The sequence below is a fragment of the Bacillus nitratireducens genome, from assembly GCF_001884135.1.
GTDB lineage: Bacteria > Bacillota > Bacilli > Bacillales > Bacillaceae_G > Bacillus_A > Bacillus_A nitratireducens.
In genome coordinates this window covers 1-48,279 of sequence record NZ_MAOC01000056.1, presented here as the reverse complement: position 1 = coordinate 48,279, position 48,279 = coordinate 1, and the positions used below count along the sequence as shown (strand labels likewise).

Here is a 48,279-nt window from a genome sequence, read left to right as displayed (position 1 = left end):
GTCTAGCATCTAAAAATAAAAATTGACGTTCACGTTGTTTGTTTCGTTCAGTTTTCAAAGAACTACTTCGTCGCCCAGAAGCGACTTTACTAATATAACATTTCGTTATATTTTCGTCAACAACTTTTTTCAATAAGTTGTTTTTCGTTTGTTTCTCTTGTTACCTTTCGTGGCAACGAATATAAATATACCAGTTTGATTATTAAAATGCAATAGTTTTTCTAATAAAATTTTCAACCTAGTAAAAAGGTATAAAAATAGCATGTTTCTTCTATATAAATATAATTTCCAAACGCATTGTCTACTCTATCAAGATCCACTCCTTTCATGTCACTCATAGTAAAATAAAAAAAGCTTTGGAGAAATCTCCAAAGCTTAGTCTTGTTTATGACGCATAGCAGGGAATAATAGTACATCGCGAATAGATGGTGCATTTGTTAATAACATAACTAAACGATCAATACCGATTCCTAATCCGCCTGTAGGAGGCATGCCGTACTCAAGAGCTTCGATATAATCATCATCCATCATGTGAGCTTCGTCATTACCTTGCTCGCGCTCTTTTAATTGAGCTTCAAAACGTTCTTTTTGATCGATTGGATCATTTAACTCAGTGAATGCATTTGCATGTTCACGTGCAACGATAAATAACTCGAAACGATCTGTGAATCTTGGATCTTGGTCATTCTTTTTCGCAAGTGGCGAAATTTCTACCGGATGACCGTAAATAAATGTTGGTTGGATTAATTTATCTTCTACTTTTTGTTCGAAGAACTCATTAATAATATGACCAACTTCCATTGTATCTTTAATTTCTACATTATGTTCTTTTGCAAGTTCACGCGCTTCTTCTACACTCATTGGATTCCAGAAATCTGCTCCAGAGTGTTGCTTAATTGCATCTACCATATGAAGACGTGTCCATTCTGGCTCTAGATTAATTTCATAATCACCATATTGGATTGTTGTTGTACCCAATACTTTTTTCGCGATATGAGCAACCATATTTTCTGTTAGTTTCATAATATCATTATAATCAGCGTACGCTTCATATAATTCAATCATCGTAAACTCAGGGTTGTGACGAGTTGATACACCCTCATTACGGAATACACGGCCGATCTCATAAACCTTTTCTAATCCGCCCACAATAAGACGTTTTAAATGAAGTTCAATTGCGATACGCATATATAATTCCATATCTAACGCATTATGGTGTGTAGTGAAAGGACGAGCAGACGCTCCACCTGCAATCGCGTGCATCATAGGCGTTTCTACTTCAAGATAACCGTTGTCATCTAAATATCTTCTCATTTCACGAATGATTTTACTACGGGTAACGAACGTTTCACGGCTTTCCATACTTGTAATTAAGTCCAAGTAACGTTGACGATAGCGTTGTTCAACATCTTTTAATCCATGATATTTATCCGGTAATGGACGAAGAGATTTCGTTAAAAGTGTAAATCCTGTTGCTTTTACTGAAAGTTCTCCAACGTTTGTTTTGAACACTTTACCTTCAATACCTACTAAGTCACCTAAATCTGCTGTCGTGAATAACTCGTACTCTTCATCTCCAACAGTATCTTTACGAACATAAATTTGAACTTGCCCCTGTAAATCTTGAATGTGCGCAAATCCCGCTTTTCCTTTACCGCGTTTTGTCATAATACGACCAGCGATGGAAACAGTGATTTCTTTCTCTTCTAATTCTTCTTTAGAGAATTCTCCATATAGACTTACTAAGTCAGTTGTTGAATTTGTGCGTTCAAATCGTTTACCGAACGGATCGATTCCTTGCTCACGTAAATTATGTAGCTTTTCACGACGAACAAGCAATTGGTCGTTTAATTCTTCGTGGTTCATGTTATCCATGATATTAATATCACTCCAGCTCTATTAATTTTTATAATATATACAGTATAGCATTTTCTACTCAACTAGAAAAACTGCCAGCAACTAACTGGCAGTTCTTCTTTCTTTCACGTAATTATAGGAAGTGTATAGAAGAATGTCAATCTTCTACATCCCCTTATTAACCAACGTAAATTGTTTGTTGTTTCGCTTCTACTTCTTCTACAAATGCACCTAATACATTCGCAAGGTCTTCACGTGTGTTGCAAGTATTGATACCATTACGTACACTCGCATTACCACGAACACCTTTTAAATACCAAGCTGCATGCTTTCTCATCTCTCTTACGGCGACATTTTCATTCTTTAAATCGATAAGACGATCTAGATGCAACATGCATACATCAATTTTCTCGCGCACTGTCGGTTCCGGCATTAACTCACCTGTCTCTAAATACTTTACCGTACGATAAATCATCCACGGATCTCCAAGAGCAGCGCGACCAATCATAACACCATCTACACCAATTTCATCAAGCATACGCTTTGCATCTTGTGGTGTTTCGACATCACCATTTCCGATAACCGGAATATTTACAGCCTGCTTTACTTGTTTAATAATATTCCAATCCGCTTTACCTTCATACATTTGCACTCGTGTACGCCCATGAACCGCTACCGCTTGTCCACCAGCACGCTCAACAGCTCTAGCATTTTCTATTGCGAAAATATGATCTTCATCCCAACCAATACGCATTTTAACCGTAACTGGCTTTTCAACAGCATCTACAACTGCCGCTACCATCTCATATATTTTATTTGGGTCTAAAAGCCACTTTGCTCCTGCATCACACTTAGTGATTTTCGGTACTGGGCACCCCATATTAATATCAATAATGTCTGCTGTCGTATATTTATCTACGTATTTCGCAGCATCCACAAGAGTCTCTTTCTCTCCACCAAAAATTTGTAAACTTAATGGCTTTTCTCTCTCATCGATATATAGCATATCTAATGTTCTTTTGTTATTAAGTAATATTGCCTTATCACTTACCATTTCGGCACAAACTAAACCTGCACCAAATTCTTTTACTGTCAAACGGAATGCAGAGTTACACACTCCCGCCATCGGTGCTAATACAACCGGATTTTTCATCTCAATATTTGCAATCTTTAACACTCGATTTACTCCTTCCTTCATAGTCACTTCGGCATTAGTTCATCTATCGAGACCTTTAATGCTTTAGCAACTTCTACTACAAAATCTTGGGAAGGCGATCGATTCCCTCTCTCAACTTCACCTAAAACAGATACAGATACTCCTAATTCTTTAGCAAAACCTTCTTGTGTATAGCCTTTTAGCTTTCGAAAAGCACGAATGCGTCTTCCCCATTTTTCTGCTTCCATACCGTTACTCCCTCTCGCCTTTTCATTTCTTCTACTTGTGAACGTGAAATGTCTTGTTTTATATCTTGATTGATTTCTAACAACGGAACGATAACAAAAGCTCTTTCGAACATCCGCGGATGCGGAACAATAAGATTCTCTGCTTCAATATTTTCTTGATTATATAGTAAAATGTCAAGGTCGATGGTCCTCGGACCCCATCTGATTTCCCTTTTTCTTCCTAAACCATTCTCTACCTTTTGCGTTACTTTCAATAATTCTTGCGGTGATAAATTGGTAGAAATTTTTATAACTAAATTTAAAAAGCAACTTTGGTCAGTATAGCCAACTGGTTCCGTTTCATATACAGACGAAACATCATCAACATGGATATAAGGGTTTTTATTTAAAAACTTAATCGCTTCAGTTAAATACGTATAACGCTCTCCAATATTTGAACCTAATGCAATGTACGCTATATTATTCATGGACGCTCTCTCGTAATTTCCACAGCTACAGCACGATAATGTCCTGGTATCGGCGGATCCGGTTTAATTACCTTAATTGTACACCGTGAAATACTCTCATATTGTTTCAATATATCTGTAGCGATATTTTCAGCGATACTCTCTACAAGCTTATACGTTCTATCTTCAACAACTTTTCTACATAGCTCAAAAAGTTCCCCGTAATTGACAGAATGCTCTAAGTCGTCACTTTCTCCTGCGCGTTTTAAATCCAACTCCACCGTTAAATCTACTTTAAATCTCTGACCTAATTTATTCTCTTCTGGGAATACACCATGATAACCGTAAAACTCCATATCATGGATATAAATTTTATCCAATTATTTTGCCCCCTTACCAATCATCGCATCCATCATCTTAGCCATACGCGCCATTTCTTTCACATCATGAACACGGATAAACTCACAGCCCTTTTCAATGCCAAGACAAACAGTAGCGCCCGTCCCTTCAAGACGTTCCTCCACTGGTAAATCTAATACATGGCCAATAAAGGACTTTCTTGAAGTACCTAATAGGACTGGATAACCCAGTACATTTAACTGTTCTAAATTACGCATCGCTTCTAAATTTTGTTCAGGCGTTTTCGCAAAACCGATACCTGGGTCTAAAATAATATTCTCATCTCGCACACCAGCATCTTTAGCAATTTTAATACTTTCATACAAATCGGCAATCATATCAGCCATTAAGTTGCGATAGTTCATATTATCTCGGTTATGCATTAAGATAATGGGTACATCATAATAGGCTGCAACTTCAGCAATCTTCGGTTCCGCCTTCGCTCCCCAAATATCATTAATAATATGGGCACCAGCTTCAATCGCTTGTTTTGCAACTTCAGCTTTATACGTATCAATAGAAATAGGTAATTTCACTTCTTTCGAAACCGCCTGAATCATCGGAACGACTCGCTTTATTTCTTCTTCTACCGAAACTTTAGCAAAACCCGGGCGGGTAGATTCACCACCAATATCAATAATATGAGCACCTTCATTTTTCATTTCTTTCGCGTGACGCACTGCAGCATCTACCTCGTTGTAACTCCCACCATCAGAAAACGAATCTGGTGTTACATTTAAAATCCCCATAATTAATGTCTTTTCATTTAAGTTCAATGTATATTCGCCGCAGCGTAAATCATAATCCCACTTCAAATTACACATCTCCTCTTCGCAATTCATTTCTGCTCCACAATTTCTCTCTCTGCACTTCATAAAGATCAATAAATCTTTTTGTAACTATTCCCACTTTGCCCGGGAAATCTTCCCCCTCTATACGATAAAGAGGAACAATTTCTTGAATAGAGTTCGTTACGAACACTTCATCCGCTGAAAGCAATTCATCTTTTGTAAAGAAACCTTCCTTTACTTCTATACCCAGCTCTTCAGCAACCTTTATAATAAATGCACGAGTGATACCGTTTAAAATCCCTGTTTCTAATGAAGGAGTATACAAATTACCTCCTTTAACAAAAAAGAGATTCGAAACAATCCCCTCTGCAACATAACCTGTTTCAGTAAGGAAAATCCCTTCCTTATTCACACCATTTCCAATTTCGCGTTTCCCTAAAATATTATTTAAATAATGATGGGACTTCAAGCGAAACGCACCCTCTGGTGTGTTTCGTACTTGTTTTAAAATAACCCCTTCTTTCTCCACTACATCTCCTGGAATTGCCAAAGGTTTTATAAAAACAATAACGGATGGTTCTTCATACACATTCGTTTGCAATCCTATTTCATCTATACCCGCCGATACATTAAAGCGCACATACGCATGCTTCAATCCATTCTTAACGAGTAAATTCTCCAAAATAAGTATTACGTCATCTTTCGTCATTGTCCATTTGATTTGCAATGTATCCAGCGCATCCATTAAACGTTCATAATGATCATCCAACAAGAAAGAATGACCATTATAAATACGAAACGTCTCAAAAACTCCAAGCCCATATAAATAACCATGATCATAAGGAGAAATTTTCGCTTCACTCGCTTCTACATACGCGCCATTTACGTAAATTAACATAACGTCACACTTGGACTATATTTACGAATAAAATTATGCAACAACTCTTTCCCATGAGAAGTCATAATAGATTCTGGATGGAATTGTACACCTTCAATCGGCAACGTTTTATGACGAAGCGCCATAATCTCTCCCTCTTCCGTCCAAGATGTGATCTCTAAACATTCTGGTAACGTCTCTTTCTTTACAATCAGTGAATGATAACGCGTTGCAGTAAACGGATTAGGAATATCCGAGAAAATTGTCTTTCCGTCATGATGCATAGGCGACGTTTTCCCATGCATTAATCGTTCTGCACGAACAACCTCTCCACCAAACACTTGCGCAATTGATTGATGCCCAAGACAAACTCCAAAAATCGGAATCTTTCCAGCGAAGTATTGAATAACCTCCATACTAATACCCGCCTCATTAGGACTACATGGACCTGGCGAAATCATCAAAAAGTCTGGCTTCATATTCTCAATATCCGAAATAGTCACCTCATCATTACGCTTAACAACAAGCTCTTGTCCAAGTTCTCCAAGAAACTGTACTAAATTAAATGTAAAAGAATCATAATTATCAATCATCAATATCATTTCTCTCACCTAACCGTTTCTTCGCTACTTTCTTTCGCACGCCATAAAGCGATTGCCTTTTTTAACGACTCTTTATATTCATTTTTTGGATTCGAATCAATTACAATTCCAGCTCCAGCTTGTACATGTGCTTGCCCATCTTTAGCAAGCAGCGTTCTAATTACAATATTCAATTCCGTATCTCCGGAATAACCAATCCAACCAATTGAACCTGTATAAATTCCTCGGCGAACAGGCTCTAATTCTTCAATAATCTCCATCGTACGTATTTTCGGGGCACCAGTAATTGTCCCGCCAGGAAATACGGCCTTTACTAAATCGAACGCATCCTTATCTTCTTCCACTTCACCGCGCACATTAGAAACAATATGCATAACGTGCGAGTACTTTTCAATTACCATAAATTCATCTACTTCAACCGTTCCATATTTACAAATCCGGCCTAAATCGTTTCGTTCTAAATCCACAAGCATTACGTGCTCTGCTCTTTCCTTTTCGTTCTCAATTAATTCTCTTGCTAATTCTTCATCCTCTTGTTCATTCGCACCGCGGGATCTTGTACCAGCAATTGGTCTTGTACTTACTTCTGGCCCTTGTTTTTTAATTAGCAATTCAGGCGAAGCACTAACAATTTGAAAATCCCCAAGCTCCAAGTAACCCATATATGGAGATGGATTAATTTCACGAAGACTTGTATAAACTTCTAGCGGATGTGTTTGTAAAGTTCTTTCTTGCCTTGTCGACAAGTTTACTTGAAACACATCACCCGCTCCAATATATTCTTGAATACGTTCAACGGCCTTTATAAAGCCCTCTTCCGTAAAAGCAACTGTTTCATTTTTCTTTTCAGGACATTCAAACGGCATAGTCAATTTAGGCGCTTCTTTCACCCAAAGATCCTTCCATGCATTTAATCGTTCTTCTGCCTTTTCATGTTCATCTACATAATGCGTAATAATCCATAATACTTGTTCTTTTTGATCGTATACAAACACGTCATCAAATAATAAAAAGAATATATCAGGTATATTCAGATCATCCTCTGCAAGAGAAGAAAGTTTTTCGATATAACGGATACAATCATAACTAAAGTAACCAATTGCACCACCTTGAAAAGGCGGGTACTCCGGATTATAGTCCGTTTTCCATTTCTCCATATATTCTTGCATTAAATCTAATGGATTCCCTCGCTTTATTGTTTCCTTACCACTTTCCCTTATATGTAACGTCTCATTCTTCCCTTGAATTACCGCTACTGGATCCAGCCCCACAATGTTATAACGACCACCACGTCCACTTTCTAACAAAATATGTTGTGGCTTATTTTTGGAAAGAAATTTATATTGCTTAAAGAAATCTAACTGATATGGAATAGAAAGCGCTAAAGATTTTCTTCGTTGCATATCAACACCCCGTCTTCTTTTATCCCACCCTCTAAGACTAACCAACTCCAACTACATAAGTTATGTATACAGAGAATGATTATACTCAAGGGCTAGTGAAAATAAATTAATTATACTACCTCTTATTTTACATGAAGTTTTCTAGTCATTCACTCTTTTCCTTTTTCCAATCCAAAAAGAAAAAGCATCCTCTTTCAAGGATGCTTTTTCAATCGCATTCAATTATGATTCAAATTGATAAAGTGGTGTACTTAAATAACGTTCACCGTTACTCGGAATAATAACAAGTACCTTTTTCCCTTTACCTAATTTCTTCGCAACTTCTTTCGCTGCATAGATGACCGCTCCTGAAGAGATACCTACTAAAATACCTTCTTCTCGAGCAACTCTTCTTGCATATTCGAATGCTTGCTCTGTTTTCACTTGGATAATTTCATCATATACCGCTACATCCAATGTCTCTGGAACAAATCCCGCTCCAATTCCTTGGATTTTATGCGGTCCTGGTTTCCCACCAGATAATACTGGCGAATCCGCAGGTTCTACCGCATAAATTTTAATATCTTTATACGCTTCCTTCAGCACTTCACCAGCACCTGTAATTGTTCCACCTGTACCAATACCCGCGATAAACGCATCTAATTGATCACCCATCTGTTCAACAATTTCTGGACCTGTTGTTAAACGGTGGATTTCTGGATTCGCTTGATTTTGGAACTGTTGTGGTATAAAGTACCCATGTTCTTTTGCTAATTCAGTTGCCTTACGAATTGCTCCACCCATTCCTTCAGGTCCTGGAGTCAATACTAATTCGGCACCGTAAGCGCGTAATAAATTACGACGCTCAATACTCATTGTTTCTGGCATTACTAAAATTGCCTTATATCCTTTAGCAGCCGCTACCATCGCTAAGCCAATACCTGTGTTACCACTTGTCGGCTCAATGATTGTATCGCCCTCTTTTAATAATCCTTTATTTTCAGCATCTTCAATCATAGCTAACGCGATACGATCTTTAACACTGCTCCCCGGATTCATAAATTCTAATTTTAAGTATACATCTGCGCTGTCTGATTCTACGATGCGGTTCAACTTAACGATCGGCGTTTTCCCGATTAATTCTGAAACTGATTGTGCCACTCGCATTCCTGTCACTCCTAACACCGAGTATTTTTATTGGTTTTATCTATATTTAGATTTTGTCAGAAAATTCCCTGTTTGTCAATCTATTTGGGCAGCTGATTCTCCACCTAAACTTCTCTATTACAGACTCTCAATCAGGCTTGTAATATCTTCTTTAGCGAATTTATATCGTTCATTACAGAAGTGACAGTGAACTTCCGTCTCTTCTTCTTCTTCACGAATTTGCTCTAATTCTGTTTTACCTAAACTAATTAACACACTCTCAATACGTTCGCGTGAGCACGTGCAATTAAATTGAACATCCATAGTTTCTAATACTTTTACTTTATCCTCTCCAAGGACTGCATATAGTAGCTCTTCTGGAGAAAGACCTTGTTCGATCAATGTTGATACAGGAGGGATTTTTTGTAAACGATCTTCAATGAATGAAATTGTTTCTTCCTGTGCGCCCGGCATAATTTGAAGGATAAATCCACCCGCGGCCAATACGCTGTCATCCCCATTTACAAGAACACCAACACCCACAGAAGAAGGCGTCTGCTCAGAAACTGCGAAATAATACGTGAAGTCTTCCCCTAGTTCTCCTGAAACGATAGGAGATTGACCGATAAACGGCTCACGCATACCGATATCTTTAATTACCGTTACAAATCCTTCTGTACCTACCGCTTGATATACACGTAATTTCCCTTGTTCTGTCCCTTCAAAATCAACATGTGGATTCGTTACATAACCACGTACATCTCCATTTGCATGAGCATCTACTAAGATAGGACCAATCGGACCGTTACCCTCTACTTTAATCGTTAGCTTCTGCTCGCCTTTTAGCATAGCACCCATCATTGTACCCGCAGTTAAAGAACGACCAAGTGCCGCTGAAGCTGTTCTCCATGTATCGTGACGTTTTTGTGCCTCACTTACTGTGTTTGTCGTACGTACACCATACGCACGCACTTCTCCATCAAACGCTAACGCTTTTACTAAATAATCTTTCATACTTATTTATTCACCTTTCTCATATTGTAAATTTGCATTACGTTCATATAACATATACAAACCTTTTAACGTTAAAAATGGATCTACAATATCAATTACATTTGATTCCTCTGAAATTAATTTTGCTAATCCACCCGTTGCAATAACTTTCGGTTCTTGTTTAGCTTCTTCTTTCATACGCTTAACAATACCTTCCACTTGTCCAACGTACCCATAAAGAATACCTGATTGCATCGCACTTACTGTATTCTTCCCGATAACACTACTCGGTTTTGTAATTTCAATACGAGGAAGCTTTGCTGCTCTACTATATAACGCCTCTGCCGAAATCATAATTCCCGGCGTAATAACGCCACCCATATAATGCTTCTCTTCGTTAATATAACAATATGTAGTAGCCGTACCAAAATCAACAATAATAAGTGGACTTCCATATAAGTGGATTCCTGCTACTGCATTTACAATTCGGTCCGCGCCTACTTCACGTGGATTTTCATATTTAATATTCAAGCCAGTTTTTATCCCAGGCCCTACTACAAGCGGTTTAATTTTAAAATACTTTTCACACATACGCTCTAAAGCGAACATAATTGGCGGTACGACTGAAGACACAATAATACCTTTCACATCTTCAAAAGAAAGACCCTCATGCTCAAGTAACTGCTTTACAAGCATCCCATACTCATCTTCTGTTTTATGACGATCTGTTTCCATGCGCCAATGCTGACGAAGTTTCCCCTCTTCAAACACACCTAGTACCGCATTTGTGTTCCCTACATCCAATACAAAAATCATATTCTCACCACTTATCTTATTTAATCTATATTTGTGCAGTATGTATAAAACTTATAAAAACATCATATCACACATACTTATGTAATCAGTTTTTCTATACTCATCATTGTACAAAAAGATTACTCTCTATTTCAATTTTTAATAATAGTTTTATTTAAATTCTTTTGCCACTTACATTCATTCCACAAATAAAAAAGGAGTGACTATTGTCACTCCTTTATCTCTTACTTATCTTCTACGTCTGCGTCTCCATCATCTTTCTTCATGTTGATGTTTACTTTCACATCATCTGAAGATGTTGGACGCTCTGGTAATCTGCCATAATCATATAAATGATTAATTTGCTCTGCATCTAACGTTTCTACTTCAAGTAACGTTTTCGCAATAATATCTAGCTTATCACGTTTTTCAGTAAGAATTTGTTTCGCACGAGCGTAACAGTCTTTCATAATAGTTTGCATTTCCACATCGATTTCATGTGCAATTGCATCACTGTAGTTTTGCTCTGAGTGGAAGTCTCTTCCTAAGAATACCTGACCACCTTGTGAGCTACCGAATTGCATCGGTCCAAGCTTATCACTCATACCGAATTCCGTAACCATGCGTCTTGCAATGCCAGTCGCACGTTGGAAGTCGTTGTGAGCACCTGTACTTACTTCACCAAATACAATCTCCTCAGCTACTCGACCACCAAGTAAACCAGTGATTTTATCAAGTAACTCTGGTTTTGTCATGAAGTAACGATCTTCTTTCGGAAGCATTACTGCATATCCACCAGCTTGACCACGAGGGACAATTGTTACTTTATGAACGATATCCGCTTCATCAAGGACAACACCAATTACAGTATGGCCAGCTTCATGGAATGCAACGATATTACGTTCTTTTTCAGAGATAACACGACTTTTCTTAGCAGGACCTGCAATAACACGATCCGTCGCTTCATCAATGTCACTCATATCAATTTTCTTCTTATCTTGACGCGCAGCTACTAGAGCAGCTTCGTTTAATAAGTTTTCAAGATCGGCACCAGAGAATCCTGGTGTACGAGTTGCAATTGCTCTTAAGTTGACATTCTCATCAAGCGGTTTATTACGAGCGTGTACTTTAAGTACAGCTTCACGACCATTTACATCTGGACGATCTACTGTAATTTGACGGTCAAAACGACCTGGACGTAATAACGCTGGATCAAGAATATCAGGACGGTTTGTCGCAGCGATGATAATAATACCTTCGTTTGCACCGAATCCATCCATTTCAACAAGCAATTGGTTCAACGTTTGTTCACGCTCATCATGACCACCGCCAAGACCTGCGCCACGTTGACGTCCTACTGCATCAATTTCATCAATGAAAATGATACAAGGAGCATTTTTCTTTGCATTTTCAAATAGATCACGTACACGGGATGCACCGACACCGACGAACATCTCTACGAAGTCAGAACCACTAATAGAGAAGAACGGAACGCCTGCTTCACCTGCAACAGCACGTGCTAGTAAAGTTTTACCTGTACCTGGAGGTCCCACTAATAGAACACCCTTCGGAATACGGGCACCAACTTCAGCGAACTTACGAGGGTCTTTCAAGAATTCAACTACCTCAACAAGTTCTTGTTTCTCTTCATCCGCTCCAGCAACATCTCTGAAACGAATTTTTTTCTTTTCATCATTGTATAGCTTCGCCTTACTTTTCCCGAAGTTCATAACACGGCTACCGCCGCCCTGAGCTTGATTTAATAAGAAGAAGAATAAAATGAAGATAATGACAAACGGAATGATAGAAGTAAAGAATGTTACCCAAGCACTTGTTTCTTCTGCTGGTTGATACTTAACCTCGGCCCCTTGCGCTTTATCATTAATTTTCTTTTGTAATTCCTCAGTATTTGGTGCATAAGTAACAAATTGTTCTCCTTGGTTAGAAGTATTGAATTGTCCTTTTACCTCAAATACACCATTTTTTGGTTGAAGCTGCACATTGCGCACTTCACCTTTTTCAAGTTTAGTAATGAATTTATCGTAGCTAACTGATGTCGTTTTTTGCGTCGAACCATTAAAATAGCTTACGATCCCAATTACTACTAAGAATATCAGTAAATAAAAGATGGTATTACGGAAGATACGATTCATTCCTAACCTCCTCTCACGGCATAAACACTATAGTAAATCGTAACATAGAAAAACTTTCCTATACAATTGTAACGCCTGTATTTAATTAATTTGAGTAAACACTTGGTTTTAATACTCCCACATACGGAAGATTACGGTATTGCTCTTTATAATCTAATCCATACCCTACAACGAATTCATGAGGGACAGTAAATCCAACATAATCCGCTTTCAGATCAACCTTACGACCTGTTGGTTTATCTAATAATGTAACAATTTTTACAGATTTCGCTTTACGATATTTAAACAGGTCTACTAAATAGCTTAGTGTAAGACCGCTATCAATAATATCTTCAACGATTAAAATATCGCGACCTTCTACAGAAGTATCAAGATCTTTTAAGATTTTCACTTCGCCTGTTGAAACAGTAGAGTGACCGTAGCTAGATACAGCCATAAAATCCATTTCAAGATATGTATCTGTTCTCTTTAATAAATCTGCCATAAATGGCATTGCACCCTTTAGTACACCAATTGCAAGCGGTACTGTATTTTTGTAATCCTCTGCAATAACTGCACCTAATTCGAGCACCTTTTCCTGTATTTGTTCCTCAGAAATTAATACTTTTTCGATATCTTGATTCATCATTTCATTATCCTCCCGGAAGACTCCTTGCTTTTGTAGTGAATAATAATATATTTATCCTTCTTTGCTACCTCTTTCGAAATAGCAAATGCAGATCGTTTCAACAAGGGTACCCAAATAATATTTTCACTTGCGTCACAAACGATCGGCCATTCTTCTCTTTTTTCTTTCGGTACTTTCGATTCGATAAAAATAGCTTTTATCTTTTTGGTACCATCCATACCTTGTATTGACATGCGATCTCCATTTTCCCTAGAACGAATACGAAGTGGATACGATATATCATTATACTTAGCAACAAACACTGTTTCATTCATGTTACTTGGTATATCCTCGCTCACCTCTGTTACAAATTTATCTCCGTTCGGTAATGTAATTGTCCCGGGTACTGATAAATCTTGCAAAAAAGGAGAAACAATTTCTTGTTTAAATCCAAAGCTACATTCTTCGTATGTACGAATAATTTTCAAGCCACCTGGAAAATCCAATGAACCTGAAGGTTGTATCCGCTTAAAAAATTCAATCACCTTGTCAATATGTATAGAAGAAAGCGAAGATGGAATCTTATATTCATAAAGATAGTTTAATATTAGTTGAATCCCTCTCCTTTGTAAAGGCATAGACATGGATTCAAAGGCAGGAATTGATAAGCTAATTTGTTTATCGCTTTTTTTTGTAATTACTTTATTCATTTTCTCAAAAGCTAATTCCTGCAAATAAGCCTCATCCTCTTGCATCTGCACGCTAAATTTTTGGAATTTCTCATGCATTTGTGGATTTTCCTCTTTCAAATAAGGAAGGACATATTTACGTAATCGATTCCTTGTATATACTTCCTTTTTATTACTCGGATCTATACGTGGAATAACTTTTAACTTATTACAGTAATCAACAATCTCTTCCTTAGTTACTCCAAGTAACGGCCTAATTAAATATCCATTATGAAAAGGACGCTTCACTGCAATTCCTGCGTATCCTTTCGGAGTACTCCCTCGTACAAGGCGCATTAAAATTGTCTCTACTTGATCATCTCCATGGTGACCAAGAGCTACATATCTCGCATCATATTTCTTCATTATTGTTTCCAAAAATGCATATCTGCATTCTCTAGCAGCAACTTGTGCATTCATTCCATATTGCTGTTGATATTGCGACACATTAATCCTTATCGTCTCACAAATAACTCCCAGCTCTTTGCAAAGACCCTGTACAAACTGTAGGTCCTCATGAGATTCATTACCTCTAAACATATGATCCACATGTGCTACTACAATTTCGAGTTGCTTTTCTGCCCTTTTTTCTAACAAATAATATAGAAGAGCTAAAGAGTCAGGACCGCCAGAAACCCCTACAACAATTGTTGAATGTTTCTTTAATACATCATGCCGCTTTACAAAGTCATCTACTTTTCCAACAAATGCATCTTTCAACTTCGCAATCACCTTTCATTAAACAAGAACAGCAACATTAGTTACCCTGTATATAATGGTACAACTTTTACAAACATTGTGCAAAAAAAAGATGTACAAAACTCACATTTTTATCTTACATTCCTCCTGTAGATTCAACAAAGTAATTACATTACCTTTTTAATCAAAAAAACCTAGGTAAATACCTAGGTTTTTTTGATTATTTTATTGCGCCTGCATTCCCACTATCGGAATCGTAGCCCACTTCGGCATATTTTTCTTTACTTTCGCCACAACAATAGTCATATCATCATTTATATAACCATCACCAGACCTAATTACTTCTTCCATAATAATATCAGCTATTTCTTGTGGATCCTCTGTTTGTAGTTCTTTAATTTTACGTTTTATCCATAACTCATGATTCTCCACATGTTGCGCTCCCTCAAAAATGCCATCACTCATCATAATAAGAATATCACCCGTTTTTAATTGCTCACCAACCACATCAACTTCAACATCTTCAATAATTCCTATCGGCAAATTACTTGCCTCAATTTTCAAAATATTATTGCCGCGTTTAACAAAACTCGGCGTCGATCCAACCTTTAAAAACTTCGCACTCGCATCCCGTAAATCTACCATAGCCAAGTCAAGCGTGGTATACATCTCCTCTGTCGTTCTTAAAGAAAGAATTGAATTGATGGACTTAATCGCTATTTCCTCATCAATACCTGATTGAAGTATCTTTTGTAATAATTTTACCGTTTCCCTACTCTCCATATGAGCCCTTTGCCCATTTCCCATACCATCACTAATCGCAAGTGCATATTTTCCAACACTTAAATCCATCATCGCGTAGGAATCGCCTGAAACAAATCCACCACCTTTTGCAGCCGTAGCCAATCCTGTATCAAGAGAATAGGTCTTCGCTGAGCCAAATGATATTAAACTGTGACCATTTGGATAAGAGGATTTCTCTTCATGCTTAACAACGATATTTTCTTTTAAAATATCCGAGAGCATCGGCGCAACCAATTTTTCACATTCTCCATGCTCATTAGATGCAACTGGAATCAACATTTCAATATCAATACTTCCTCTGTCTAAACAATAAATATCAACATGCTCCACTTCGACACCAAAATCACGAAATGCTTGTAAAATCTGCTCCTCCTGCGCTTGATGGTTCTCTCTTTCTCGTTGTATCTCCTTAGCAAAGTCTTCCATTACTTTTGATACACCTAGTAATTGCTCGGCTACAATTCTACGATTTTCCTTCATTTGTTTTCTTAATTTCTGTCCCTCATAGAAGTGATCTAATTCACCTGCTACTAAATCCATTACTTTCTTCCCTCTCACACAATGCTTGTCCCATTCACGAACTAATTTCCGATTATGCTGCAACGTTCCTTCTTCTGTCTCATTCATTATTTGTTTCATATAATCGTACGTTTTATCAAAATTAACTACCCAACATTGATCCTTCTTAAAGCACGTTTGACATGTTTTTGCAGTAATTGTACTTAAAAATAAATCCGCTTCTGTTTCTTTATCTTCCTCTTCCACGTACCCATATACAGAAAAACTATTAGACAAAGCAGCAAATACATTAGCAAATTGATTGATTTTGTTCGCTGTAACATCGCGCATTCTTCGTAAATATTGTTGTTGATCTTGTGAGTGTTCTTGTGTACCTGGCATAAATTTAGCAATACGATCCATAACAAGTTTCGGTGTTAATAAAAAGAAAACAATTGCCACACCAGATTCAATTAAGGTTGTTACAATACTTGTTTGCTTGTCTACATATAACGTAATTAAACTTGTACCAATTAATAACCCTAAACTAACTCCTATACGCTTCCCTTCTTTCAACAATCCCCCAAGCAATCCTGAAAAGGCAAGGAGGCTAAGTTGAGACAAACTAGACACATTCGCTAAACTTAATATCAATCCAGTGACGACTCCCACCGTGGACCCTGTAGCCGCGCCAGCAATAAATGCAAATACTAATACTAAGTATCTAGTGAAAATATGTTGAATAGAAACATCATAAACGAACCAATCTGTTGTACCCGTTAAAACAGATGCTAGTAATATAATTAAACAAACAATTTCTTCTGTTTCTAACGCTTGTTGTTTCCCTTTCCTTTCCACCAATAGTGGAACACTTTGCAGAAATATCATCGTTAATACGAAACTAAGTCCTGCTTCGATCGTACTAACGAGCAAGTCATACATGGTGACGGTCTGTTGTGCAAAATATACAACAACTAAATGTGCGGTTAATGCGGAGATAAATACTTGGAATGGTACAAGTCCAACAGTTTTACGTGTAAATCGACTAAAGAAGATATTATAAATGAAGAAAGTAAAAATAGATGCAAAAGTAAAAAATAAATTATCTATCGAAACTGAAAGTGCTCCTCCCATCAGAGCTAAAAATGCGAGCGGCATTTTATCTCGCTTCATAACATAAACAGCAGCAAAAAACGGCAATGCAAAAGGTAAGATGTTCGTTAATATATATGCTCGTCCCAAAAGAAAACCAATAACAACAATTATGAATCCCCATCTAAAGAAAACTTGTTCAAATTTCATTCGCAACTTACTTGTCCACTTCATTGTTCCAAGCTGACTTTCATTCATCGCCAATGCACTTGTATTCATAGTATTCCTTCCTGCTTTAGGCATATTTTTAACACCACCTGCATAGTTTAATTACTGTAATTATAAAAGATGATTATTGGGATTTTTGTCAAAACAACAGTTTTCACTTTTATAATCGTTCGACGTTTTATTCGAAATAAGTCTACATATATACACAGTATTTAATTTATCCATTTAAAGTCGATGGAATATTCAGAAAATATAGGGTGATTTTGTAGAAGTGTTGTATGTCTTAATTTACTTAACAAAAAAAGATCATGCAATTTGCATGATCTTTTTAGATGACCCGTACGGGATTCGAACCCGTGTTACCGCCGTGAAAGGGCGGTGTCTTAACCACTTGACCAACGGGCCGTTAAATTAAATATAGCGGCGGAGGGGATCGAACCCCCGACCTCACGGGTATGAACCGTACGCTCTAGCCAGCTGAGCTACACCGCCATGTCGTCGTATTTAACGGACAATTAGTATCTTACATCAGATATGTTTTAAAGTCAACACATCTCAAAAACTTTTTTAAAATATATTCTCTCACATAAAAAAGTACCCGAGTAATTACTCTGGGTACCTCTCTATATGCTAAGAATTAAACGGACTTATTATCCGCGACGTGCGCCACGGCCACCACGTTTAGATTCTGTGTTACGCTTTAAAGAAGTTAAACGATCTTCACTATCTTTTAAAAAGCGTGCCATCTTTTGCTCAAATGTTTCTTTTGGAGCTCGGTCGTTACCGCCACCGCGGTTATCTCTGTTGAAAGAACGATTATTACGTTGTGGACGTCCAGAACGTTGTTGATCACCACCGCGTTGTTGGTATTCACCACGTGGACGATCTCCTTCTGTTTTTTCGCGTTCTTTCGCTTTTTTAATAGATAGACCAATCTTTCCATCTTTTTCAACATTAATAACTTTTACTTCTACTTGGTCGCCCACTTTTAAGTGATCGTTAATATCTTTCACATAATTATCAGCAACTTCACTAATATGAACAAGACCCGTTAAGCCTTCTGGCAGCTCCACAAAAGCGCCAAAATTTGTAATACCTGTTACTTTACCCTGTAACTTGCTGCCTACCTCGATTGACATAAAAAAAATGCTCCTCCTTAGTGGTTAAAAAGTCAAATTTTACTTTATTATATATAATCCTAAAATATAGTGTCAATAAGACATACTCTACTTAGAAACAGGAAAAATTATCTCCCCTTTTCCGGAGAAGAAATAATCCCTTCTAGCAATCTTTAAAACGTACTCTTCATCATTTAACTTTTGAACTTCGTCTTTTAGACTTTTTTCCTTTTTCGTTAATGAATCCAGTTCTTTTTTCATGTCCTTAACTTTTGCCTCTTTTGCTTTAATGGAACTGTTTTGTTGATAAAACGTTACACTAATACTCGCAATAATTGTAAAAGCAAAGACAAGAAAAACCGCTAAACGGCGATAAAGTCGCTTCCTGTTCTCATCCGTTTGTATTATATGTTCTTTAACAGGATTTGGACTCTGTTTTTCGATTGTTCTTTGTCTCAGTTCCCTCATTTCCGAGGTCCCCCTAACTTCTTTTTTATACGCTCCCATAATTGGAAGGTATGTCCCTTCAACTTTGCTATATATTGCAGGAACCCTACATGCTTCGTTATAAAAAGTTTAACACGATTAGGGAGAAGTTTCCATATGAGTGAAGCAATAAATCGAACAGGCCAGAAAAAAACTTTCCACATGAAAAGTAATATCCAAATCGCCATTTTCCATAACACACGTCCAATTGAAAGCAGTACACGAAATAAGAATAATATAAATGCAATAAATAGCTGCGCTATAATAATAACAGGTTTTATCATGAGTAGCTGTATAATTCGAACAAAAAATTGTATTGTTTGCACAAAAATATGGATGAGAAAATTTAACATCTTCATGTATAATGCTTTCAATAAACTTTGATATGCCGCAAAACCGCATAATAATGCCAAAAATACATATATACGTAATTCAGCTTCATTCACGAGCAGTAATACATAAAAAACGAATAAGGCTTGGACAATCCAAAATAGTATATCATGTATAAATACAAGCCAACGTTTACGCTCTTGGCGTTTTAAGAATCGTTGATACGTATCTAAAGATGCACCAATCCAAGCACCCATTCCAATCATTGAAAGCATTGTATACAACTGAATTGTTAGGCTCATTTAAACAACTTACTAAAGAAACCTTTAGTTTTCTCCCCTTGGTTCTCATCAATATACAGCATCTCATGAATTTTCCCTTTAATCGATACAACACCCTTTTCTACATCTAAATTCTTCATCTGTAAATTTTGACCACGAATTGTTAAAAAACCCATTACAGTCTCCAGTAAAAACTCTTCGCTATCAAAACTCTCCACTTGCTTTACACCGGTAATATCGATTACACGCCTGCCACGCATGATAATATCATGCTCTACAGAAACATTTTGTTGATTAGAAGACATAGGTGAGTAACCATTATTCACGAAAATCCCCCCATAGCTTTATACTAGCTAATAGTAATGTATGAAGGGGTGGCCCATTTTAGAACAAGCCTTCTTCCGCTTTTACTTTTTCTTCGCGAACTATACTATACATGTTCGCTGCATCTTCTTTTTTAGTCGTTTCTTTCAATTCATTTACTTTCACAGTTACTATTTTTTGACCAAAACGAATTGTTAATTCATCATCTACCTTTACATCTGAACTCGCTTTTGCCACTTGACCATTAATGGATATTCTTCCTTGATCAGATACTTCTTTTGCTAATGTTCTTCTTTTAATTAAACGTGACACTTTCAAAAACTTATCTAAACGCATATCAAGTCCCCCTATTAACGCTCTGTTTGTTTGGCCTCTTCCCATAAAACATCTAACTGTTCTAATGATAAATCTTGCATTTCTTTATTCATTTCTGCTACTTTTGCTTCCATGTATAAAAAACGACCGGTAAATTTCTCATTAGTTGAATGCAACGCTTCTTCTGGATCTATTTTATAATGACGAGCTATATTAACAAATGCAAATAATAAATCACCAAATTCACCTAGCATCTTTTCCTCATCCATGTTTACAACTTCTTGCTGGAATTCTTGCCATTCTTCTAAGGCTTTCTCTATCATCGGCTGCACATCAACCCAATCAAATCCAACCTTTCCAGCTTTCTTCTGAATTTCATAAGCACGCATTAGCTGCGGTAAGCTTTTTGGAATACCCGTTAAAACAGATTCTTTCACGAATCCCTTTTCTTGTTTTTTAATCTCTTCCCAATTCGCAATTACTTCATCAGCATTATTTACATCCGTATTCCCAAACACATGTGGGTGACGACGAACCATTTTCTCAGATAAAGTTCGGATAATATCGTCTATAGAGAACCAACCTTCATCCTCTCCAATTTGGGCATGAAGCATAACTTGTAATAATATATCACCCAGTTCTTCTACTAAATGATCATCATCCTCTTCATCAATGGCTTCTAGCACCTCATATGCTTCTTCAATTAAGTATTTCTTTAAAGATTGATGAGTTTGCTTTTTATCCCACGGGCAACCATTCGGTCCACGAAGATCAGCAATAATTGCTCTAAGCACATCAAACTGCTGATACAAGGATGCACGTTCCTTAACTGGTGGTACATATACACTCGTTAAATTATTTAATTCTGTTTCATGATCTAACATGTATAATGGCACTTTTTTTACTTGCTCAAATGAAGTTCCTGCAGCTGTTACGATATACACTTCGTAATCATCTGGCAACATCTCCATTAACGGTAGTTTCACATCTGAAGCAACAAACGCATCATACACTTGGCAAAAGATTAAATGTTGACGTAACTCTAATTGCCCTCTTTCAAATGATGTAGCATCAATTAATTGAAATCCTTCAATCGGATCAATTTTTAGGCTCGCAAACATCGGATCAAGGAAACTTTGTCCACCTTCAAGTCGCACTTCAATATTTGCTACCTCTCCTTTTTCCAAAAGTAGCTGAACTGTTCTTTCTGCTACAAGCGGATGACCAGGAACCGCATAAATAATTTCTGTACCTTTAGCTTGTTCTAACAACGTATTCGCGATTGTTTCATATACGATTTCAAATGTATCATGCGCTTCGTATACATCGTCAAAAGCTGTATATTTTATGCCTTCTTTCTCCAATTCTTCTATAACTGGGTGTTCCTTCGTTCTAACAAACATATGGTCCGCTTCTTTTATCTTTCGATATACACCCATCGTTAACTGATCTAACTCACCAGCACCTAATCCTAAAATAGTAATAATTCCACTCACAACCAGTCACCTCTATCCACTCTTCTTCAATGAACCTTCTTTTTTCTCTTGTTTCATAACGGTTCCTAATTCTTCTTTTGTAAATACACGTAATTTTAAAATTAAAAACATATATGCTAATCCGCCGATAGCTACACCTAACAGCGCTTCAAGCGTCGCAATTCCTCTATGTCCTGTATCAATTACTAATCCAGACATTCGCAACACACGCATAAAGATTATTAATACAAACCCCATACCAATGCCACTAATAACTACACCTAACATATTCCGCTTATCAATAAGCGGATCTGATACAGCTCGCATAAGTAAAACACTATTTAGCAAGGCAATTACAATAAGCGCAACTAAAGTTGCAATTGCAGCTCCCTTTACACCAAAATACGGCATTAATATATAGTTTAAAGCTAGCTTCAAACAACCTCCAAATACAACGAATATTGCTGGTTTTAATGTTTGTCCCAACCCTTGCAAAATAGAAGCAGTTGTAATTGACAATGAACTAAATAAAATAGATAAAGATAAAATCGATAACACATCTGATCCATCACTATTTTCAAACAACATAATATTTGTAGGTTGAATAATACAAGTTAATCCAATAGCAGCTGCAAATCCAATAACGAATGTTATTTTCATTGCTAACTTTACCTTTTCTTGAATAAAGGAAAAATCTCCTCTTTCTTTCGCCGCTGTAATAATAGGTATAAGTGACAATGAGAAAGAAGTTGTCACAACAGTACCCAATTGCATAAGCGGGATACTTCTATCATAAACGCCTTTTAGTACCTTTGCATTTTCAACTTGCTCCCCCGCGCGAATAAGCAAGGTATAAAAGGAAATAGAATCCGCCATTTGTATAAAAATAAGGACTAAATTACTAACACAAATCGCCAATCCCTGCCAAAAAAGGATTCTAATAATCCTTTTTTTATCTCCAACTCTCTTCCAACTTTTAAAGAAAATAGACCGGAAATCATGACGCATATAAAGTAAAAGTACGATAATCCCAATAAGCCCACCTGCAATTGAACCTAACATAGCACCCGCACCAACTGTATATAAATCAAATCCATGAGCAATAAGGAATAGTGATAAAAACACAATAATAGAAACACGAATCGTTTGTTCAATTACTTGCGAAACAGCCGTCGGCATCATATTATTGAATCCTTGAAAATATCCTCTCGCTACAGATAAAAATGGCATTAGTAGGAATGAAAACGAAATAACACGTAATAATTTATCCAAATGTATATCGCCCATAGCCGATGCAATTGTTTCGGCACCGAAGAACAATGTGAAAAAACCCACAAATCCAATTCCTAATAAAAACCAAAAAGATACACAAATAATTTCTTCTGCTTCTTTTTGTTTTCCTTGTTCTAATCTTTCTGCGACCATTTTTGAAATAATAATGGGAAACCCATAAGTAGCTAAAATTAAACAAAATCCATAAAACGGATAAATTTGTTGGTAAATATAAAAACCAATATCACCCGCTATATTTTGATATGGAATACGGTAAAAAGCGCTTAATACTTTCGTAACAAAACTTGCGATTGTTAATATAATAGCCCCACGCCAAAAGGCTTGATACTTCTTCGCTTCCATACAAGAAAACTCCTTTTTCTATTCTCACCCCTCGTATTATATCATAAAGAAAAGAACAGGCTCCCTGCCTCCACGAGTAATAATACGTTCGTGCAACATTGAAAATGTTCAACGAAAAAAGGTAGCAAAGCGCTACCTTCGTTCAATATACTTATATCTCCAAATAGTTAATTTCTCAAATAGAAATATCATAATTAGGAAAGATTGCTACTTATAGAAATTACACTTCACTACTGCTCCATTTGTTTCGCTAAAAAGCTTGCAGCTGTATTTACTGACTTATGCTCTACTTCACTTATAATGGCCTCTTTAGAGAAGATAACAACAGCTCCAATTGGATCCCCATTCGCAACAATCGGGCCAATTGTATAGGAGCTCACTTTTTCTGTTACTCCATCAATAATTGAAATTTCGCTTTCATCTGTCATAATTACAGACTTACGCTCTTCCATTGTCTTCTCGATTAAATCGCCAACACTTTTATTTAAGTATTCTTTTTTAGATATGCCTGCTACTGCGATAATAGAATCACGATCACATACAAGCACATTATGTCCTAAGCTATCGTATAAAGCTTCCGTATATTCTTTTGCAAAATTACCCAGCTCACTAATTGGAGAATATTTTTTCAAAATCACTTCTCCATCGCGATCAACAAATATTTCTAGTGGGTCTCCTTCTCGAATACGTAAAGTTCTACGAATTTCCTTCGGGATTACTACCCTGCCTAAATCATCAATTCGACGTACGATTCCAGTTGCTTTCATTCTAATGCTGCCTCACTTTCTACTGATGATCAAAAGTGGTGAATTTACCTGTTCATGTAAAAATCACCAACTGTTAAACATAGTATTTTACACATTAGTTCTTCTATGCACGTCGAATTGTATTTTTTATCTTAAATTAGGCATTTATTACTTCTTTTTTTACATCTGGTAAGCCTTTTAATAAATTTTCAGCAATTGTTAACCATTTCGATGTCTCTAATCCATTCGTTTTCATAACAATTTTCAATTGTGACCCTTCCATACCAAGACCAATCATACGACCAAAACTATTCCCTAGCATAAATAATTTCCCACCATCGATATTTTGGCTTGCTTGTTCAGAAAACAGGAACGTTACTTCAAATTTATTTTGCTTAATTAACTCAATTTGTTCTTTCATTGCTAACACTTTAATATTTGCGATTTGTAATAAATAACCAACTTCTTGTGGATAATCACCAAATCTATCTATCATCTCTTCCTGCAGCTCTTCAATATCCTCAATTGCAGAAACACCTCTAAATTGTTTATACATCATAATTTTTTGTTTACTATCTGAAATATAAGCATCCGGTAAATATGCATCTACTTCTAAATCAATTTCAACATTAACTATATTTTCAACTCCGTCTGTTCCCCTGCGCTGTTCAATTGCATCTTTTAGCATTTGAGAATATAGATCAAATCCGACAGAATCAATAAATCCATGTTGTTCTGCTCCTAACAAGTTACCTGCACCACGAATTGATAAATCTCTCATCGCAATTTTGAAACCAGATCCAAGCTCTGTAAACTCTTTAATTGCCTGCAGACGCCTCTCTGCAACTTCCGATAACACTTTATCGCGTTTGTATGCAAAGTATGCATACGCGACGCGATTAGAACGTCCAACACGACCACGAAGCTGATACAACTGTGATAATCCCATACGATCTGCATCAAATACAATTAATGTATTTACATTCGGAATATCTACACCCGTCTCAATAATTGTTGTACTTACAAGAACATCATGCTGCCCCTCTAAAAACGATAGCATAACAGACTCTAATTCACCTTCATTCATTTTCCCGTGTGCGTATGTTACACGAGCGTCTGGAACTAACATCGAAATTTCATCTGCTTTTCTTTCAATATCCTCCACACGGTTATATAAGAAGTAAATTTGACCTCCTCTTGCAAGCTCTCGCTCTATCGCTTCTCGCATTAATGCTGGATTATACTCCACTACATATGTTTGTACTGGGAACCTATTCTCTGGCGGTGTCTCAATTACAGATAAATCACGCACACCAAGCATAGACATATGAAGTGTACGTGGAATCGGAGTTGCCGTTAACGTTAAAACGTCAACATTTGCTTTCAATTGTTTAATTTTTTCTTTATGCGTAACACCGAATCTTTGTTCCTCATCAATAATAAGAAGTCCTAAATCTTTATAAGTAACATCTTTGGATAAAATACGATGTGTTCCGATTACAATATCTACCGTTCCATCTTTTAAACCCTTAATCGTTTCATTTTGTTGTTTCCGCGTACGGAATCTACTTAGCAACCCTATATTAATCGGGTAATCTTGAAAACGCTCTCGAATTGTTTCATAGTGTTGTTGTGCAAGAATGGTTGTCGGTACTAAAATCGCAACTTGTTTTTCATCCATAATTGCTTTAAATGCCGCACGAATGGCTACTTCAGTCTTTCCATACCCTACGTCACCACAAAGAAGCCTATCCATCGGACGTCCACGTTCCATATCTTTCTTAATTTCGTCAATAGAACGTAATTGATCCTCTGTCTCTTGATATGGGAAAGAAGATTCAAATTCTTGTTGTTCTGCCGTATCTGGTGTATATGCATAACCTTTTGAAGCTTCGCGCTCGGCATACAATTTAATTAGGTCATCTGCAATGTCTTGTACAGATTTTTCAACTTTCGTTTTAACCTTCTTCCAATCATTACCGCCTAATTTATAAACTTTCGGATCCTTACCTTCAGATCCTACATATTTTTGCACTTGATCAATTTGTTCAATCGGAACATATAACTTATCATTACCTTGATATTTAATATTTAAATAATCTTTATGAACACCATTAATCTCTAATGTCTCAATACCTAAAAATTTACCTATACCATGATTTACATGAACTACATAGTCTCCAACTTTTAATTCCGAATAACTTTTAATACGTTCAGCGTTAGATAACTTTTGCTTACGTTGTGATTTTTTAACCTTCTTATGAAAAAGCTCCTTTTCAGTAATAACAACAAGCTTTTGCATCGGCATTTCAAACCCTGCATGTAAATCACCCACAGCAATTTGTAACCTTCCAGGCAATAAAATATCTGTCGCCTCTACAATGTCTGCCTCAATATCATAATCACTTAAAATATGTTGTAGTTTTTTTACACGTTCATCATCTGTTCCGAGCACAACGGTCGTAAAATGCCCTTCATTCCATCTATCAATTTCAGTTTTTAACAACTGCATCTGTCCGTGGAAATCTTGCATTGTTTTACATGTCACATTCACAATATTTTGTGGATGTGTATGTGCTATATGGCGCAAGAATAACGTTAAATATACAAAACTTCTTTTTTTATGATGAAGAAACTCCTCAAATGAGTGGGAGAAAGATAAGTCCTGAATAATTGTTCCTTCACCAAGAAGTGATATATACCATTCCGCTTCTTCTGTTTCGAGATGTGATGCCGTTTCTTGAATACGGGAAATTTCATCTAAAATCACAACACCATCTTCTGGTAAATAATCTATCAGACTAGCAGGTTCTTTATAGAAAATAGATAAATATTTAAACATTTGTTCTATACTTTGCCCGTTTTTCAACATCTCAATTTCATGACTTACCGTCTCAAGTACTGTAGTCTTTAATTTATCATCGGAAAGCTTTTGCATCGTCTTAGTCAAACCTTCTTCAAGATGCTTAATTCCCAATTTCAATTCTTCCTGTGAAAATAAAAACTCTGTTGCTGGACCGAACTTAACACTTTCCTTTTTATCTTGAGAGCGCTGTTCATCCACATCAAACAATCGAATAGAATCGACTTCTGTATCGAAGAATTCAATACGAAATGGTAATTCTTCCGTTAATGGGTAAATATCTAATATTCCCCCGCGTAAACTGAACTCTCCTGGAGCTTCTACCATTGACTTACGCTCGTAGCCAATATGATGTAAAGTATGCAAAAGTGCATCTAAATCAATCTCTTGCCCTAGATTGATTTCAATTTGCCTTTGCTTCCATAATTCTTTTATTGGTAAAAATCTACGTAGTCCTGCAACTGGCGCTACAATAATCCCATTCTCTCCCGCCGCCAAGCGATTTAACACTTCAATACGCTGCGCCTTCAATTCTGGACTTGCAACACCGATTTCCGATGCTATCAATTCATTTACGGGATATAACCACACATCTTTTTCACCAAGTAAAGCCACTAAATCTTCATGTACTTTTTGTGCTTGGTATAAATTATGCGTCACAATTAGTTGCGATTTTTTTGTTTTTTTATATAAAGCTGCCATTAATAATGAACGAGAAGATGTTGCCATACCCGATATAAGTTGCTCTTTCAACCCATCTTCTAGCCCATTAATAACCGATTGTATCTCTTCATTTTTATAAAACTGCTCTAATAAACCTATCATTATCAAAACTCCTCTCAACATAAAGAGCAAGTTACTATATTTTATGCAAATATTTTGGAAAAAGAAAACAGAAAAATGCTTTGGACATGCCAAAGCGACAACATTTTATTGCAGAAATTTTTCATATTCATAATACTCAGGATAAGATGCGAGCGTTTCTTGACACGATTCACAAATCGTTTTTATATATATATTTCCATTCTCATGAAAATGAATCATATCCACTACTTCTTGCTCTGTTAGTTGAAGCAAAACGTCGCTATATACTTTTTCTACGGTAACGGAGCCTACATTACTCTCGCAATGTCTGCAGTAATAATACCCTTCCATACTAGCCTCCTAAATATCCAGTTACTACTAGTATGGGTTAAAGCAAAATAAAATATTCCAGATTATACGCTTAACTATTAAAAGTATTCATGATTTGGAGAAATGGTTTATTTAACCACTCTTCACATGCATCTGCTGTCTTTTCAATGGATTGATTGACACCAGGAAGTTCTTCAGACGTAAAACGTCCTAATACATAATCCACTACTTTCATCCCATTTTTCGGGCGATCGATTCCCATGCGGATGCGTTGAAATTCTTGTGTTCCTAAATGTGAAATTGTTGATTTCACACCATTATGTCCACCTGCACTTCCTTTCATGCGAAGGCGTAATTTACCTACAGGAATATCTAAATCATCGTACATGACGATGAAGTCCTCGACATCAATTTTATAATAATCCATGAGTGGACGGATACTTTCCCCAGATAAATTCATATATGTAAGTGGCTTTAATAAGATTACCTTTTCCCCATTAACAAAGCCTGCACCAAATAGCCCTTTGAATTTTTGTTCATTCAAAGAAATATTCCAACGCTTGGCAAGTTCATCAATCGCCATAAACCCAATATTATGCCTTGTTAATTCATATTCTCTACCTGGGTTCCCAAGTCCTACTATTAATTTCATTCTTTGTACCACTACTTTCTTTTTTCGATACGAAAAGACGTAACCAATCTTGGTTACGTCTCATTCTATCCAATTAATTGAATAATACACTTACTGATTCTTCTTCGTATACACGAATGATTGCTTCTCCGATTAATGGAGCAACTGAAAGTTCATGTACTTTATCAATTTTCTTTTCTTCTGGTAATACGATAGAGTTCGTTACAACTAACTCTTTAATATTCGAATTTTGAATACGCTCAATTGCCGGGCCAGATAATACTGGGTGTGTACAGCAAGCATATACTTCAGAAGCACCGTTCTCAACAAGAGCGTTTGCCGCTAATGTAATTGTACCAGCTGTATCAATGATGTCATCAATTAAAATTGCTGTTTTGCCTTCGATGTTACCGATAATGTTCATTACTTCCGATACATTCGGACGAGGACGACGCTTATCAATAATAGCGATTGGCGCTTTTAGGCGATCTGCCATTTTTCTAGCACGAGTTACGCCACCGTGATCAGGAGATACGATTACGATATCTTTAAGACCTTTTGTTTCAAAGTAATCTGAAAGAATCGGTACACCCATTAAGTGGTCGATTGGGATATCAAAGAATCCTTGAATTTGTGGAGCATGTAAATCTAGAGTGATTACACGAGTTGCACCTGCTGTTTCAAGCAAGTTTGCTACAAGTTTCGATGTAATTGGTTCACGAGAACGCGCTTTACGGTCTTGACGCGCATAACCATAGTAAGGAATAACAATATTAATTGTTTTTGCAGATGCACGTTTTAATGCATCAATCATAATAAGTAATTCCATGATATGTTCGTTTACTGGGAAGCTTGTAGATTGAATAATGAATACATCGCAACCACGAATACTTTCTTCAATGTTAATTTGAACTTCTCCATCACTAAAACGATCAACAGAACATTTTCCTAGTCCTACTCCAATATGCTTTGCGATTTGCTCAGCAAGTTCCTTATTAGAGTTTAAAGAGAATACTTTCAAATTAGAATTTAGATATTGAGTCGACATCTAGATTAACCCTCCACATTATGATTTTTTCTTATTCAGCAATTGATCAACATAGTCTTCTTTGTTAACTTGACGTGCACGTGCTACCGATAATGCTTTTGATGGAACATTCTCTGTAATTGTAGAGCCTGCTGCCACATAAGCACCATCTTCAACTGTTACAGGAGCAACAAGATTTGAATTACATCCAATAAATACCCCGTTACCAATCACAGTTTTAAATTTATTCTTTCCGTCGTAGTTCACCGTAATTGAACCACAACCAAGATTCACGTCTTCTCCAATTTGTGCATCCCCGATATAACTTAAGTGTGAAGCTTTACTTCTATTACCAAAAACAGTTTTTTTGATTTCTACGAAGTTTCCAACGCGCACTTCATCTCCAATAACTGAATCTGGGCGAATATGTGCAAATGGGCCAACTGATACTTCTGTACCAAGTTTGCTGTCATGTACAGTAGATTGACGAATTACCGTACGCTCTCCAATTTCACTGTCGCGAATTACTGTATGTGGTCCAATTTCACAATCAGAACCAATTACAGTGTTACCCTCAATAATTGTTCCTGGGTGAAGAACTGTATCACTGCCAATAATCGCATCAGCAGAAATGTATGTGTTACTTGGATCAATAATTGTAACACCATTTACCATGTTCTTTCGGTTAATACGGTTTTTCATAATAATTTCCGCTTGCGATAGAGCGACTCTGTCGTTAACACCTAACGTTTCATCGAAGTGCTCTGTTTGATAAGCTGATACAATATGACCTTCATTTTTTAAAATTTCAATAACGTCCGGAAGGTAATATTCGCCCTGTACATTATCATTTGAAACTTTAGAAAGTGAAGCAAATAGAGCTTTATTATCAAAACAATACGTACCCGTATTGATTTCTTTAATAGCTAATTCTTTTTCATTTGCATCCTTATGCTCAACAATCTTTTCAACATGACCATTCTCATTACGAACGATACGGCCATATCCAGCAGGCTCTTCTATGTACGCTGTTAGTACCGTTGCCATTGCTCCCGCTTCCTCGTGTTGCTGAAGCAATGCTTCCATCGTTTCAGCAGTTATTAGAGGTGTATCACCACAAATAACTAAAGTTGTTCCTTCTTCATTTGCAAGTACATTTGCAGCTTGATCGACAGCATGTGCTGTACCAAGTTGTTCTGCTTGTAATGCAAACTCACTTACGTTTCCTAGCTGTTCTTGTACCATTTCAGCACCATGTCCAACGACTGTTACAAGTTTCTGCATCCCTAATTGGGATACTTGATCGACTACATGTTGTACCATTGGTTTTCCACATACAGGATGTAGCACTTTGTATAGCTTGGACTTCATACGTGTGCCTTTACCCGCAGCTAGAATCACTGCAAATCTGTTTGACATATAGACCCTCCATCGCAACCTATTTATCCATTAACGATATTATCCTAAATCATCATATATTTCAAGAAACACATTATAACTATTAAATTTTACCATAATTCTTATACGATGTTTTACTCTTTAGTATCTTTTTTAAGAAATAAGCTATACTATTTAAAATGATTTTGAAAAAATTAGAAGTTTTTCTCTTCATTTTAATAAATTTCGAATTTTCCAAACGGTAAATATATATAAACACAAAAAAACAAACTCCTGTAAATGCTTACAGGAGTTTGCTACAAAATTATAAGACTTTCTTTCAAAAGCCCTTTTCATTCGAATTTTACGAAGCGCCTGCTTCTTCAAACTCAACCTCTTCTAACTCGCCTAAACGATGATACTCTGTTAAAACCGCATCTTGAATTTTAGAGCGTGTACCAGAATTAATTGGATGTGCAATGTCACGGAATTCTCCATCTGGAGTACGTTTACTTGGCATTGCTACAAATAATCCATTATTACCATCAATTACACGAATATCATGAACAACAAATTCATGGTCTAGAGTAATAGAGGCAATTGCTCTCATGCGGCCTTCTGTGTTTACGCGGCGTAATCTTACGTCAGTCACTTCCATCTTGTGTTCACCACCCTTTTCTAAATAAGCGATATATTTGTATAAATTCCACAAAATTTCTATTTTCCCTTTAATTTTTTAAAAATTTTTAAGATAAAAATTTTTATTGTAGTTGAATATAGAGATTAGTAGAGGTTATCGCTTACAAAGTGTTACTTAACTAGGGCGATTACTTCGATTTCAACAGAAACATCTTTCGGTAATTTTGCTACCTGTACACAAGAACGCGCTGGTTTATGAGTAGAGAAATAAGAACCATATACTTCATTAACCGCATTAAAATCATCCATATCCTTTAAGAATACTGTTGTTTTTACCACTGTATCAAATGAAGCACCAGCTTCTGCTAATACTGCTTGTAAATTTTCAAATACTTGCTCTGTTTGTACTGTTACATCCCCCGTTACAAGTTCTCCACTTGCTGTTAACGGGATTTGTCCCGAACTATAGAACATATTATTTACAATAATCCCTTGTGAATATGGTCCGATTGCTTGTGGTGCTTTGCTTGTTTGAACAACTTTCATACTTTTCACCCTTTTATTATTTATTTTTACTCTTTAAAAATAGTGTACGAAAAGCAGTTTGTCCACCTATTTTATAATTTATAAATAGAATAAAAAAAGATAAAGCTATCTGCTTTACCCTTTTTACTCAGCCTCTACAATTCCTTCTTTAAATGGCGCAAGCGAATAATTCCCCTTCTCCACTTGAATCGCTTTTTCTTTCACATCAACTTCTGACAGACGAATTAATGATACAAAGTTATTAATAAGTCTTTCTTCGATATCCGTAGATTCTACTAATACACCAATTCCAACAACGTTAGCTTTAAACTCTTCTAGCATGCTCATCATACCTTGAATGGTTCCGCCAGCTTTCATGAAATCATCAATAATTAAAACATTAGATCCTTCTGGAAGGCTACGCTTTGCTAAAGTCATCGTTTGGATTCGCTTAGAGGAACCCGATACATAGTTAATACTAACAGTGGGTCCTTCTGTTACCTTATTATCTTTTCTCGCAATTACCACCGGTACATCTAAGTAATTCGCCACTGCATAAGCAAGTGGAATTCCTTTTGTCGCTACGGTCATAACCGCATCAATTGGTTGTCTAGCAAAAACGGAAGCAAATAAACGACCCGCACCATTAATCTGGCGAGGATTACTTAAAAGATCCGTCATATATAAGTAACCGCCAGGCAAAATACGATCTGGATTTTCAAATAAGCTACAAAGCTCATTAATAATCAGATTTGCCTCTTCTTCACTTATATAGGGAATATATTTCACTCCTCCTGCTGCTCCTGGTATCGTTTGCAATGTGCCGACCCCTTGTTGTTCAAACGTTTGCTTAATAATAACTAAATCTTCACTAATGGATGATTTAGCCGATTGATACCTTTCAGCAAAAAAAGTGAGAGAAACTAGCTGACGAGGATTTTGTAGCAAGTAATAAGTCATATCGACCAATCTTGTACTTCGTCTAATTTTCATACTCTCACCTCAAATCACGAATATTCTAAACAAATCATAACGTATTATACGTCTTTATTCAAGCGTTTCTCGCTCTCCTAATAAACGTACTGCATATACTTGTTCGCAAAATCCCTTTAATCCGTTATATATACGATGCATTCGCGAATCATGGTGTACAAGACCAAATACAGTTGGGCCACTTCCACTCATTAATACAGCATCCGCACCGAATCGTTTCATCTGTGCCTTAATACGCGCAACTTCAGGATGCATCGCAAATGTCACATCTTCTAAAACGTTACCAACAGTATCACAAATTCCTTTATAGTCCCCGCCATTAATGACTTCAACCATTTTATCTACATTTGGATGTGTAACACAATTCAATTTTAAATTTCCATATACGTCTGCAGTCGATACACCAATGTGAGGCTTTGCTAAAATAACCCAACAAGAAGGTGGAGTCTTTATGTGTTCAATTTTTTCTCCTCTTCCAGTGGCGATCGCAGTTCCGCCGTATACACAAAACGATACATCTGACCCAATTTCTGCGCCAAGCTCTGCTAACTCATCGATTGTAATTCCTAAATTCCATAACTTATTAAGGCCACGTAATGTCGCTGCTGCATCACTACTTCCACCTGCTAATCCAGCGGCTACTGGAATCGTTTTTTCAATAGTAATAGATACACCTTTTTTTACATTAAACTTCTCTTTTAATAATTTCGCTGCTTGATAAGCTAAGTTGCGTTGGTCGTCTGGGACATACCGATTATGGGACAAAATTTCAATACGGTCTTCTGCTAATTCCGTTAGCTCTAAACGATCTGCTAAATCAATTGTTGTCATAATCATTTTCACTTCATGATATCCGTCTTGTCTTTTTCCCAGTACATCTAACGACAGATTAATCTTTGCTGGCGCTTTCACTAGTAGCTTCAATCTATTCACCCACTCTATGTACTCAATCTTTTATCGTTTATTTTACCATAAATTTATAGTAAGACGATGACACTTCCCTAATTATAACGAAAAGCATTCAGAATGAAACTACTTATATCAAATGATGGCACCTTTTAGCGTGCAAAAAGCCGAGGAATCTCTCCTCGGCTACCGTAGCATAGAAAGTATCTTACAACTACTGGTTTCGTTTCATTAATTGCTGTTCCGCAATTTCTATAGCACGTTTCACCATATTACCAGCATCTTTCGCACGAATTCCGCCCCATCCTTCTTTCTGAACAACATCATAAAAGCCAAGCTCTTTTGCAAGCTCTTCTTTAAATTGATTTGACATGACTCCTCTTCGTCTACTCAATGCAGAGTCCCTCCTTATTTTGCTACGGTATAATTAGTATGCAAAATAATATAGATTTTCATTTGTGGGAATATATGTAACAACTAACATGTTAATTATAAAATGCTTCATTATGAGGTTCATCGTAAAATGTTAACTCTACTGTCTCTGTTAAAACATCTGCATAACTATAAGATACACGTTGCAATGCATCTTCTTGTTGGTCTAACTGTACAACAAACACAGAACGATATGTTTCTGCAAGCACACCCGATTGCTCTACAGTTTTTCTTCTTCCACTATTCGCCTTTAACATAAGTCGCTGTCCAAGATGGTGATCTAATTCGTTTTTAATATCATCTAAACGTTTTGACATATCCCTTGCTACACCTCGCTGTAATTTAGATTGAACACTTAAAACACGACATATCTATCCCAATTATTAACCGCAATTTACAGACAATATCATTATAAAAACATCATGCGTTTGAATAGATAGAAGAAATACTATATTGTACAAGTATCATTGTATAGTCTGCACGTTCTTGAAACTTTTTATCCAAACTCATTTACATCATTTCCACATAAAAAAGCAAGATACGTATGTACCTTGCTCATTCATCATAATGTTGAAAGGGTAATCCAGTTCGTAAAATCCCTCTCGTTTCAATTCCGCCTAGTCCTTTTTCACCAGTAATTGTATTACGCACAACATCCCATACATTGACTCTTTCCATAAATGAAGTGAAACTAACTTTGCCAACTACATATACAGGATCTAGAGCATGAATATTAATTCTAGATGGCGAACTAGCAAAATTAGCACCTGCTCGAATCAGCGCCTCAAAGTGTGATTGACAAGCTCCAGCAAAAATAACGAGTTGATCTAATGATGGATATTTTTTTCGCACTTCTCGAACAGCCTGTACAAAATGTCTAGAATGTCTATATGCTGCTAAATCTCCCATGACTCCTTTTGACTTTGTATATGCATCATGTCCTGTAATAACTAGAATATCTGGACGAAAATGATCGATTAAGTCTACTACCTTTTCATGCATCTCCGTTTCCTTACAATGAATGCCTTGTACAGGAACGCCTATTTTATTATATAAATCTAAACACTTGCGCAAATACAAAGGATCTCCATCTATATGCAATACACGCCCTGGCATTTGAAAATAATTCACTTCACTTGTATATCCACCTGTTGAAGTGTGTTCATGTCTTTGTTTCATTAATACATAATCTTGTTGAAATAAACGGTACGTACGCTCCATTGTTTCTTTTTCACGCTTCACTCTTTTTTTATGTTCTCGTTGATCTATACTAATTAAATCTGCAAGCGGCGCATCCGCCACAAGTCTAATTTCTTCCCCAAACAATATCGCGATCTCGCCTTTTATTTCTATAATACGAAAAAGAATATCCCTATTATGAGAATATCGTTCCACTAATTCTCCAACATGTAAAGCCATTCTCCTACCTCCAAACTCGTTAGGCCATCTTACCTGCTTTTAAAGTATGAATTTAGGAAAGGAAAGGTGACAAAAGGGACAGCTCAAGTTGAACTGTCCCTTTCATATTCTTATGATAATTTATGAAGAACTAATGCATTACTTAATGTTGCAAATTCTTCGATAGATAGCGTTTCGCCTCTTCGCTTCGGATCAATTCCTACTTCTGTTAAAATTCGGTCTAACAACTCTTTATCTTTCGGGAAGCCATTTAAATTATTTGATAAATTATTCATTAACGTTTTACGACGCTGTGCGAAACTCGCTCGTACTACTTCAAAGAAGAATGTTTCATCTTTCACTTCTACAACTGGTTTAGGACGCTTTAGAAGACGGATAATCGCAGAATCAACATTTGGTTGTGGTACAAACACTGTACGCGGTACAGTCATAACTGTTTCTACCTCTGTATAATACTGAATGGCAATTGATAAAGAACCATACTCTTTCGTTCCAGGTTTAGCAGCTAAACGATCTCCAACTTCTTTTTGCATCATAACAACAAACCCACGAACCGGTAATTTCTCTTCAAGCAATTTAAATAAAATTGGCGTTGTAATATAGTATGGTAAGTTAGCTACTACCATTACATCTTGTCCTTCTTCGAATTGCTCACTAAACACTTCATGTACATCTGCTTTTAGTACATCTTTATTTATAACTGTAACGTTGCTATATGGAGCTAACGTCTCATCTAAAATCGGTAATAATCTCTGATCAATTTCAAAAGCCACTACTTTTTTAGCACGCTTCGCTAATTGTTCTGTTAACGCACCGATACCTGGTCCAATTTCAATTGCACCACTTTCCGAACCAATTTCCGCGTGATCAACGATACGATTTAATACATTCGTATCAATTAAAAAATTTTGTCCTAAGCTTTTTTTGAATGAAAATCCATACTTTTCAACAATGTCTTTTGTACGATTTGGCGTTGCGATATCCTTCATTTTCTTTCCTCCTGTATGACTTGTTTATAAGCTTCTGCAAACGATTCTTTTGAAACTTGAAACATTTGTAAACGTTTATGTAACTGTTTTGCGTTTGTATAACCAATCTTTAATAGCTTACCCATTCTTTCTCTGCGACTCTTTGCCATTTCTCCGCCCACTAAGCCTGCATCGACTAGATCGCTCCAACTAATTTCACTTGTATAAGCTTCCATTTCTTCATGTATATTCTCTAAAGCACGGCGAATTGACTCATTAGAAGCATGCTCAATTCCGACACCTTTTTTCCTTTTAGCAAGTGCTTCTTCCTTCGGTAAAAAAGCATGTTTACATCCAGGAACCTTATCAGAAATAATTTTTCGAATACGCTCTCCAGGATAATCCGGATCTGTGAAAATAATAACGCCTCGTTTTTGCAGCGCTAATTTAACTTGCTCAATAACATGATCACCGATTGCTGAACCGTTCGTTTCGATTGTATCCGCATCAACAGCACGTTTAATCGCAACTGTATCATCTTTACCTTCTACAACGATAATCTCTTTAATTTTCATGCTTGCCTCCACACTCGTTTCGTCTCTACTTAGTAAAACAAAAAAATGACGACTTTTCCATTATTATTTTCCTAATCGTACATTTTAAAAAGTAGAAGAGAAAAATCTTTGTTCACTATTCTTATTGTAACACTTCTATCTCCATCCTAATTTATCCGCAATATTTCTACACTTATGTTATAAGTAAATAATGGACTCTTAGCATTTCTACTGTCTCTCTTCTAAAAAATAAAAAAAGAATGGGACTCCCCCACTCTTTTTATTCGACACCAAATAAAGCTTTTGCATTCTTTGTTGTTATTTGTGCTACCTCGTCATAAGAAATTCCTTTTAAATTCGCAATTTCTTCTGCTACTAGTTTTACATAACTAGGTTCATTTCGTTTCCCTCGAAATGGATGTGGTGTTAAATATGGACAATCTGTCTCTATCAATAATTTTTCTAATGGAATCTCCATAGCAACTTCTTTCGGTTTCTTCGCATTTTTAAATGTAACAGGCCCACCTAATGAAATTAAAAAGTTCATATCGACACATCGCTGTGCTACTTCTACACTACCGCTAAAACAATGCATAATGCCTCCCACTTCAGCTGCATTCTCTTCCTCCAGAATATCAACAATATCTTGCGTTGCATCGCGGTTATGTATAATAATCGGCAAATTCACCTTTTTGGCTAATGCAATTTGTTTACGGAATACTTCCTTCTGTATTTCTTTTGGAGACTTATCCCAGTGATAATCTAGGCCCATTTCTCCAAGTGCAACTACTTTAGGATGAGAAGCAAGTTCTTCTAACCAAGCTAAATGTTCTTCTGTCATGTCGATTGCATCAACGGGATGCCATCCAACCGCAGCGTAAATAAAATCATAGGCTTCAGCTAGTTCAATCGCTTTTTTTATTGTTACTTCATCGAATCCAACAACAACTGTATATGTAACTCCCGCTTCTTTCATCCTTGCAATAACTTCTTGTAAATCTTCTTCAAACTGCTCTGCATTTAAATGTGAATGTGTATCAAACAACATAATACATAACTCCTTTTATATTGAAATCAATTCTATCCTAGAAAAAAATTAAGCCTTTTCTAACTTAACGATAACAATACTACAATTTTAATGCAAAAAAAGGGAATTTAAAAAGAAAAAAGATGCTTCACACATGTTACACGTGAAACATCTCTTTTCTTGTCTCAATTACTTGATTTTTGTACCATTCGGTAAATTTTGGTCGATTGTTGCTAATGACAATACGCCATTTTCTTCACCTGCTAAAATCATACCTTGTGATAATTCACCACGTAATTTTACAGGTTTTAAGTTTGTTACACAAATTACCTTTTTGCCTTTTAGATCTTCTGGTGAGTAGAATTTTGCAATTCCCGAAACAACTTGACGCTTTTCTGTTCCTAAATCAAGCTGAATTTTTAACAACTTATCTGCCTTTTTCACAGGTTCAGCCGATATTACTTCAGCTACTCGTAATTCTACTTTAAAGAAATCATCAATTGTAATTTCTTCTGCCTTCGGTTCTTCTTCTTTTTTCTCTTCTACTTTAGGAGCAGAGGCTTGCATTTTTTCTTTAATATACTCTACTTCTACTTCCATTTCCAAACGAGGGAAAATTGGGTTTCCTTTTTCTACTTTTGTTCCAGCTGGAATACAACCAATTGTAGATAGGCTTTCCCAAGATTTATGTGCCTCTTCAGTAAGTCCAAGTTGAGCAAACATCTTACTTGGTGCTACTGTTAGGAATGGCATAAGCATAATACCTGTTTGACGAAGTATCTCTGCTAAGTGCGCCATTACAGACGCAAGTTTTTCACGATCATTCTCATCCTTCGCTAATACCCACGGCTGTGTTTCATCAATATATTTATTCGTACGGCTAACTAACTGCCAAATAGAACTTAGTGCTACAGAGAACTCCATATTCTCCATTGCCTCTTCTACTTTTTTCAATGTATCCTTCGCAAATGTAACTAGCGTTTCATCGAACTCAGTTACATTCGCTTTAAATGCAGGGATTTCCCCGTTAAAGTATTTATCAATCATAGCTACTGTACGATTTAATAAGTTTCCTAAGTCATTCGCTAAATCAAAGTTAATTCGTTCAACAAATCCCTCTGGTGTGAATACGCCATCGGATCCAAATGGAACTTCGCGAAGTAAGTAGTAACGTAATGCATCTAATCCGTAACGATCAATTAGTGTAACTGGATCTACTACGTTTCCTTTTGACTTACTCATTTTTCCATCCTTCATTAAAATCCAGCCATGAGCAAAGACTTTCTTCGGAAGTGGTAAATCTAACGCCATTAAAATAATTGGCCAATAAATTGTATGGAAACGAACGATTTCTTTTCCAACTAAATGAACATCTGCTGGCCAGAATTTTTTATATTTCTCTTCATTTTCTGTTCCATATCCTAATGCAGTAATGTAATTAGACAAAGCATCTACCCATACATAAATAACGTGTTTTGGGTTCCCTGGAACACGAACTCCCCAGTCAAATGAAGTACGAGAAACAGCTAAATCTTCTAATCCTGGCTTAATAAAATTATTAATCATTTCATTTTTACGAGACTCTGGTTGAATGAAATGAGGGTTCTCTTCATAGAACTTTAATAGTCGGTCTACATATTTACCCATTCTAAAGAAATAAGACTCTTCGCGAACAAGCTCTACATCATGGCCACTATCTGGGCTTTTTCCACCAACTACTTTGTCGCCTTCCATAATTGGATCTACTAATTGATGCGCTGTATAGAATGTTTCATCTTGTACAGAATACCAACCTTCATATTCATCAAGATAAATATCACCTTGATCTATTAGCTGCTTGAAGATTTTCTCAACGACATCTTTATGACGATCTTCAGTTGTACGAATAAAATCGTCATAAGAGATATCCATCTTCTCCCAAAGTTCTTTAATCCCTGATACAATGTTGTCCACATATGCTTGTGGTGTAACATTTAGTTCTTCTGCTTTCTTTTGGATCTTCTGTCCATGCTCGTCAGTTCCTGTTAAATAATGAACATTGTATCCTTGCATACGCTTATATCGTGCCATTGCATCTCCTGCTACTGTCGTATAAGCATGTCCAATGTGTAACTTTCCACTTGGATAATAAATTGGGGTAGTAATATAAAAGGACTTATTTTCCTCTGTCATTGTTTTGGACCTCCCGGATGACCTCATATGTATTTATAAACAGTATATCAAAAACTCACATATAAAAACGAGTTAATGCTCGATATCTTTATCATCTATTACTCATATTTTTAAAAATTATACAACCCTTCCCTTAAATATATATATTTTTCAGAAAATAAAATGAAATAATTATAGTAATTACCCACATTCTATTATATATAAGAAGTAAGAAATCTATAAATCTTTTTAAAAAATATAGAATTTAAGAATTGACGGAAATGTAAATGATTGGTATCATATGTCCATAGGGTATTTTGTCGAAAAATGACGAATCAAAAAATAGACTCGTAACTTATAAACTATTTATTTAGGAGGAAAAGAATTATGAAATCTACTGGTATCGTTCGTAAAGTTGATGAATTAGGTCGTGTGGTAATTCCAATCGAATTACGCCGTACTTTAGGTATTGCAGAAAAGGATGCTCTTGAAATCTACGTTGATGACGAGAAAATCATCTTAAAAAAATATAAACCAAACATGACTTGCCAAGTAACTGGCGAAGTATCTGATGGTAACCTATCTTTAGCTGAAGGTAAAATTATCTTAAGCAAAGAAGGCGCTGAGCAAGTTTTAAACGAACTTCAAGATTATATCGAAACAGCAAAATAAGCTTCTCAATTATGAGAAGCTTATTTTTTATCGACATGATAGATTTGATATACATCCCTTTTCGACAAATCTCGATCTTTAGCGACTGTTTTAATCGCTTCTTTTGAATTCATGCCTTTTTCATTTATATAATGTTCAATATGATCATATACTGAAACAGATTCCCACCATTGTTCTTCCGGAGCAGGTTCTTCCGTTGAACCAGCTACTAAAATACAAAACTCACCACGGACTTCATTTTGCTTCGTCCACTCAATCGCTTCCTCAATTGTTCCACGAATAAATTCTTCAAATTTTTTCGTTAGCTCGCGACATAATACGATTTCCCTATTCCCTAAAACTTCTTGCATTGAGATTAAAGTATCATCTAGACGATGAGGTGCTTCATAAAACATCATTGTAGTTTGTACGTAACGAATCTTCTCTAATTCCATTCTTCTTTCCTTTTTATTTCTTTGCAAAAATCCATAGAAATAAAACTGCTTTGTTTCAAGTCCTGATGCAATTAATGCTGTAAGAGCCGCATTTGCTCCAGGAAGCGGAATAACATGATATTGTTCCGCTACAGCTTCTACAACAATATCGTAACCAGGGTCAGAAATACACGGCATACCCGCATCGCTCACAATGGCTACAGTCTTACCATCTTCTAACTTACCCAAAATTTTTCGTCCACTTACTTCTTTGTTATGCTCGTGATAACTCATAACTGGTGTTTCAATTTCAAAATAATTACAAAGCTTCTTCGTTTGTCTTGTATCTTCAGCAGCAATAATATCTGCCTCTTTTAAAATTCGGATTGCACGAAATGTCATATCCTCTAAATTTCCGATTGGAGTTGGTACTAAATATAAAACTCCCTTTTCATTTTGCTGAAAGCTTTTTTGCTGCCACATAGCGTTCTCCTTTTTGCATGTATTCTTCTTTTTGTTTCCTCGTTAACTGCTTAAAATGATATTCAGCTTGCATAGCCGTTCGTTTATCCTCATGATCCTCTACATATTTTAAAACAACCGGAAGTCTAGCACGTGTATATCTAGCACCTTTTCCATTATTATGAGTCTGAATCCGCTTTTCTATATGATTTGTATATCCAGCATAATAACTTCCATCAGAACACTCCACCACATAAAAACAATGCTTATTCGTCTCCATATAAAATTGAACGAATCTCCTCTGTATATTCGTTATTCTCTTCATATACAAAAAGAGGTGGCAAAATTTTTAAATCTGCATTTCCATCCTTAATTCCTTCAATTAACAATGTATTCGCTTCTTTACCAGCCTTAGGATAAACAAATCGCACACGTTTCGGTTCAATTTTGTATTTACGCATCAATGTAACGATATCGAGAAAACGACCTGGACGATGTACAAATGCAACTTTCCCACCCTGTTTTACCAACTGGCTACTTGCATATACAACATCTTCTAATGTACACATAATTTCGTGACGAGCTATCGCTAAATGTTCATTCATGTTTTTCTCAGAAGTTTGCGGTGTTTGAAAATAAGGAGGATTACACGTTACAACATCATATTGATGGCGCCCAAGTTTCTCCGGCATATCTTTCAAATCTCCATGGATTAAATGAATTCTTTCTTCTAAATTATTGTATTGAACGCTTCTTATTCCCATATCATATAAGCGCTCTTGAATCTCTACACCTGTAATTGTCCCTTTTGTCCTTGTACTCAATAAAAGAGGTACAACCGCATTCCCCGTACACAAATCAAGTAAATTACCTTTTTGAATTGGTACCCAAGCAAAATCTGCAAGTAACACAGCATCTAAAGAGAAATTAAATACTGATGGGCTTTGTACAATCTTCATATCTTGTGCTAATAAGTAATCTAAACGCTCATCTTCATATAAATTCATATATTGCTCCCTTTCTTACACTTAACCTACCCTATTTCATCCTCTATTAATGTAAAAATAAATTTCATTCTACTCTCATGTATAAAAAATTACCTTTCCAATTATATTGGAAAGGTAATCTCACTTTTTATTTAAAAATGACAGACAGAATAAACAATCTCCCTCTTTACGTACACTTCCATAATGTAGATTGCAAATATGAAAACCTTCCTGATACAGTCTCGCTAAGTTATCGTAGCCCTCACCGATATCTGTTTTTGGCTTCATTTCTTTGCGTTTTTGAGTTTTTTGTTTTTCCTTATTCTGCACTTCTTCAAAACGATGTCGCAAATTTTCATTTTCCATTTTTATATGTTGGTTTTCTTCCAATAATTCTGCAAGATGTTGTTTTAATTCTCCCAACTGTTTGTATAAATATCCAATTTGCTCTTCCATACTAGAAACCGATGCAAAAATATCCTTTTTCTCCACAAGCACCCACCTCATTAATCTGTGGTTTGACTCGAAACGACCCCTTTATTAATTAATTCATCTAACGTATATTCTACTATCCGTTCCTTGTCTACTAGTTCCACTTGAATTAATCTTTCTAAAATATTTAATCCGATAACACGGCCAGTACCATGCGGGGTTTGTATACGTTGATCTAAATCAGGAAGTTGTTCCTTTGCTGCCTCATATTCATCATTCTCATATTTTAAGCAACACATTAAGCGACCACATAAACCAGAGATTTTTGCAGGATTTAATGATAAATTTTGATCCTTTGCCATTTTAATGGATACAGGTTCAAAATCTCCTAAAAAAGTAGAACAACAAAGCATACGACCACATGGACCAATACCACCAAGCATTTTTGCTTCGTCACGAACACCGATCTGTCTCAGCTCAATTCTTGTCCTAAAAATTGCCGCTAAGTCTTTCACTAGTTCCCGGAAATCAATCCGACCATCCGCAGTAAAGTAAAAAATAATCTTATTACGATCGAACGTATACTCTACATCTACAAGCTTCATATCAAGATTATGTTCTCCTACCTTTTGTTGACAAACTTGATATGCTTCTTTCGCAGCATGCCTATTCTCTTCAACAAGGGTACGATCATTTTCATTTGCAATACGAATAACCTTTTTAAGCGGTAATACAACGTCGTTTTCATCAACTTGCTTTTTGGTAATAACTACTTTTCCGTATTCAATACCTCTTACCGTTTCTACAATTACGAACTCATTTTCTGAGATATCGAACTGATTTGGATCAAAGTAATATACCTTCCCGGCCTTCTTAAAGCGAACACCTACTACATCATACAAAACGGTCATCCCTCCTGCAACCGCAACACTAACTGTTCGAACACAAGCTGCGCATTTACATTAGCGTTGATTCTATTTTTTGCCTCTAATATATGAAAGAGAGCTGATACAATGCGCTTCTGAGCATAAGAAAAGGATTCAAACATCTCTTTCTGCTCATGAAAAACAAGACGATCTTCTTCTCCAAGTTGAACATATAATAAATCCTTATAAATAAGGAGCAACATATCTAAGCCTTGCTGTAATTGTTCTTTCTCTCCAAAGTGCTTCCCCCATTTTTCTTGTACAAAAAAAATAGAGGCCTTATCTTTTTCGAGCGCTTCACATAATTTTATCACTAAAGCTCTCGCTTGTGCAAACCATTCATCATTACACATTAATAAAGCTTCTTCAAAACTATTTGTAAGCTGTGCAGCCAGTGTAGATAAAGAAACTGTAATACCTTCTTCCTCTAATCTCTTAATTAAGGATTCTGTAGGTAACGGCCTAAATGTAACAACTTGACAACGAGATAAGATTGTATTTAAAATCTGATGACTTTGTTCAGTAAGTAAAATGGCTGTTGTATCACTACTTGGTTCTTCTAAAAACTTTAAGAGTGTATTCGCTGCATTTGCTGTCATACGATCTGCATGCTCAATAATATATACTTTTTTATTTGCTTCTAATCCTGTTTTTGAAAACTCTTCTTGTAAATCTTGGATTTGCTGTTTTTTAATAGATAATCCATCGGGTTTTACAATATGTAAGTTTGGGTGGTTACCTGAATCAATTCGGCGACAATTCGTACATACATGACAAGGCTCTACACCATTTCTTTGTAAGCAGAGAAAACTTTTTGCCATTTGAATTGCTGTTGCGAACTTCCCAGTCCCTTTCCCCCCCTCTAACAAGTAAGCGTGGGATATACGCTCTTTTGCAATGCTATTCATCAACATTTTGACACCGATGGGCTGTATAGCAGAAAGCTGCTCCCACGTCTTTATCATAATGCATACCTCACTTATTTCATTCTTTCCTTCTATTATAACAATTTATCTTCTACAATCTGAATAACTTCTTCTATAAGTTTTTCCATTGGTTGATCAGCATCTACTACTACAATACGATCAGAGAAGCGCTCTACAACTTGTAAATACCCTTCACGCACGCGTTTATGGAAAGCGATGTCTTCCATATCTAGTCGATTTACTTCGCGTCCTGCATCCTTTTCAATTCGTGCTAATCCAACCTCTGGCTCAATGTCTAAATAAATTGTTAAACTAGGCATACAATCTTCCGTTGCAAAACGATTAATTTCAAATACTTTATCCATACCTAAGCCTCTTGCATATCCTTGATACGCTAAAGAGCTATCTATAAAACGATCACATAGTACAAGATAGTTTTCCTCAAGTGCTGGCATAACTTTTTCCACTAAATGTTGTCTACGTGCAGCAGCATACAGAAGCGCCTCTGTACGTGCTTCCATCATCGTATATTCTTGTTTATGTAAAATTGTTCTAATATCTTCAGAAATTGCAATACCACCCGGTTCCCTGGTCGCCATTACCTTTTGTTCCTTTTGCTCAAAATATGGTAATAAACTTTTAATTAATGTTGTTTTACCCGAACCTTCTGGCCCTTCGATTGTTACAAATAATCCCTTCATCCTAAAACCTACTTTCTATATCATACACGCTCATATATTTCGTACTACCTTGAAAACGAGCCCCTGTTTTCTCTAAATGAGTAATTTGCTTTGTATGTTCTTGAGTAATTCTCTCTCCATACATGATCAATGGAATTCCAGGTGGATACGGAATCACCATTTCTGCAGCTATCATACCAACGGCTTCTTCTATAGATACTAACTTCGTTTCGTATCCCTCTAATTGTTTATACGTATACGGTAAAGGGGAAATCTCCCCTTTATAAGTATAACGAATTGATGCTGTCTTGTCTTTTACCTTATATTGCTGCAAAGCTACTCGAATTATCTCTATAGCTTTCATATACCCCTCATTTACTTGTAACGGTAATATAAATAGGACGTTATGTGGATCTGCCATTTCCGTATATATACCGACCTTTTCAAATACAGACTGTAATTCATACCCCGATAACTGACAGCGAGTTTGCACCGTAACCTTTAATTCATCTTGCAACGGATATTGTAAAATAGCTATTTGTGGGATTGATCGCAATTCTTCTTTAAATCGGCGTAAAAACTCAACAATATCATCATGACCTTTTTCCTTTATAACCGCTATTGCAAAACGGGCTATATCAAGGGATGCCATAATTGGATACGATGGGCTACTAGATTGTAGCATACTTAAATAGGAAGACACTTTTTCTTTACTCACCAAACGGCTATTTATATGTAAATAAGATCCCATTGTCATTGCAGGTAATGTTTTATGTGCGGAATGAACCACAATATCCGCACCATAAGCTAATGCTGACTTTGGGAATGGATCCCCTATACAAAAATGTGCCCCATGTGCTTCATCTACTAGAACAGGAATTTTATGTTCATGTGCGTAAGCAATACTTGCCTCTAAATCAATCCCCATACCATAGTAATTAGGATGTGTTAAAATAAGTGCTTTAGCATTCGGATACTTTGTAATTGCCTCCTTGATAGCTTCATCATGAACACCTACTGGTACGTTATGTACTTCATCAATCCATGGATTTAAAAAGACCGGATTAGCCCCTGCTAATTTCAAAGCATTAATAATTGATTTATGACAATTTCTTTGCACGAGGACAATATCATGTTCGCCGCAGCAAGACAAAATCATCGCTAAATTTCCAACTGTTGAACCATTAATTAAAAAATAACTTTTTTGCACACCATATACTTCAGCTAATAATCGCTGTGCTTCATCTATACATTCAAACGGACTATGTAAATCATCTAATCCTGTTAACTCCGTTACATCTATCGATAATATGTCCTTAAACCCTCCTGTAGCTTCCTGAGGGAAGTTTACACCATTCTTATGACCTGGAACATGAAAGGACAGTGGTTCTCTTTCTTTAAACTCTATTAACGCCTCATATAAAGGCATACGCTTTTGATTCATATCTATCTCTTCCTTACTATTCATTCTGTATCTATTATACAGATATTAAGACAAAAAAAATAATAGGCAGATGCCTATTTATAAATATGATACCTCTAACTTTCGAAGTTGTTTTAAATAATGTATATATTTTGGATCATCTGTCTCAGTATTCACCATATCTTTTTCACATTCATGACATATCAAATTATTATAAACATATATACCTTCTTCTCTTTCTGTCTCACAAACAATGCAAATTTCACTTTGTAATTTCATAACCTTCCCTCCCTGTATTTAAATAAACATATTTGATACCTCTATTTCTTAACAATTTACAGAAAAATATACATCCATCTCTTATATAATATGATTTACTCTTGGGCAACGTGTTTGTATTATCATTACTTCTTTTATGCACTGTTTAACAATACAAAAAAACACAAGTCAAAAGACTTGTGTTTTTAGTTGCTTGGCGACGTCCTACTCTCACAGGGACAAG

Annotated in this window: 50 protein-coding genes and 2 tRNA genes; 1 reads left to right on the top strand and 51 read right to left on the bottom strand. The window is 36.2% G+C overall.

From position 1 onward, the window contains the following. Positions 1-375: 375 nt before the first annotated feature. From lysS to metG, 42 genes are all read right to left on the bottom strand, one after another. Positions 376-1,875, bottom strand: a complete 1,500-nt coding sequence (gene lysS, locus BAU23_RS17410; RefSeq protein WP_000369687.1) for a lysine--tRNA ligase — start codon at positions 1,873-1,875, stop codon at positions 376-378. A 160-nt stretch (positions 1,876-2,035) separates the two neighbouring features. Continuing rightward, entirely contained in the window at positions 2,036-3,034 is a 999-nt protein-coding gene (gene dusB / locus BAU23_RS17405; RefSeq protein ID WP_000912239.1) for a tRNA dihydrouridine synthase DusB, read from the bottom strand. A 23-nt stretch (positions 3,035-3,057) separates the two neighbouring features. Beyond that, positions 3,058-3,261 carry a helix-turn-helix domain-containing protein gene (locus BAU23_RS17400; protein ID WP_000387027.1) on the bottom strand — a complete coding sequence of 68 codons (204 nt, stop codon included), beginning with the start codon at positions 3,259-3,261 and terminating at the stop codon, positions 3,058-3,060. Further along, entirely contained in the window at positions 3,213-3,728 is a 516-nt protein-coding gene (folK, locus tag BAU23_RS17395; protein WP_001059442.1) for a 2-amino-4-hydroxy-6-hydroxymethyldihydropteridine diphosphokinase, read from the bottom strand. Before folK ends, BAU23_RS17400 begins: the two co-directional genes overlap by 49 nt. After that, positions 3,725-4,087, bottom strand: a complete 363-nt coding sequence (gene folB, locus BAU23_RS17390; protein ID WP_000358063.1) for a dihydroneopterin aldolase — start codon at positions 4,085-4,087, stop codon at positions 3,725-3,727. The genes folK and folB overlap by 4 nt, the downstream gene beginning before the upstream one ends. Then, positions 4,088-4,948 carry a dihydropteroate synthase gene (folP, locus tag BAU23_RS17385; RefSeq protein ID WP_033656503.1) on the bottom strand — a complete coding sequence of 287 codons (861 nt, stop codon included), beginning with the start codon at positions 4,946-4,948 and terminating at the stop codon, positions 4,088-4,090. It abuts the gene before it with no gap. Continuing rightward, entirely contained in the window at positions 4,923-5,795 is an 873-nt protein-coding gene (gene pabC / locus BAU23_RS17380) for an aminodeoxychorismate lyase (protein WP_000909851.1), read from the bottom strand. The genes folP and pabC overlap by 26 nt, the downstream gene beginning before the upstream one ends. Then, the gene (gene pabA, locus BAU23_RS17375) at positions 5,789-6,376 is read right to left on the bottom strand and encodes an aminodeoxychorismate/anthranilate synthase component II (RefSeq protein ID WP_000602299.1); all 588 of its coding nucleotides are present in this window, start codon (positions 6,374-6,376) and stop codon (positions 5,789-5,791) included. Before pabA ends, pabC begins: the two co-directional genes overlap by 7 nt. Before the next feature lie 5 nt (positions 6,377-6,381). Continuing rightward, positions 6,382-7,779 carry an aminodeoxychorismate synthase, component I gene (gene pabB, locus BAU23_RS17370; RefSeq protein WP_001189701.1) on the bottom strand — a complete coding sequence of 466 codons (1,398 nt, stop codon included), beginning with the start codon at positions 7,777-7,779 and terminating at the stop codon, positions 6,382-6,384. A 222-nt stretch (positions 7,780-8,001) separates the two neighbouring features. Continuing rightward, on the bottom strand, positions 8,002-8,925 hold the full coding sequence (gene cysK, locus BAU23_RS17365) for a cysteine synthase A (RefSeq protein ID WP_001261724.1): 924 nt from the start codon (positions 8,923-8,925) through the stop codon (positions 8,002-8,004). 117 nt (positions 8,926-9,042) lie between these two features. Next, the gene (gene hslO, locus BAU23_RS17360) at positions 9,043-9,918 is read right to left on the bottom strand and encodes a redox-regulated molecular chaperone HslO (RefSeq protein ID WP_000656359.1); all 876 of its coding nucleotides are present in this window, start codon (positions 9,916-9,918) and stop codon (positions 9,043-9,045) included. Positions 9,919-9,924: 6 nt separating this feature from the next. Continuing rightward, a complete protein-coding gene (locus BAU23_RS17355; RefSeq protein ID WP_000578370.1) occupies positions 9,925-10,713 on the bottom strand; it encodes a type III pantothenate kinase in 789 nt (262 codons plus the stop codon). Positions 10,714-10,937: 224 nt separating this feature from the next. Then, on the bottom strand, positions 10,938-12,845 hold the full coding sequence (gene ftsH / locus BAU23_RS17350; RefSeq protein ID WP_001079665.1) for an ATP-dependent zinc metalloprotease FtsH: 1,908 nt from the start codon (positions 12,843-12,845) through the stop codon (positions 10,938-10,940). A gap of 85 nt (positions 12,846-12,930) precedes the next feature. Then, positions 12,931-13,473: a hypoxanthine phosphoribosyltransferase gene (gene hpt, locus BAU23_RS17345; RefSeq protein WP_000981839.1), complete on the bottom strand. Its 543-nt coding sequence runs from the start codon at positions 13,471-13,473 to the stop codon at positions 12,931-12,933. Next, the gene (gene tilS / locus BAU23_RS17340) at positions 13,470-14,900 is read right to left on the bottom strand and encodes a tRNA lysidine(34) synthetase TilS (protein WP_071734861.1); all 1,431 of its coding nucleotides are present in this window, start codon (positions 14,898-14,900) and stop codon (positions 13,470-13,472) included. The genes hpt and tilS overlap by 4 nt, the downstream gene beginning before the upstream one ends. 204 nt (positions 14,901-15,104) lie before the next feature. Next, positions 15,105-17,576 carry a stage II sporulation protein E gene (gene spoIIE, locus BAU23_RS17335; protein WP_071734860.1) on the bottom strand — a complete coding sequence of 824 codons (2,472 nt, stop codon included), beginning with the start codon at positions 17,574-17,576 and terminating at the stop codon, positions 15,105-15,107. A 258-nt stretch (positions 17,577-17,834) separates the two neighbouring features. After that, positions 17,835-17,906, bottom strand: a tRNA-Glu gene (locus BAU23_RS17330). Between the two features lie 13 nt (positions 17,907-17,919). Next, positions 17,920-17,993 (bottom strand) — tRNA-Met (locus BAU23_RS17325). A 158-nt stretch (positions 17,994-18,151) separates the two neighbouring features. Continuing rightward, positions 18,152-18,640, bottom strand: a complete 489-nt coding sequence (locus tag BAU23_RS17320) for a S1 domain-containing RNA-binding protein (RefSeq protein WP_000021449.1) — start codon at positions 18,638-18,640, stop codon at positions 18,152-18,154. Between the two features lie 87 nt (positions 18,641-18,727). Beyond that, positions 18,728-19,087, bottom strand: coding sequence for a cell division protein DivIC (gene divIC, locus BAU23_RS17315; RefSeq protein WP_001208735.1), 360 nt, complete (start codon positions 19,085-19,087; stop codon positions 18,728-18,730). Further along, positions 19,084-19,737, bottom strand: coding sequence for a spore cortex biosynthesis protein YabQ (gene yabQ, locus BAU23_RS17310; RefSeq protein ID WP_000059774.1), 654 nt, complete (start codon positions 19,735-19,737; stop codon positions 19,084-19,086). The genes divIC and yabQ overlap by 4 nt, the downstream gene beginning before the upstream one ends. Next, on the bottom strand, positions 19,734-20,042 hold the full coding sequence (gene yabP, locus BAU23_RS17305; protein WP_001059100.1) for a sporulation protein YabP: 309 nt from the start codon (positions 20,040-20,042) through the stop codon (positions 19,734-19,736). Before yabP ends, yabQ begins: the two co-directional genes overlap by 4 nt. 58 nt (positions 20,043-20,100) lie before the next feature. Then, on the bottom strand, positions 20,101-20,376 hold the full coding sequence (locus BAU23_RS17300) for an RNA-binding S4 domain-containing protein (RefSeq protein WP_001234880.1): 276 nt from the start codon (positions 20,374-20,376) through the stop codon (positions 20,101-20,103). A gap of 14 nt (positions 20,377-20,390) precedes the next feature. Then, on the bottom strand, positions 20,391-21,851 hold the full coding sequence (gene yabN / locus BAU23_RS17295) for a bifunctional methyltransferase/pyrophosphohydrolase YabN (protein WP_000014249.1): 1,461 nt from the start codon (positions 21,849-21,851) through the stop codon (positions 20,391-20,393). A gap of 12 nt (positions 21,852-21,863) precedes the next feature. After that, positions 21,864-23,465, bottom strand: coding sequence for a putative polysaccharide biosynthesis protein (locus BAU23_RS17290; RefSeq protein WP_000387572.1), 1,602 nt, complete (start codon positions 23,463-23,465; stop codon positions 21,864-21,866). Positions 23,466-23,695: 230 nt separating this feature from the next. Beyond that, positions 23,696-24,232, bottom strand: coding sequence for a stage V sporulation protein T (gene spoVT / locus BAU23_RS17285; protein WP_000648311.1), 537 nt, complete (start codon positions 24,230-24,232; stop codon positions 23,696-23,698). A 136-nt stretch (positions 24,233-24,368) separates the two neighbouring features. After that, complete coding sequence (mfd, locus tag BAU23_RS17280) at positions 24,369-27,899, bottom strand: transcription-repair coupling factor (RefSeq protein ID WP_000579692.1); 3,531 nt, start codon at positions 27,897-27,899, stop codon at positions 24,369-24,371. A 105-nt stretch (positions 27,900-28,004) separates the two neighbouring features. Beyond that, a complete protein-coding gene (locus tag BAU23_RS17275; protein ID WP_000399437.1) occupies positions 28,005-28,229 on the bottom strand; it encodes an anti-sigma-F factor Fin in 225 nt (74 codons plus the stop codon). 70 nt (positions 28,230-28,299) lie between these two features. Beyond that, positions 28,300-28,860 (bottom strand): aminoacyl-tRNA hydrolase, encoded by a 561-nt coding sequence (gene pth, locus BAU23_RS17270; RefSeq protein WP_000767700.1) that lies wholly within the window; start codon positions 28,858-28,860, stop codon positions 28,300-28,302. Positions 28,861-28,933: 73 nt separating this feature from the next. After that, on the bottom strand, positions 28,934-29,887 hold the full coding sequence (locus BAU23_RS17265; protein WP_000107420.1) for a ribose-phosphate diphosphokinase: 954 nt from the start codon (positions 29,885-29,887) through the stop codon (positions 28,934-28,936). Between the two features lie 18 nt (positions 29,888-29,905). Then, positions 29,906-31,285 carry a bifunctional UDP-N-acetylglucosamine diphosphorylase/glucosamine-1-phosphate N-acetyltransferase GlmU gene (gene glmU / locus BAU23_RS17260; RefSeq protein WP_000071044.1) on the bottom strand — a complete coding sequence of 460 codons (1,380 nt, stop codon included), beginning with the start codon at positions 31,283-31,285 and terminating at the stop codon, positions 29,906-29,908. A gap of 322 nt (positions 31,286-31,607) precedes the next feature. Continuing rightward, positions 31,608-31,901 (bottom strand): septation regulator SpoVG, encoded by a 294-nt coding sequence (gene spoVG, locus BAU23_RS17255; RefSeq protein ID WP_000454041.1) that lies wholly within the window; start codon positions 31,899-31,901, stop codon positions 31,608-31,610. Between the two features lie 152 nt (positions 31,902-32,053). Then, complete coding sequence (locus BAU23_RS17250) at positions 32,054-32,428, bottom strand: RidA family protein (protein WP_000869819.1); 375 nt, start codon at positions 32,426-32,428, stop codon at positions 32,054-32,056. Between the two features lie 123 nt (positions 32,429-32,551). Then, positions 32,552-33,400 (bottom strand): pur operon repressor, encoded by an 849-nt coding sequence (purR, locus tag BAU23_RS17245; protein WP_000702477.1) that lies wholly within the window; start codon positions 33,398-33,400, stop codon positions 32,552-32,554. Positions 33,401-33,454: 54 nt separating this feature from the next. After that, complete coding sequence (ispE, locus tag BAU23_RS17240; RefSeq protein WP_000772102.1) at positions 33,455-34,324, bottom strand: 4-(cytidine 5'-diphospho)-2-C-methyl-D-erythritol kinase; 870 nt, start codon at positions 34,322-34,324, stop codon at positions 33,455-33,457. Positions 34,325-34,520: 196 nt separating this feature from the next. After that, on the bottom strand, positions 34,521-34,700 hold the full coding sequence (gene sspF / locus BAU23_RS17235) for an acid-soluble spore protein SspF (protein WP_002094215.1): 180 nt from the start codon (positions 34,698-34,700) through the stop codon (positions 34,521-34,523). Positions 34,701-34,791: 91 nt separating this feature from the next. Then, on the bottom strand, positions 34,792-35,055 hold the full coding sequence (veg, locus tag BAU23_RS17230) for a biofilm formation stimulator Veg (RefSeq protein WP_000044339.1): 264 nt from the start codon (positions 35,053-35,055) through the stop codon (positions 34,792-34,794). 238 nt (positions 35,056-35,293) lie between these two features. After that, a complete protein-coding gene (yabG, locus tag BAU23_RS17225; RefSeq protein ID WP_001173735.1) occupies positions 35,294-36,157 on the bottom strand; it encodes a sporulation peptidase YabG in 864 nt (287 codons plus the stop codon). A gap of 110 nt (positions 36,158-36,267) precedes the next feature. Then, the gene (gene rsmA / locus BAU23_RS17220) at positions 36,268-37,146 is read right to left on the bottom strand and encodes a 16S rRNA (adenine(1518)-N(6)/adenine(1519)-N(6))-dimethyltransferase RsmA (RefSeq protein ID WP_000651554.1); all 879 of its coding nucleotides are present in this window, start codon (positions 37,144-37,146) and stop codon (positions 36,268-36,270) included. After that, the gene (rnmV, locus tag BAU23_RS17215) at positions 37,143-37,700 is read right to left on the bottom strand and encodes a ribonuclease M5 (RefSeq protein WP_000692830.1); all 558 of its coding nucleotides are present in this window, start codon (positions 37,698-37,700) and stop codon (positions 37,143-37,145) included. The genes rsmA and rnmV overlap by 4 nt, the downstream gene beginning before the upstream one ends. A gap of 259 nt (positions 37,701-37,959) precedes the next feature. Beyond that, positions 37,960-38,727 carry a TatD family hydrolase gene (locus BAU23_RS17210; RefSeq protein WP_000895834.1) on the bottom strand — a complete coding sequence of 256 codons (768 nt, stop codon included), beginning with the start codon at positions 38,725-38,727 and terminating at the stop codon, positions 37,960-37,962. 168 nt (positions 38,728-38,895) lie between these two features. Next, positions 38,896-40,878 carry a methionine--tRNA ligase gene (gene metG, locus BAU23_RS17205; protein WP_071734859.1) on the bottom strand — a complete coding sequence of 661 codons (1,983 nt, stop codon included), beginning with the start codon at positions 40,876-40,878 and terminating at the stop codon, positions 38,896-38,898. A 366-nt stretch (positions 40,879-41,244) separates the two neighbouring features. Here metG and BAU23_RS17200 point away from each other — a divergent pair, with 366 nt between their 5' ends. Further along, positions 41,245-41,529, top strand: coding sequence for an AbrB/MazE/SpoVT family DNA-binding domain-containing protein (locus BAU23_RS17200; protein WP_000843037.1), 285 nt, complete (start codon positions 41,245-41,247; stop codon positions 41,527-41,529). A 20-nt stretch (positions 41,530-41,549) separates the two neighbouring features. Here BAU23_RS17200 and rsmI read toward each other — a convergent pair whose 3' ends face one another. From rsmI to BAU23_RS17155, 9 genes are all read right to left on the bottom strand, one after another. Next, positions 41,550-42,425, bottom strand: a complete 876-nt coding sequence (gene rsmI, locus BAU23_RS17195; protein WP_000267803.1) for a 16S rRNA (cytidine(1402)-2'-O)-methyltransferase — start codon at positions 42,423-42,425, stop codon at positions 41,550-41,552. Beyond that, the gene (locus BAU23_RS17190) at positions 42,394-42,684 is read right to left on the bottom strand and encodes a GIY-YIG nuclease family protein (RefSeq protein WP_016131051.1); all 291 of its coding nucleotides are present in this window, start codon (positions 42,682-42,684) and stop codon (positions 42,394-42,396) included. Before BAU23_RS17190 ends, rsmI begins: the two co-directional genes overlap by 32 nt. Further along, complete coding sequence (locus BAU23_RS17185; RefSeq protein WP_001055373.1) at positions 42,671-43,411, bottom strand: tRNA1(Val) (adenine(37)-N6)-methyltransferase; 741 nt, start codon at positions 43,409-43,411, stop codon at positions 42,671-42,673. The genes BAU23_RS17190 and BAU23_RS17185 overlap by 14 nt, the downstream gene beginning before the upstream one ends. A gap of 120 nt (positions 43,412-43,531) precedes the next feature. Next, positions 43,532-43,882, bottom strand: a complete 351-nt coding sequence (gene yabA, locus BAU23_RS17180) for a DNA replication initiation control protein YabA (protein WP_071734858.1) — start codon at positions 43,880-43,882, stop codon at positions 43,532-43,534. A gap of 14 nt (positions 43,883-43,896) precedes the next feature. Then, positions 43,897-44,724, bottom strand: coding sequence for a PSP1 domain-containing protein (locus BAU23_RS17175; RefSeq protein WP_000272430.1), 828 nt, complete (start codon positions 44,722-44,724; stop codon positions 43,897-43,899). Positions 44,725-44,729: 5 nt separating this feature from the next. After that, positions 44,730-45,713, bottom strand: a complete 984-nt coding sequence (gene holB / locus BAU23_RS17170) for a DNA polymerase III subunit delta' (protein ID WP_000598358.1) — start codon at positions 45,711-45,713, stop codon at positions 44,730-44,732. Positions 45,714-45,748: 35 nt separating this feature from the next. Continuing rightward, positions 45,749-46,375, bottom strand: a complete 627-nt coding sequence (tmk, locus tag BAU23_RS17165) for a dTMP kinase (RefSeq protein WP_000677223.1) — start codon at positions 46,373-46,375, stop codon at positions 45,749-45,751. A gap of 1 nt (position 46,376) precedes the next feature. Next, positions 46,377-47,798 carry an aminotransferase class I/II-fold pyridoxal phosphate-dependent enzyme gene (locus tag BAU23_RS17160; RefSeq protein ID WP_001072285.1) on the bottom strand — a complete coding sequence of 474 codons (1,422 nt, stop codon included), beginning with the start codon at positions 47,796-47,798 and terminating at the stop codon, positions 46,377-46,379. A 78-nt stretch (positions 47,799-47,876) separates the two neighbouring features. Further along, the gene (locus tag BAU23_RS17155; RefSeq protein WP_000776273.1) at positions 47,877-48,056 is read right to left on the bottom strand and encodes a sigma factor G inhibitor Gin; all 180 of its coding nucleotides are present in this window, start codon (positions 48,054-48,056) and stop codon (positions 47,877-47,879) included. Positions 48,057-48,279: the final 223 nt, after the last annotated feature.

Bases quoted from the DNA above. Each gene is read 5' to 3' on its own strand.
- BAU23_RS17185 (WP_001055373.1), bottom strand. From the start codon at position 43,411: ATGAATTTATATGAAGATGAGCGTTTAGATTACTTATTAGCACAAGAT.
- BAU23_RS17160 (WP_001072285.1), bottom strand. From the start codon at position 47,798: ATGAATCAAAAGCGTATGCCTTTATATGAGGCGTTAATAGAGTTTAAA.
- rnmV (WP_000692830.1), bottom strand. From the start codon at position 37,700: ATGAAAATTAAAGAGATTATCGTTGTAGAAGGTAAAGATGATACAGTT.
- yabG (WP_001173735.1), bottom strand. From the start codon at position 36,157: ATGGCTTTACATGTTGGAGAATTAGTGGAACGATATTCTCATAATAGG.
- spoVG (WP_000454041.1), bottom strand. From the start codon at position 31,901: ATGGAAGTGACTGACGTAAGATTACGCCGCGTAAACACAGAAGGCCGC.
- ftsH (WP_001079665.1), bottom strand. From the start codon at position 12,845: ATGAATCGTATCTTCCGTAATACCATCTTTTATTTACTGATATTCTTA.
- BAU23_RS17200 (WP_000843037.1), top strand. From the start codon at position 41,245: ATGAAATCTACTGGTATCGTTCGTAAAGTTGATGAATTAGGTCGTGTG.
- yabQ (WP_000059774.1), bottom strand. From the start codon at position 19,737: ATGAGCCTAACAATTCAGTTGTATACAATGCTTTCAATGATTGGAATG.
- pabB (WP_001189701.1), bottom strand. From the start codon at position 7,779: ATGCAACGAAGAAAATCTTTAGCGCTTTCTATTCCATATCAGTTAGAT.
- hpt (WP_000981839.1), bottom strand. From the start codon at position 13,473: ATGATGAATCAAGATATCGAAAAAGTATTAATTTCTGAGGAACAAATA.
- holB (WP_000598358.1), bottom strand. From the start codon at position 45,713: ATGATAAAGACGTGGGAGCAGCTTTCTGCTATACAGCCCATCGGTGTC.
- folP (WP_033656503.1), bottom strand. From the start codon at position 4,948: ATGAATTGCGAAGAGGAGATGTGTAATTTGAAGTGGGATTATGATTTA.
- BAU23_RS17155 (WP_000776273.1), bottom strand. From the start codon at position 48,056: ATGAAATTACAAAGTGAAATTTGCATTGTTTGTGAGACAGAAAGAGAA.
- BAU23_RS17355 (WP_000578370.1), bottom strand. From the start codon at position 10,713: ATGATTTTTGTATTGGATGTAGGGAACACAAATGCGGTACTAGGTGTG.
- cysK (WP_001261724.1), bottom strand. From the start codon at position 8,925: ATGCGAGTGGCACAATCAGTTTCAGAATTAATCGGGAAAACGCCGATC.
- rsmI (WP_000267803.1), bottom strand. From the start codon at position 42,425: ATGTGGCAGCAAAAAAGCTTTCAGCAAAATGAAAAGGGAGTTTTATAT.
- BAU23_RS17320 (WP_000021449.1), bottom strand. From the start codon at position 18,640: ATGTCAATCGAGGTAGGCAGCAAGTTACAGGGTAAAGTAACAGGTATT.
- BAU23_RS17210 (WP_000895834.1), bottom strand. From the start codon at position 38,727: ATGTTGTTTGATACACATTCACATTTAAATGCAGAGCAGTTTGAAGAA.
- BAU23_RS17265 (WP_000107420.1), bottom strand. From the start codon at position 29,887: ATGTCGACTCAATATCTAAATTCTAATTTGAAAGTATTCTCTTTAAAC.
- rsmA (WP_000651554.1), bottom strand. From the start codon at position 37,146: ATGAAGGATATCGCAACGCCAAATCGTACAAAAGACATTGTTGAAAAG.
- tmk (WP_000677223.1), bottom strand. From the start codon at position 46,375: ATGAAGGGATTATTTGTAACAATCGAAGGGCCAGAAGGTTCGGGTAAA.
- hslO (WP_000656359.1), bottom strand. From the start codon at position 9,918: ATGAAAGATTATTTAGTAAAAGCGTTAGCGTTTGATGGAGAAGTGCGT.
- spoVT (WP_000648311.1), bottom strand. From the start codon at position 24,232: ATGAAAGCAACTGGAATCGTACGTCGAATTGATGATTTAGGCAGGGTA.
- glmU (WP_000071044.1), bottom strand. From the start codon at position 31,285: ATGTCAAACAGATTTGCAGTGATTCTAGCTGCGGGTAAAGGCACACGT.
- BAU23_RS17290 (WP_000387572.1), bottom strand. From the start codon at position 23,465: ATGGAAGCGAAGAAGTATCAAGCCTTTTGGCGTGGGGCTATTATATTA.
- BAU23_RS17250 (WP_000869819.1), bottom strand. From the start codon at position 32,428: ATGAAAGTTGTTCAAACAAGCAAAGCACCACAAGCAATCGGACCATAT.
- folK (WP_001059442.1), bottom strand. From the start codon at position 3,728: ATGAATAATATAGCGTACATTGCATTAGGTTCAAATATTGGAGAGCGT.
- mfd (WP_000579692.1), bottom strand. From the start codon at position 27,899: ATGATAGGTTTATTAGAGCAGTTTTATAAAAATGAAGAGATACAATCG.
- pabC (WP_000909851.1), bottom strand. From the start codon at position 5,795: ATGTTAATTTACGTAAATGGCGCGTATGTAGAAGCGAGTGAAGCGAAA.
- purR (WP_000702477.1), bottom strand. From the start codon at position 33,400: ATGAAAATTAGACGAAGTACAAGATTGGTCGATATGACTTATTACTTG.
- pth (WP_000767700.1), bottom strand. From the start codon at position 28,860: ATGAAATTAATAGTAGGACTTGGGAACCCAGGTAGAGAATATGAATTA.
- BAU23_RS17300 (WP_001234880.1), bottom strand. From the start codon at position 20,376: ATGCGTTTAGATAAGTTTTTGAAAGTGTCACGTTTAATTAAAAGAAGA.
- metG (WP_071734859.1), bottom strand. From the start codon at position 40,878: ATGACAGAGGAAAATAAGTCCTTTTATATTACTACCCCAATTTATTAT.
- lysS (WP_000369687.1), bottom strand. From the start codon at position 1,875: ATGGATAACATGAACCACGAAGAATTAAACGACCAATTGCTTGTTCGT.
- BAU23_RS17400 (WP_000387027.1), bottom strand. From the start codon at position 3,261: ATGGAAGCAGAAAAATGGGGAAGACGCATTCGTGCTTTTCGAAAGCTA.
- divIC (WP_001208735.1), bottom strand. From the start codon at position 19,087: ATGAGGGAACTGAGACAAAGAACAATCGAAAAACAGAGTCCAAATCCT.
- veg (WP_000044339.1), bottom strand. From the start codon at position 35,055: ATGTCAAAACGTTTAGATGATATTAAAAACGAATTAGATCACCATCTT.
- BAU23_RS17275 (WP_000399437.1), bottom strand. From the start codon at position 28,229: ATGGAAGGGTATTATTACTGCAGACATTGCGAGAGTAATGTAGGCTCC.
- pabA (WP_000602299.1), bottom strand. From the start codon at position 6,376: ATGATATTGATGATTGATAATTATGATTCTTTTACATTTAATTTAGTA.
- spoIIE (WP_071734860.1), bottom strand. From the start codon at position 17,576: ATGCCTAAAGCAGGAAGGAATACTATGAATACAAGTGCATTGGCGATG.
- BAU23_RS17190 (WP_016131051.1), bottom strand. From the start codon at position 42,684: ATGGAGACGAATAAGCATTGTTTTTATGTGGTGGAGTGTTCTGATGGA.